Raw genomic sequence first — 56760 nt, 5'->3', positions numbered from 1 at the left:
CGTGATGGGCGGTGGGGGTGCTGCGCCGAGTGGTGGTGCGGGGGCGAGTGGTGCGGTGAGGAGGGCCGCAGTGATGTGGTGCGCGGTGGCCATGGTCCCCGTGGTGCGGCGTCCCCGTCATACCCCTAGTACCTGAGAGCTACCTCCGAGGACAGCTCCCCGGTAGGACGCGAGTGACGACCCTTGATCCGTAACTTCCCCTCCAGGGACGCCCGATGGCCGGGCGGGCCGGTCGGGGAGGGGCGGGGCGATGGGGGTCGGAGCGGGGCGATTCACCGATCGGCGATTCGGTGTGAGCCGGTTCGGTGTGAGCGGGGTCGGGGAGAGCGGCGAGCGGGGACCGGATCGTGAGGCACGCGGGGCGCCGGGCCGTGGGCGTGCGCGGGGCCACGGGGGTTCGCCGGGGCGTGGGCGTGCGCGGGGCGGCGGGGGTTCGCCGGGCCACGGCAGCGCGTCGGTGGGTGAGTCCGCGCCGGGCCGTGGGTCCGTGCTCGACCGTGGGCCCGTGCTCGACCGTGGGGGTGTGTCCGGTCGTGGGGGTGTGCCCGGTCGTGGCGGTGCGCCCCGTGGTGACCTTGTGCCGCGCGGTGGGTCCGTGCTCGACCACGGGGGTGCGTCCGGTCGCGAGTCGGCGCCGGGGCGTGACGGAGCACGGGGGCATGCCCGGCGGTGGGTCCGTGGCCGGGGGTGGGTCCGTGCCCTTCTCGCCGTCCTCGTCACCGCCGCCGTGGTGGTCCCTCTCACGGCCGCGGTGCGGCCGAGCATCCCCGCCCCTGCCCCCGTCGGCCTCGCACCGGTCACGGCGTCGTCGCTGGAGGAGGCGTACGCGGCCAACCGGGCCAACGCCGAGCTGGCGGCCGGGATGGCGGCCGCCCACGGGGACCGGCGCCGCGCCGCCGCCGACCGCGCGCTCGCGGCGCCCTCCCGAAGACTCCTCTCCTTCGACGGCCGCGGTTCCGGCCGGGCGGCCGAGGTCCTCGGCGACCTGGCCCATGCCGACCGCGTCGCCGTCCTGGTGCCCGGCTCGGACACCTCCCTGGACACCTACGAACGCTTCCACGCGGCTGCGACGGCCCTGCATCGCGGTCTCACCCGGAAGACCCCGGACGGGACCGGCACCGCGGTGGTCGCCTGGCTGGGCTACGCCACTCCGGCCACGGTCAGCACCACCGCGATCACCTCCGGCCGGGCCGAGGAAGCCGCCCCGGACCTGCGCGAGTTCGTGCGCGGGCTGCGCGGCGTCACCGGCCCGGACCCGCGGATCACCCTGCTGTGCCATTCGTACGGCTCGGTGGTGTGCGGGCGGGCCGCCGACGGCCTGGACGCCGACGACCTGGTCCTCCTCGGCAGCCCGGGCACGGGCGCGGACTCGGCGGCGGACCTGCGCACCCGCGCGCGGGTGTGGGCGGCCCGTGGCGGCGACGACTGGGTGGCGGAGGTCCCGCATGCCGACGTCGACCTGTTCGGCACGACGGTCGGCTTCGGCACCGATCCGGTGTCCCCGGCCTTCGGCGCCCGGGTGTTCGCCGCCGGGGCCGGCGGCCACAGCGACTACTTCCGACAGGGCTCGACATGCCTGGCCAACCTCGTACGGATCGTCCTCGGCGAGACCTCGGAGGTCACCCGTGCGTGAGACGACCACAGCCGGCCCCGTGCGGCGGGGCGTCCTCCCCACCCGTGCCGGGATACGGCGGGCGGCCGGCCGAGTCGACGCGGGCACCCCGCCCGACCGGGACCGGGCCGTCGACGCCCTGCGGGCCCTGGCGATCCTCGGCGTCGTCATGGGCCACTGGCTGGTGACCGCGCTCGTCGCCGACGGCGGCACCCTGCGCGCCGAGAGCCCGCTGGGCCCCATGCCGTGGCTGGCCCCGGTGTCCTGGGCGTTCCAGACGCTCGCGGTGTTCTTCATGGTGGGCGGTCATGTCGCGACGAAAGGGCACGCCTCGGCCCGCGCGCGGGGCGTGACCTACGGCGCCTGGCTGCGGGCCCGCCTGGCCAGGCTGTTCGTGCCGGTGGCCGCCATGACGGGCCTGTGGGCGGTGGTCGCCGTGTGCCTGCTGCTCGGCGGCGCCAGCTTCACCACCGTGCACACGGTGGTGAAGCTGGCGCTGTCGCCGCTGTGGTTCCTGCTGGTGTTCGCGGCGCTCACGGCGGCGACCCCGGTACTGGCCCGGCTCAACCCGCTGTGGCCACTGGCCGTCGTCCTCCACGTGGACCTGGTCCGCTTCGGTCTCGGCGGCCCGTCCTGGCTCGGCTGGGTGAACGTGGCGGCGGGCTGGCTCGTGCCGTACACCCTGGGCGCCGCCTGGACGCGCGGGGAGCTGGAGCGCCGGCGCGCGGGCTGGATCCTGTGCGGGGCGGGGGCCGGGGCGACGGCCGTGCTGGTGGCCTGGGCGGGCTATCCGGCGTCGATGGTCGGCGTGCCCGGCGCGGCGGTCTCCAACCTCAACCCGCCCACCCTCGCGGCCGTCACCTTCGGTCTGGCCCAGTGCGGCGCCGCGCTGCTGCTGCGCGACCGGCTGCGGCGGGCCGTGCGCGGACCGGTGGTCTGGGCGGCCGTGGCTCTCGCGAACCTCTCCGCGATGACCGTGTTCCTCTGGCACCAGACGGCCCTGATGGCGACCACCGCCACCGGCCTCCTGGCGGGCCGCCTCCCCGGTCTGCACACCGTGCCCGACGACCTGGGCTGGGTCGCGGCCCGGCTGCTGTGGCTACCGGTCTTCGCGGCGGTGCTGGCCGTGTGCTGGACGGCGTTCCACGGCTTCGAGAGCGGCGGGCGGCGCCCGCGGGCCGAGCCGGCCGACTCCCGTGTGGTGCGGATCGGACGGCCGCCGCACAGCCAGGAACTGCGGAAGGCCGGTCGTGTCTAAGGTGGAGCGGATGAACGGGGTGGAGGCGCGGGTGACCCGCGGCCTGCGGGTGCTGCGCGACGATCTGTGGACCGTCCGGGCGGCACCGCTGCCGCCGTCGGTGTGGTTGCGCTGGCTGCCGCACGGTCTGGTCTGGCTGGTCGCGTTCGGCACCTTGCTCGCCAACGGCGACTTCCTGGCCGACCGTTATCGGCTCGGCACCCAGTTCGGTGTGCTGTGCGCGGTGGCGCAGGGTGTGGCGGTGGTGCTGGCGCTGTGGCGCCCGATTCCGGCCTGGTGGCTGTCGACGGTGGTCACCGTGGTGGTCGCCCTGGTCGCCCGGGGCCGTCTGCTCCAGGCTTCGCACTCGGGCGACCCCAGCTGGCCGTGGGGGCCGCCCGGTCTGATCGCGCAGTGCCTGGTCCTGTTGCTGTTGTCGCTGCGGGTGCCGACCCGGGTGTCGGCCGAGGCGCTGGCGCTGACCGCGCTGGCCACCTATGTCCTCGAAGGGGTGATCGGCGGCGCCAACTACGGGCCGTCCGGCACGCTCGCGGTGACCCTCTTCGCCGTCGTCGTCCTCCTCGGCAGCGCTCTGCGCGGTCGTCGCGAGGCCCGGCACCAGCTCGTCGAGCAGACCGGCATCACCGCCGAGGAGCGCGCCCGCCGCACCGTGCTGGAGGAGCGCAACCGCATCGCGCGCGAGCTGCACGACGTGGTCGCCCACCACATGTCGGTGATCTCGATCCAGGCACAGGTGGCGCCGCACCTGGTGGAGAACCCGTCCCGGGAACTGCGTGAGAACCTCGAAGGCATCCGGCAGAACGCCCTGGAGGCGCTCACCGAACTGCGCAGGGTCCTCGGTGTGCTGCGCTCCGAGAACCCCGAGGACCCCTACGGCCTCGGCCCGGCCGGCGGCGGAGCCACCCCGGACGCCCCGCAGCCCACGCTCGACCGGCTCGGCTCCCTCATCGACAACACCCGTGCGGCCGGGCTGGAGGTCGTCAGCCGGGTGCGGGGCGAGGCACCGGCGTATCCGCCGGGCGTGCAGCTGTCGGCGTACCGGATCGTGCAGGAGGCGCTGAGCAACGCGCTGCGGCACGCGCCGGGTTCGCACGTGCGGGTCGACGTCGTCCACCTCCCGCAGGGCCTGTCCCTGGAGGTCGTCAACTCCCGCCCGCGAGGTCCGGTCAGATCGTCGCCCGGCGCGGGACACGGGCTGCTGGGTATGCGGGAGCGGGCCGTGATGCTGGGCGGTCACGTCGCCGCGCACCCCACCCTGCACGGCGGGTTCATGGTCTCGGCGTTCCTCCCGAAGGACGGCATCCCCCTCCCGCCCACCGAGGACACCGACCCGCCCGCCGACCTCGAACTGATCTTTCCGGAACCCCGCCCGAGGTCGCCGACGGCCGGACCGGCGCCGGGATCCACAGCAGCACCGCTGACCGGTCTCTCGGCAGGCCTCCCGCCGGGTCCCTCGGCAGGCCTCCCGTCGGGTTCCGCGGCGGAACCACCGACAGGAGACGAGACCAGATGACGAGCGGCACCATCCGCGTACTGATCGCCGACGACCAGCAGATGGTCCGGCAGGGCTTCACCGTGCTGCTCGACGCCCGCCCGGACATCGAGGTGATCGGGCAGGCGGTCGACGGACTCGACGCCGTCGCGCAGGTCGCCGAGCTGTCCCCGGACGTCGTGCTGATGGACATCCGCATGCCCGAACTGGGCGGCATCGAGGCCACCCGGCGCATCACGCTCGCCACCCCCGAGATCAAGGTGCTGGTGCTCACCACCTTCGACCTCGACGAGTACGTGTACGAGGCGCTGCGCGCCGGGGCGTCCGGGTTCCTGCTCAAGGACGCCTCCGCCGACCAGCTCGCGGAGGCGGTGCGGGTGGTGGCGGCCGGTGACGCGCTGCTCGCGCCCGGCATCACCCGGAAGCTGATCGCCGAGTTCTCCCGTCTGGACGGCACGCCCCGCGCCCCGCTGAAGGAACGCGTCGGTGACCTCACCGAGCGTGAGACGGAGGTGCTGGCCCTCATCGCGCAGGGCCTGTCCAACGCGGAGATCGCCGGCCGGCTCGTCGTCGCGGAGCAGACGGTGAAGACGCACGTGGGCCGCATCCTGGTGAAGCTGGGCCTGCGGGACCGCACCCAGGCGGCGGTGTTCGCCTACGAATCCGGGCTGGTGAGACCCGCCGGGTACTGATGTCCCGGCGTCCGCGGCGTCCGGGATCCGACCCGTAGTACTTGAGAGGGACCCGGCGGAACCCCTCTCACTGGTGACGACCGCGACCCCCCTCTCCGCCTACGGTTCTGATGTGACCGAGACGACCCAGACGCAGACCACGCCGCCGGACGACCCGTACGCGACCTACCGGCCGCGCAGCCCGGAGATCCGGGCGGCCGTGGGCGCCCTGCGAGGGCTGCGGGAGGACCTGTTCGAGGACGCCTTCGCCTACCGCCCGCTGCCCCGCCGTGAGCCGGTCGGCCGCTTCACCCGTCGGCTGACCGGCCGCAAGCGGGTGTACGCCACCTGGTCCCGGCACGCGCTGGTCGGGGCGGGCGGCGCGCTGGCCCTGCTGATCTCCCTGGCCGACGGCGGCGGCGGCTTCACGGGCCTGGTGTGCGGGCTACTGGCGCTGGCCCCCGTGCTGCTGACGCTGGTCCGCCCGGCGGGCGCGTTCTGGCTGTCACTGATCTCGACGACGCTGGTCGCCGCCATCGGCACGGCGTGGAGCGAATGGCCGTGGCTGCCGGGCAGCTTCGTCTCCCACCTCGTGGTGCTGACCGTCGTGGCGATACGCACCCGCCCGCGCACGGCGGCCTGGATGTGGCTGCTGACCCTCGCCTACGGCTTCGTCGCCGAGACGGCCTTCAGCTGGGGCCACTACAGCACCGACGTCGCGCCGATGCTGGTCTTCTCCGCGCTCATCCTGCTCGCCGTCACCGTCTGGCACATCCGCCGGCAGGCCGAGGAGGAGGTGACCGCCCAGCAGACGGTCACCGCGCACGAGCGTTCCCGGCGCACACTGCTGGAGGAGCGCACCACGATCGCCCGCGAGCTGCACGACGTGGTCGCCCACCACATGTCGGTCGTCGCCATCCAGGCGGAGGCCGCCCCGTACCGGGTGGAGAACCCGCCGCCGGAGCTGGAGAAGGCGTTCGCCACGATCCGGGAGAACGCGGTCGCGGCCCTGACCGAGCTGCGCCGGGTCCTGGGTGTGGTCCGCGCCGAGGACTACGAGGCCCCGGACACCCCGCAGCCCACGCTCGCCGAGCTGGACGGGCTCCTGGCCAATGTGCGGGAGGCCGGCCTCCCGGTCGAGAAAGTGGTGACCGGCGCGGTGCGCGAACTGCCGCAGGGCGTGGAACTGTCGGCGTACCGGATCGTGCAGGAGGCCCTGAGCAACACCCTGCGGCACGCGCCCGGCGCGAGCGCCCGCGTGGAGATCGGCTATGTGCTCGGTGGGCTGGGCCTGCGCGTGGTCAACGGAGCGCCGCCCAACCCCGCCCTGGTGAAGCCCTCTCCGGGCGCCGGGCACGGCATCACGGGCATGCGGGAGCGGGTGACAATGCTGAACGGCGAGATGACGGCGGACCCGACGCAGGACGGTGGCTACGAGGTGGCGGTCTTCCTTCCGGTGCCGATGGCCGCGGTGGGAGACGGTGAGGCATGACGATCCGGGTACTGATAGCGGACGACCAGATGATGGTCCGCGAGGGGTTCTCCGTCCTGCTGAACGCCATGCCGGAGATCGAGGTCGTGGGCGAGGCGGTCAACGGCCGCGAGGCGGTGGACCGCGTCCGTGAACTGGCTCCCGACGTGGTCCTGATGGACATCCGGATGCCCGAGCTGAACGGCATCGAGGCGACGCGGGAGATCGTGGCCGCGGACTCCACGGCGAAGGTGCTGGTCCTCACCACCTTCGACCTCGACGAGTACGTCTACCAGGCGTTGCGCGCGGGAGCCTCCGGCTTCCTGCTGAAGGACGCGTCCGCCCGCCAGCTCGCCGACGGGGTCCGGATCGTGGCCGCCGGGGAGGCGCTCCTCGCCCCGTCCGTCACCCGGCGCCTGATCACCGAGTTCTCCAAGCTGTCCGACGGCCCCCGGCTGCCCCGCGCCGCCCAGGCGTCCTACGGCGACCTGACCGAGCGCGAGACGGAGGTCCTGGTCCTCATCGCGCAGGGCCTGTCCAACGCGGAGATCGCCGGGCGGCTGGTGGTGGCCGAGTCCACGATCAAGACGCACGTCAGCCGGATCCTGGTGAAGCTCGGCCTGCGGGACCGCACCCAGGCGGCGGTGTTCGCGTACGAGGCGCGGCTGGTGAGACCGGGGTGAGACACCCCTGGTCAGCGGCGGGGGCGACGGGCTAGCGTCCGGTCATGGCAGCAGTCGACGACCTTCGCTTCGATCCGTGGGACCCGGCGTTCGTGGCCGACCCGTACCCGGCGTACGCCGAGCTGCGGGAGCGGGGACGGGTGATCAGGTACGAGCCCACCGACCAGTGGCTGGTGCCGCACCACGCGGACGTCTCGGCGCTGTTGCGGGACCGGCGGCTGGGGCGTACCTACCAACACCGTTTCCGCCACGAGGAGTTCGGGAGGACGGCGCCCCCGGCGGAGCACGAGCCCTTCCACACGCTGAACGACCACGGCATGCTCGATCTGGAGCCGCCGGACCACACCAGGATCCGGCGTCTGGTGTCGAAGGCGTTCACCCCGCGCACGGTCGAGCGGCTCAAGCCGTATGTGCGGCGGCTGGCCGGTGAACTGGTGGACACGCTGGTGGCGGCAGGCGGCGGCGACCTGCTGACGGACGTCGCGGAACCGCTGCCGGTGGCGGTGATCGCCGAGATGCTGGGAATCCCGGCGTCGGAGCGGGCCCCGCTCCGGCCCTGGTCGGCGGACATCTGCGGGATGTACGAGCTGAGTCCGTCGCAGGAGACGGCCCGCAGGGCGGTGCGCGCGTCGGTGGAGTTCTCCGAGTACCTGCGGGAGCTGATCGCGGCCCGCCGCAAGGAGCCCGGCGACGACCTGATCTCCGGACTGATCGCGGCCCACGACGAGGACGACCGGCTCACCGAGCAGGAGATGATCTCGACGGCCGTGCTCCTGCTGAACGCGGGCCACGAGGCCACCGTGAACGCCACGGTCAACGGCTGGTGGGCGCTGTTCCGCAACCCCGACCAGCTGGCGGCCCTGCGCGCCGACCACTCCCTGGTCCCCTCCGCCGTGGAGGAGCTGATGCGCTACGACACCCCGCTCCAGCTCTTCGAGCGCTGGGTCCTCGACGACATCGAGATCGACGGCGCGGTGATCCCGCGAGGTGCGGAGGTCGCGCTGCTGTTCGGCTCCGCCAACCACGATCCCGCGGTCTTCACCGCCCCGGAGCGCCTGGACCTCACCCGCGGGGAGAACCCGCACATCTCCTTCAGCGCGGGCATCCACTACTGCATCGGCGCCCCGCTCGCCCGCATCGAGCTGGCCGCCTCGATGGGAGCCCTCCTGGAGAAGGCCCCCACACTGCGCCTGGCTACGGAGCCCGCACGCAAACCGAACTTCGTGATCAGAGGCCTGGAAGGGCTCAGCGTGGAGATCGGCTGAACCCCACCGAGTGCCGGCCCCTCAGCCCGGCCTGAGGGGCCGCCCGAGACGGGACTGCGGCCGAGCTGGGGCTGAAACCGGGTCTGAGCCCAAACCCCACCCGAACCCCCACCCGAACCCGCGCCCGAACCCGACGCCAACCCGAACTCGAGGCCGGCCCCCGCCCCCGGACAACCGGCCAGGACCGAGCCCGCCCCCCTGCGGCGAGCCCGCCCCCCTGCGGCACCCCACGGCGACGCCGACACCCGCGAGGACCTTCCTGGCCGTCCTGCCCGGCATGCTCGCTCCAGCTCCGCCACGGCCTCCGGCTCTCCGACCTGCCTACCGCCCCCTCCCGGCTGCGTCCCCCCGGGGGGCGGGCCCTCCCGCTCACCGCCCCGGCAGCACCAGACCGAGCGCGCCCTCGCGGACCACCCATGTCCGTCGCCGTACCGGTCCCGCCACCGCCGCGTCGGCCCGGTAGCGGAAGTCCGCTCCGGACACCGTCACCGTCCGGCCGCGGGCCTCCAGCGGGGAGGCCTCCGCGCCCACCGAGACCGGGCGGACCGCCACGACCGCCGTGCCGGGGGCGTCCGGGGTCACCGACACCGCCTCCACGGGCTGGTCCAGGTCGACCAGCGTCACCCCGTCGACCTCGACCCGGAGCCGTGTGGGGCCGGGTGCCGGCGGGAGGGGGACCGGCCGGGCCGGGACCAGGGTGCGGACGAGGGACCGGCAGGTCCGCAGCCACGGCCGTACGCCGTCCGCGTCCCGCCGGTCGTCCGGGTCGGACAGCGGCGGGATCCGCAGTGCGCCCAGGACGACCCCGTCGCTGTCGTCGACGAGCAGGTCGAGGCGCCGCTCGGTGCCGTCCAGGACGGCCCGCGCCGCCGCGACCGCCCCCAGGGGCACCCCCAGGGCGTGCGCGACGCTCAGGGAGCTGCCCACGGGCACCATCGACAGCACGCACTCGGCCAGCTCCCGCCGCCGGTGCAGGAGGGCCACCGCTCGCATCAGCGCACGGTCGTCACCGATCACGACGGGTCGCCGCGAGCCGCGGCGCGCGAGGACGCGGTCGAATTCCTCCACGTCCTCGGGGAGGCACACTTTCGTGGCCGCACCCGCGCTGAGCACGTCTTTCGCGATCCGTACGGACTCTCCGTCCGTCCTCCGGGCGACCGGATCGATGATCACCAGCAGCTGGTCCGGCGTCGCGAAAGTCGCCACCTCGGTCCTGCCTCGCTTCCTCGGGTAGCATCTTTGTGCAAGAGCCCCTTGCGCTATTGCGCCAGGGGCTTCGTCTATTCCGGGGCATCCGGGTCCGACGGTGTGCGGCCGGCAACGGTCGCGTGGCGGCCAATGACGGTCGCGGTACCGCGACCGACGACGGTCGTGGTGCACGCGGTGGTGAGAGCCTCCGCGTACGCCCCTGACCCTGGACATGCCCCACCCGGAAGGGGTGTACGCGCGTGCCCGCACTTGTGCTGCTCGGTGCTCAGTGGGGTGACGAGGGCAAGGGAAAGGCCACCGACCTGCTCGGCGGCTCGGTGGATTATGTGGTGCGATACCAGGGCGGCAACAACGCCGGCCACACGGTCGTCGTGGGCGACCAGAAGTACGCACTGCACCTCCTCCCTTCCGGAATCCTGTCGCCCGGATGTACGCCCGTCATCGGAAACGGAGTCGTCGTCGATCCGTCGGTCCTGCTCTCCGAGCTGAGCGGTCTGAACGAGCGAGGCGTCGACACGTCGAAGCTGCTCATCAGCGGCAACGCGCACATCATCACGCCCTACAACGTGACTGTCGACAAGGTGACGGAACGCTTCCTCGGAAAGCGGAAGATCGGCACCACGGGCCGGGGCATCGGCCCGACCTACGCCGACAAGATCAACCGGGTCGGCATCCGCGTACAGGACCTGTACGACGAGTCGATCCTGGAGCAGAAGGTCGAGGCGGCGCTCGACGTCAAGAACCAGCTGCTGACCAAGCTGTACAACCGCCGTGCCATCGCCGTCGAGCAGGTCGTCGAGGAACTGCTGGGCTACGCGGAGAAGCTCCGCCCGTACGTCGCCGACACGGTCCTGGTGCTGAACCAGGCCCTGGAGGATGACAAGGTGGTCCTCTTCGAGGGCGGCCAGGGCACGCTCCTGGACATCGACCACGGCACGTATCCCTTCGTCACCTCGTCGAACCCGACCGCGGGCGGCGCCTGCACCGGCGCCGGCGTGGGCCCGACGAAGATCAGCCGGGTCATCGGCATCCTCAAGGCCTACACGACCCGGGTCGGCGCCGGCCCGTTCCCGACGGAGCTGTTCGACGAGGACGGCGCGGCGCTGCGCCGCATCGGTGGCGAGCGGGGTGTCACCACCGGCCGTGACCGTCGCTGCGGCTGGTTCGACGCGGTCATCGCCCGCTACGCGACCCGCGTGAACGGCCTGACCGACTTCTTCCTCACCAAGCTCGACGTCCTGACCGGCTGGGAACAGATCCCGGTCTGCGTGGCGTACGAGATCGACGGCAGGCGCGTCGAGGAGCTGCCGTACTCGCAGAGCGACTTCCACCACGCGAAGCCGATCTACGAGAACCTCCCGGGCTGGTCCGAGGACATCACGAAGGCCAAGACCTTCGAGGACCTGCCGAAGAACGCCCAGGACTACGTCAAGGCGCTGGAGGAGATGTCCGGCGCCCCGATCTCCGCGATCGGCGTGGGTCCGGGCCGGGACGAGACGATCCAGATCAACTCGTTCATCTGATCGGCGGTCCGAGGCACCCGGGGGACCGCCGGGGGCCGACCGGGGGCCGCCTTCCGCGCACGCGGGAGGCGGCCCCCGGTCTCGTCGGGAGATATGCCGTGAACGGGCTTAGGCTGAACCCAGACCGCCGCGCGTCGACCAGGAGAAGGTGAGTGCGATGCGCGTACTGCTCAAGGCATCCATGGACACGGAGAGGGCCAACGAGGCCATCCGCAACGGCACCCTGGGAAAGCTGATCCAGGAGACGGTGGAACAGATCCACCCCGAGGCCGCCTACTTCACGACCGATGACGGCAAGCGCACGGCCTACCTGGTCTTCGACATGCAGGACAGCTCCCAGATGCCGGTGATCAGCGAGCCGTTCTTCCTCAACCTCGGTGCGGAGATCTCCTACACGCCGATCATGAACAGTGACGACGTGCAGAAGGGGCTCTCCCAGCTCGGCCGCTGACGCCGGTCCGGGCGGGTCCGGGGCCGGAGCCCGTCGGCTCAGCTGAAGACGATCATCGACCCCTGCGCCAGACTCCGGGTGGCCGCCGCGTGCAGCCCGAGCCACACGTGCCGCTCGCGGGCGAACGGGCTCGGATCGTACGGGGGCGCGACGGCCGGCTCCTCCAACTCCGTCGGGGCGGCCGGAGGTTGCGGCGCGGCCGGCGGGTTGGCCGGATCGATGCCGATCGACGGGGCGACGTACTCCAGCTCCCGCAGCAGGGACTGGGCGGAGCCCAGCGGGCCGCCGCCGGCGAGGAGTTCGTCGTTGGACAGGGGCTGCGGGAAGTCGACCGGGACGTAGGCGCCCGCGTGGTCGTAGTGCCAGACCAGGTGGGACTGCTGGGCCGTCGACTCGAACATCTCCAGGAGCTGCTCGTAGTCGCCCCCCAGGTCGTCGACCGGGGTCACCGGCAGTCCGCACACCTGGAGCAGGTAGGCGCGGCGCAGGAAGTGCAGGGCGTCGTAGTCGAAGCCGGCCACCGGGGCGACGTCTCCGGACAGGCCCGGCATGTACTGGTACACCGGCACGGGCGGGAGTCCCGACTCGGCGAGCACCTTGTTGTACTGCGCGAGTTCCTCGGCGAACGGATTGTCGGGGGTGTGGCACAACACGTCGACGAGCGGCACCAGCCACAGGTCACAGGCCAAAGAGGGCTCCTCACTCAGGGTGTCGCGCGGTCATTGCTTCCCATTGCCCGAACTGGGAAGGGTAGCCGGTGCGTCCCGCGTCGGCTCCCCCTCGTGCAGGTCCCATACCCACACTCCGGCCACCCACCTACCGGGGCGGCCCACCAGCTTGTCCACGGTGGCCCGAAGCGGCCCGTCGTGCGGTTGCGGGGTGAGCACGAGCGCGCCCGCCCGCCAGTACGCGAGGTCCCGGCGGGCCTCGTCCCGCGCGCGGTCGTCGATCACCTGGGCGACGCCCGTCTCCCGTACGTCCTTCAGCAGGCTCGCCGTCCAGTTCAGCGGGACGCCGTAGACGCCGCTGCGGTCGCCGTCGCCGTAGGGCCGGTTGAAGTAGCCGCCCGGCATCCGGAAGCCGAGGCCGGCGGCGATCTGCCAGTGCAGGGCCGCCGCGGCGGTGGGCTCGGGCAGCGGCACCGGCACGAGGGACTCACCGGGGCGGACGTACGCCTTCCAGGCGCCGTCCGTGAAGAAGGCGGGCACCTCGGCGCGCGGCTCGGACCGCAGCGGGGCCGGGATCAGGGGGAGCAGGGCCAGGCAGACGGCGAGGAGGCCGGCGTACTGCGTGCCCAGGGAGCGGGCTCCCGCCAGCCGTCCGATCGCGAGGGCGAGCAGCATGCCGAGGACGGGGGCGCAGATCAGCGCGGTGCGGCTGACGATGACCGACTCCAGCAGCGGGAGGCCCGCCAGCGGGGCCCACGGGCCCGGGACCTCGGCGCCGGTCAGCGGGACGCGGACGCGCGTGCCCAGGGAGAGGACGGCCGCGGCGGCCGCCGTGAACGCCAGCGCCCTGACGACGGGCCGGCGCCACAGGGCGACGGTGATCGCGAGGGCGAGGAGGAGCAGGGGCCAGCCGTAGAAGGCGTTCTGCTCGGTCGGGTTGAGGGAGAGGGCGTCGGCGCGGTCGGCGTCCCCCGCGAGCAGGGACCGCTCGGCGAAGGTCAGCAGGGCGCGCACGCTGTTGGCGGCGCCGGGGCCGTGGTCGAGGTGGGTGTAGCTCTGGGGGCCGGAGAACTGCCAGGCCAGCGGGTAGACGACCAGGGTCAGGCAGACGGCCGCGGCGATCGCCAGGCCGCGCAGCAGGGGACGTACGGCCGCGCGCGCCTCGCGGGGCCGGACGGCGGTGTGGGCGGCGGCGAACAGCAGCATGCCCAGCGCGGCCAGCAGCAGCGCCTCCTCACCGAGGAAGACCTGGTAGGCCGCCATCAGGCCGAGGACGACCGCGTCGCGGACGACCCGGGTGCCCGCGCACAGCCGCAGGGTCCGGTCGAGGATCGCCGGGATCATGAACAGGACGACGAAGTTGGGGTGGGCGTTGGCGTGGCTGACCATCGGCGGCGCGAAGGCGGCCAGCGCGGCGCCGGCGAAGGCCGCCCCGCGCTGGGGCACGAGCCTGCGCACGATCAGCCGGTACCAGGCCGTCGCGGTGGCCGCGAGGCCCAGCGTCGTCGCCAGGCTGAGGGCGACGGCCGGACCGCACAGGAGCGTGACCGGGGTGAGCGGGACCGACAGGCCGAGCATGGCGGTGTTCGCCATCAGGTTGACGCCGTCGGGGACGCCCTGGAGGTCGCTGAACAGCGGGTTCCGCAGGTGGGCGATGTTGTCGGCGGTCACCGCGAAGAACCACTCCCACTGGTTCTGGTCCTGGAGGGAGTCGGTGAGGTAGCGGTGGGCCGGGTCGAAGAAGCGGCCGGCGTAGAGGGCGACGGACAGGGCGAGGAACAGGGCCGCGGCGACGGCGTCGGCGGGGCCGGGGAGCGGGAGGCGCAGGCGGATCAGGTCGCGCGGGAAGCGGAGGTAGTCCAGCGGGCGGATCTTCGAGCCGGGCCGGTGCGACCAGTGCACCGCGACCTCGGCGACCGGCCAGTCCGCCCGCTGGAAGTGGCGCAGCACCTCCACGTCGATGGCCCAGCCGTCCAGCCGGGACGCGGCGAACGCGGCGCGGACCTTCTCGCCGTCGAACAGCTTGAACCCGCACTGGGTGTCGCGTATCCCGCGCACGGCCGTCGTGCGGATGAGCAGGTTGCCCGCGCCCGCGAGGAGTTCGCGCACCGGGTGCCGGCGGTCACCGAGTGTCGCCCCCGGCACGGCCCGGGAGCCGACCGCGGCCGCGTTGCCCCGCGCGAGCGCCGCGTCGAGCCGCTCCAGCTCGGCGGCGGGTACGGCGAGGTCGGCGTCGGTGATCAGCACGCGCCGCCCCCGGCTGGCGCCCACGCCGAGCCGCAGGGCGTGCCCCTTGCCGCGGTTGCGGGGGCTGGTGATCAGCCGCAGCCGGGGGTCGCGGCGCAGGGTGACGATCTCGCGGGTGGCGTCGGTGGAACCGTCGTCGGCGACCACGATCTCCCAGTCGCCCCACCGGTCCCCGGCTGCGGCGAGCTGCCGGACGAGCGCGTCGAGGGTGGGGCCGAGCCGGCGTTCCTCGTTGTAGGCGGGCACGACGACGGAGAGGTCCGGGACCGCCCGGCGGGCTGTGGTTCCGCGGGACTCGGTGGTCACGTGGGAGGCGATGGTCGTGCGGGACTCCGGGGAGCCGTGGGTTTCGGTGGTCGCGCGGGACTCGGGGGAGCCGTGGGACTCCTCGGCGGTGTCCGTCCCGCTCACCCGGCCGCCAGCCGCTCGATCAGCGCGAGGGTGTGGGTGTTGTACGAGGCGAGGATCGTGCGGGCAGTGGTCGTGTCGCGGCGATACAGGGCATCGACCAGTTCGGTGTGGCCGGACCACAGGTGACCGCGTAGTTCGGAGAGCCGGCGCAGATGCTGCACCAGGCACACCCAGGTCTGCACGCGCAGCCGGTTCAGGAAGTCGGCGAGATAGGGGTTCCCGAACAGGGCGCTCAGCTCGCGCCAGAACCGCAGGTCGTAGCCGATGAGCACGGTGAGGTCACCGGCGGCGGCGGCCCGCTGGGCCTCCTCGCCGCGTCGGCGCACCCCCGCGACGGCCGCCGCGATCCGCGGGTCGTCCGGGTTCCGCAGGCGCTGCCCGTCCGCGTCCAGCGCGAGGAACATCCCCTCGATGACCAGGCTGCGCGCCTCGACCATGCCCCGGAAGTCGGCCACGGAGTACTCGTGCACCCGGAAGCCCCGGTGGTGGTCGGCCTCCAGCAGCCCCTGCGCCGACAGGTCGACCAGCGCCTCGCGGACGGGGGTGGCGGAGACGCCGTACTGCTCGGCTATCTCCTTCACCGTGAACTCCTGGCCCGGCTGGAGCCGTCCCGCCAGCACCTCGTCGCGAAGCGCGTCGGCGATCTGCTGCCGCAGGGTGCTGCGGGTCACGGCGCCGTTGCCGCTGCTGCCGGGCATGGTCGGGGCGTCTCCCTCGTCCTCGTCGCGTACGCCGGTCGACGGCGTGAGCGCCATCGGCCGACGGCGTGCTCGTCGGTATGTACGAGCACGCCACCTTACGCGTTCGACGAATGCGGGGACTTGTGCGCGGAGCCCGGACGCGGGCGGGCCGCCCGCGGGCTATGCGGTGTACTCGTCGGCCACCGACAGCGCCGTGTCCAGTGCCGCGAGGCCCTCCTTCAGCTCCGCCTCGTCGGCGTTGCACGGCGGCACGAAGTGGGTGCGGTTCATGTTGACGAAGGGCCACACCCCGGCCTTCTTGGCGGCGGCCGCGAAGGCGGCCATCGGCGCGTTCGCCTCACCGACGGCGTTGTACGGCACCAGCGGCTCGCGCGTCTCGCGGTCCTTCACCAGCTCCAGCGCCCAGAACATGCCGACGCCGCGTACCTCGCCGACGCTCGGGTGGCGCTCGGCCAGCTCCCGCAGCCCCGGTCCGACGACGGAGGCGCCGAGGTTCTTCGCGTTGTCGACGACGCCCTCCTGCGCCATCACGTCGATCGTGGCGACGGCGGCGGCGCAGGCGAGCGGGTGTCCGGAGTAGGTGAGACCGCCGGGGTAGGGCCGCCTGCCGAAGGTCTCCGCGATCGCGCCGGAGATGGCGACGCCGCCCAGCGGCACGTATCCGCTGTTCACGCCCTTGGCGAAGGTCATCAGGTCGGGCACGACCCCGGACAGGTCGGCCGCGAACCACTCGCCGGTGCGCCCGAACCCGGCCATGACCTCGTCCAGGACGAAGACGATCCCGTACGTGTCGCACAGTTCCCGCACGCCGGCCAGGTAGCCGGGCGGCGGCACCATGATCCCGGCCGTGCCGGGGATCGTCTCCAGGACGATCGCGGCGATCGTCGCCGGTCCTTCGAAGGCGATCGTCGTCTCCAGGTGCTCCAGCGCCCGCGCGCACTCCTGCTCCTCCGTCTCCGCGTAGAAGCGGGAGCGGTACAGGAACGGCGCCCAGAAGTGCACGACCCCGGCCGTGGCCGAGTCGGAGGCCCAGCGGCGCGGGTCGCCGGTGAGGTTCACGGCCTGCTGGGTGCCGCCGTGGTAGGAGCGGTAGGCCGACAGCACCTTGGGGCGTCCGGTGTGCAGCCGCGCCATGCGCACCGCGTGCTCCACGGCGTCGGCGCCCCCGTTGGTGAAGAAGATCTTGTCGAGGTCGCCGGGGGTGCGCTCGGCGATCAGCCGGGCCGCCTCGGAGCGGGCCTCGACGGCGAAGGCGGGCGCGAAGGTGGTCAGGTGCGCGGCCTGCTCCTGGATCGCGGCGACGACCTTGGGGTGCTGGTAGCCGATGTTGGTGTAGACGAGCCCGCTGGTGAGGTCGAGGTAGCGCTTGCCGTCGTAGTCCCAGAAGTACGACCCCTCGGCGCCGGCCACGGCGAGCGGGTCGATGAGTTCCTGCGCGGACCAGGAGTGGAAGACGTGGGCGCGGTCCGCGGCCTTCACGGCGGCGCCGGTCTGGGGGTCGGTCTGAGGGGTCATGCGGGCGAGCGTAAATGTCCGCGATGCGGAAGGGTATCGGCGTCCTGTTCCCTGGACGGGGGGATTCCGCGACAGGTTGTCGGGCGTGGAGAGCGCCGGACCGGACCGTACGGCTCAAGGCATTGACAGCATGCTGGCAAGTGGACAGGATGCTGTCATAAGGTCTCCATCGGTCGAGGAGAAACCATGAACACCGGCCACACCCCCCGCGAACCCGTGTACCTCGCCGTCTACGACACCTTCGCCGACTGGGAGACCGGCCACGCGACCGCCCACCTCGCCCGCGCCGGGTACCGGATCCGCACGGTCGGCGCCTCGACCCGCCCGGTGACCAGCCTCGGCGGGCTCCGCGTCCAGCCCGACCTCGCGCTGGCGGACGTACGCCCCGAGGACGGCGCGCTGCTGATCCTGCCGGGCGCCGACCTGTGGGACACCTCCGACGACCTCGCGCCCTTCGCCCACGCGGCGGGGGAGTTCCTGGCCGCGGGCACCCCCGTCGCCGCGATCTGCGGCGCCACCGCCGGACTCGCCCGCGCCGGCCTGCTCGACGACCGCGCGCACACCAGCGCCGTCTCCTTCTACCTCGCCGCCACCGGATACGCGGGCGGCGGCCACTACGTCGACACCGACGCCGTCACCGACGGACACCTCGTCACCGCCGGGCCCACCGAGCCCGTCGCCTTCGCCCGCGAGATCCTCCGCCTCCTCGGCGTGTACGACGGTGAGGTGCTCGACGCCTGGTACCGGCTGTTCCACGACTCCGACCCGGAGGCCTACGCCGTCCTGCGGCAGGCCGGCGCACGGTGAGCCGGGAGCGGCAGGACCTGCTCAGCCGGGGCGCGCTCGGCGTCTTCCGGCTCAACGGCCAGTTCCTCGGCGTCGCGGAGGAACTGGCCCGGCCCTGCGGGCTCACCGCCGCCCGGTGGCAGGTGCTCGGCGCGGTCCTCACCGAACCGCTCCCCGTGTCCGGCATCGCCCGCGCCATGGGCATCACCAGACAGAGCGTGCAGCGCGTCGCCGACCTGCTCGTCGACGGGGGACTCGCGGAGTACCGCCCCAACCCGGCGCACCGGCGCGCCAAACTGCTGGCGCCGACGGCGGAGGGACGCGCCGCGATCGCCCGCGTCGACCCCGGCCACGCGGCCTTCGCCGACCGGCTGGCCGAGGCCTGCGGGGAGGCGGAGCTGGCCGAGGCCGTCCGCCTGCTGGAACGGCTGTCCCAGGTGCTGGAGAAGCTGGGACCGTCCGATCCGGAGCCGCCCGTTATGGAACCGTAGACACCACACCGCTCGACTCCCTGAGGGGCCGGTTTATTCTCGGCTCGATCGCATCTGTGGGGGAAAGGCGGAGCTGCCATGGAGAAGCTGGGACCGGGGGATCCGCAGCGGATCGGTGGCTACCGGCTGCTCGGGCGGCTCGGGGCGGGCGGAATGGGGCAGGTCTTCCTCGCCCGTTCGGACCGCGGACGGACCGTCGCCGTGAAGCTGGTCCGCCCCGAACTGGCCGCGCGCGAGGAGTTCCGGGCGCGGTTCCGCCAGGAAGTGCGCAACGCCCAGCGGGTCGGCGGGTTCTGGACCGCGCCCGTCCTCGACGCCGACACCGAGGCCACCGTGCCCTGGGTCGCCACCGGCTATGTCGCCGGGCCCAGCCTCCAGCAGGTGGTGGGCCACGACCACGGCCCGCTGCCCGAACGGTCGGTGCGCATCCTCGCCGCCGGCCTCGCGCACGCCCTCACCAACATCCACGCGGCCGGGATCGTCCACCGCGACCTCAAGCCCTCCAACGTGATGGTCACCATCGAGGGCCCCCGCGTCATCGACTTCGGCGTCGCCCGGGCCCTGGAGAGCGTGACCGGCGACGGCGCGATGACCTGTCTCGACGACGGCGGCCTCACGCAGACCGGCGCGGTGATCGGCTCCCCCGGCTTCATGGCCCCCGAGCAGGTGCGGGGCGATCGGATCACGCCCGCGTGCGACGTCTTCTGCCTGGGCTCCGTCCTCGCCTACGCCGCCACCGGGGTCCTCCCCTTCGGCTCCGCCGAACAGCAGGGCGTCCACGCCCTGCTGTTCCGCATAGCCGAGGAGGAGCCCGACCTCGCGCGCGTGCCCGAAGGCATCGCCGACCTGGTCCGCGCCTGCCTGCGCAAGGACCCCGGGACCCGGCCGACGCTGGAGTGGATCCTGGAGCACACCGGCGCGGAGGACACCGTCGCCGACGGGCGCTCCCGCGACCCGTGGCTGCCGGGCACCCTGGTCGCCCAGCTCGGCCGGCACGCCGTACGGCTCCTGGAGACGGAGAACCCCGAAGGCACCTTCACGGAGGCCGCCCCGCCCCACTCCACCCCGCCGGACCACGTCCCCACCCTGGCCGCGACCCACCCGGCGTACGGCCACCCCCAGCCGTACCCGGCCCCGCCCCGGCGGCCGGCGCCGATGCCGGTGCAGGCACCGATGCCGGTCCCCGTCCCGCACAATCCGTACGCGGCCGGCCCGGGGGCGTACGGCGCCCCCTACGCCGACGAGCCCCAGGATCCGCCCCGCCGCGCCGGCCGCTCGACGGCGCTGCTGGTGTCGGTGGCCGCGGTGGTCGCGCTGGCCGCCGGCGGCACGGTGTACGCGGTGATGAACGGCGACGACGGCACGTCCGGGGCGGACCCCGCCCCGACGACATCGGCACCGCCGACCCCCACGGCCTCCGGGACCGGCTCGCCCTCGGCTTCCCCGACCCCGTCCGCGTCCCCCTCTTCGTCACCGCGGGAGGGCGGCGGGATCCCCGAGGCCTACCTGGGCGCCTGGACCGCCACCATCAACGAGGCCGACACCCGCCGCCTGACCCTCACCCAGGGCGAGGTGGGCGACACGGTCCTGCGCCTGGTGGCCGACGGGGACGCCTACCACTGCGAGTTCGCGGCCACGTTGGCCCAGGCCCCGACGCCGCAGGCCGCTCTGCGGCTCGGCCCCTCCAAGGTCGTCACGGGCGAGCCCCTCTCCTCCTGCTCCCCGGGCGCGGCGACGGAGGTGACCCTCCTGCCGAACGGCCGGCTGGAACGCCTCAACCCCACGACGGGCGAGAAGCTGACGTACACCCGAGGCTGACGGCGGCGGCTCCCCGGCCGCGACGGCCCGTCCGGCGATCGACGACGAGCCGTTCACCTCACCCCACCGCACCTTCGCTCGCCTCACCTCACCTCACCTTCGCTCGCCTCACCTCACCGAGGCTCGGGCGGCCGCTGCCGTGGCATGTTCGGCCGTCCCGCACTCCCCGGCGGCAACGGAATCCGCCCAGGAACCACACCGGCCTCCCGCACCGCACCGCCGGAGACACCCACGCCCTGCAACCCCATGGGCGCCGTTCCCGTCCGGAACGACACCATCCAGTCCACCGTCTCCACCCGCACCAGCTCCGTCACGTCCTCCGAGAACCGCCGCAACACCGACAGACACCGCTCCGCGGCCTCACCGGCGGTGCCCTCCGCGGGCCCCAGCACCTCCCGCGCGCTCTCCGACGCCCAGTCGAACTGCAGTACCTGCAACCTCCGCTGCACCGCCTGCGCCGTGGCCACGTCCCGCATCCACCCGGCGGTCACCCCGAAGAACCGGTCGACGGCCAGGCACGCCACCGCCGCCAGCAGCGCCAGATAGCCCCAGGGCGCCATCCCGGCCATCGCCCCGGTGAGATCGAACAGCGGCAGCGCCGCCCCCGCCACCGCCCCCGTCGCGGCCCCGCCGCGCAGCACCCGCGCCCCCCGCCGCTTCCACACCCGGTCGGCGAGATACCAGGCGGCCGTGTCCAGCGCCCCCCGCTCCACCCACCGGTACAGCTCGTCGAGCCGCTCGGCAGGCTCGCCCCAGTCCCCGAGCGGGAAGGCCCGCCCGGCCAGATCGCCCGGCCGCAGCCCGGCCGCGCCCTCGCCCCGCCCGTCCTGGGGCGGACCCTCGGGCTGCATCTCCGGCTGCTGACCCACCCGGCACTCCCTACTGATCCCGACCGATCACTTTGCGTAACGCCTGATGCCACCCGATGCCACTTGATGCCCCCGTGGCTCCCGATGCCGATGCGCCGGACCCTTTCCTACCTCCCAATGGGTGGCGAAGAGGACGGTTTCACCTCTTTTCCGTCCGGAAGTGGGCCTTGATCAGGTATAGGCCCCACCCGAGACTCACTCGAAAGAGTGCTGGGGCGACACCCGCACAGACCACGTAGGCTCGTGGCGAGCGGAAGAACCGCACCGACCAAGGCACGAAAGAGGAGCCGATCGTGATTCCCGGTGGTGGCCAGCCCAACATGCAGCAGCTGCTCCAGCAGGCCCAGAAGATGCAGCAGGATCTGGCCCGTGCCCAGGAGGAGCTGGCGAACACGGAGGTCGACGGCCAGGCCGGCGGCGGCCTGGTGCGGGCCACCGTGACGGGCGCCGGCGAACTGCGTGCCCTGAAGATCGACCCGAAGGCGGTGGACCCCGAGGACACCGAGACCCTTGCCGACCTCGTCGTGGCGGCCGTCCAGGCGGCGAACGAGAACGCGCAGAACCTCCAGCAGCAGAAGCTCGGCCCGCTCGCCCAGGGCCTCGGCGGCGGCGGCAGCGGCATCCCCGGTCTGCCGTTCTGACCGGCGGCGGCCCCGCCCGGAGCCCGGCCGTCGCGATGTCCGTCGCCCACGCGACGCCCACACCGCCTTCCTAGGACGGGTGGCGGGCAACTACCGTACGTACTGCAAGGAACCCCAGGAAGGACGGCAGTCCGTTGTACGAAGGCGTGGTCCAGGACCTCATCGACGAACTGGGGCGGCTCCCCGGCGTCGGTCCCAAGAGCGCGCAGCGGATCGCCTTCCACATCCTCCAGGCGGAACCGACGGACGTACGGCGTCTCGCGCAGTGCCTGATGGAGGTCAAGGCGAAGGTCCGCTTCTGCGCGACCTGCGGCAATGTGGCGCAGGAGGAGCTGTGCAACATCTGCCGCGACCCGCGCCGCGACCTCTCCGTCATCTGCGTGGTCGAGGAGCCGAAGGACGTGGTGGCGATCGAGCGCACCCGCGAGTTCCGGGGCAGGTACCACGTCCTCGGCGGGGCGATCAGCCCGATCGAGGGGGTCGGCCCCGACGACCTGCGGATCAGGGAACTCCTGGCGCGCCTCGCCGACGGCGCCGTCACCGAGCTGATCCTCGCCACGGACCCGAACCTCGAAGGCGAGGCGACGGCCACGTACCTCGCCCGCATGATCAAGCCCATGGGCCTGAAGGTCACCCGCCTGGCCAGCGGCCTCCCGGTGGGCGGCGACCTGGAATACGCGGACGAGGTCACACTCGGCCGCGCCTTCGAGGGGAGACGACTCCTAGATGTCTGACGCCACGCTGCACGCGACCGAGCCGAACCCGGACGACTTCGTCGTCCAGATCGCCGATCAGGTCGAGAGCTTCCTGGTCGCCGTCTCCGAGGTCGCCAAGGGCGACGAGCCGGACTCGGCCGTCCCCTTCCTCCTGCTGGAGGTCTCCCAGCTGCTGCTGGCCGGCGGCCGCCTCGGCGCCCACGAGGACATCGTCCCCGACGAGCGCTACGAGCCCGACCCCGGATTCGAGCCGGACCCGGACGAACTCCGCGAGAACCTCGCCCGCCTCCTGGAGCCGATCGACGTCTACTCCGAGGTCTTCGACCCCTACGAGCCCCGCAAGGCGCCCGTCCCCGCCCGCATCTCGGACGACCTCGCCGACGTCATCGCCGACCTCCGCCACGGCATGGTCCACTACCGGGCCGGCCGCACCTCGGAGGCCCTGTGGTGGTGGCAGTTCTCCTACTTCTCCAACTGGGGCGCCACGGCCTCGGCGACCCTGCGCGCCCTCCACTCGGTCCTGGCCCACGTCCGCCTCAACCAGCCCCTGGAGGAACTGGACGGCCTGGACACCGACCAGGGCGACGGCGACGACACCCTGGAGTTCGAGGCGGGCCGCGTGATGGCCGAGGAGATCGGCGGCCGGCTGGGACCGGGCCCGGTCAGGTAGCCCCCGGCGGGCATCGCGGGGGTCGGACCGCTCGGCGGCTCCGCCGAGGCGCTCGTCGCGGTCGGCGTTCGCCGGGCCGGTGACGGTGGTCGGCACGGAGCGTCCCGTCGCTCGGCGGGCGTCGGCCCGGTCCGTGGCCGGGACGGGGATCAGCTGCCCGACAACCGCCCGCCAGACAGGCGGTGCCATGAATTGGACGGCCCCTGGGCGTCCCCTGTACCAGGGCTGCACCGGCGCTAACCGGCCGGACGTGAATCTTGAGTCATCCCAACAGGCACCTTCCGCACAGGAGTTGCGATGACTCGCAAGACCCGCATACGCGCCGCCCTCGTCACCGCCGCCGCCGTCGTCACCGCCGCCACGGTGACGGCCGGGGTCAGCGCGGCCGGCCCCGAGGAGTCCCCCAGGCCCACGAGAAAGCAGATCGCGTCCTTCTTCGACACCTGGAACGCCGCGCTGCGGACCGGCGACCCGGACCAGGTGGCCGACCTCTACGCCAAGGACGCGATCCTGCTGCCCACCGTCTCCAACGAGGTGCGCACCGACCGGGCCGGCATCGTCGACTACTTCGAGCACTTCCTGCCGAACAAGCCGGTCGGCAAGAAGATCCGGACGATCGTCAACGTCCTCGACGACAACTCGGCGATCGACACCGGTGTCTACGAGTTCACCCTCACCGACCAGGACACCGGCGAGAAGCGCGTCGTCCAGGCCCGCTACACGTACGAGTACGAGAAGCGCGGCGGCACCTGGAAGATCGTCAACCACCACTCCTCGGCGATGCCGGAGGGCTGACCCGCGCGGCGCGACGCGGAGCCCCGCGGACCGGCGCCCGACGTCCGGCCGACGCGCCGCGCGCGGTGGCCGCTCCGAGCGGCGTCCGTGCCTGCGGCGGCCTCGCGCGCACTGCCCGACCACGGCCGGGCCTCACGGCCGGGCCTCGCGTGCACTGCCCGACGGCGGCCGGCCGGCGGCGCCACGCACGTGAGCGGAGAGCCCGCTCAGCCCGGGCGCTGCCCCGCCCGCAGGGTGATCCGGACGCACAGGCCGCCGCCGGGGGCGTCGGTGAGGGCCACCGTGCCGCCGTCGTCCGTCAGGAGCTGTCTGACGACGGCGAGACCGAGGCCGGAGCCGGAACGGCCGGTCAGGCCCCGGCCGCGCCAGAAGCGGTCGAAGGCGCGGGACTTCTCCGGGTCGGACATGCCCGGCCCCTCGTCGAGGACCTCCAGCAGCACCGTGCCGCCGCGGGCCTCGGCGCGGACGGTGATCGTGCCGCCGTCCGGTGACACCTCCAGGGCGTTCGAGAGCACGTTGTCCAGCACCTGGTCGAGATGGCCGGGGGTGGCCAGCACCAGCGGCCGGTCGTCGGCACTTCCCCTGAGCGCGATGGTGACTCCGCGCTCGTCGGCGGCCGGTCTCCACACCGACAGACGCTCGGTGACGATGTCCCGCAGCGGCAGCGGTTCCGCCGCCGCGACCTTGGCCTCGGCGCGGGCCAGCACCAGCAGCCCGTTGACCAGCCGGCTCATCCGCACCACCTCGGCGGTCGCCTGCTCCACGTCCTCCCGGACGAGGTCGTCGTCGACGCCGTCGGCGATGTTGTCCAGCGACAGCCTGAGCGCGGTGAGCGGCGTACGGAGCTGGTGGGAGGCGTCCGCGACGAAGATCCGCTGGGAGGCGACCAGGGTGTCGAGGCGCTCACCGGCCTGGTTGAGGGTGCGGGCCAGGGTCTGTGTCTCGCGGGGACCGGTGACGGGGGAGCGGGCCGTCAGGTCGCCGTCGCTGAGTCTGCTCGCCATGTCGTTGAGCTGGCGCAGCGGCGCGGTGAGCCGGCGGGCCACCACCGCGCCGATCAGCGCGGCGACGGCCAGGACGGCGACCGCGAGTCCGGCCCGGAAGCCCCAGATCGTCCACAGGCGGTGGGTGAGGTTGTCGGTGGAGTACACGATCCGTACGGCGCCGACGGTCTGTCCGCCCTCGCGCGCCGGGACGGTGATGACAAGGTCGTGGCCCCAGATGACGTCGGAGCCCCAGTCGGTGGTCGGTTCCCCCCGTTCCAGGGCGTGGGCGAGGGCCGCGTCCCGCTCGGGCCGGGGAAGCGGTGCCGCGCACTGCGCGGTGGCGGTGACCTGGACCTCGTCGTGCGTCTCGACCGCGTAGGCCTTGGCCATCTCCGCCAGGGCCTGGCAGGACGCGGTGTCGCCGTTGCCCAGCAGCAAGGCCATGGTCGTCGCCTCGCGCTCCACGGACAGCTCGGTGTCGTCGCGCAGCTGGGCGGTGAGGGTGAAGGCCACCGGCACGGTGAACAGGCCGAGGCCGACGGCGACGAGCAGGACGTAGCTGCGGACGAGCTGCTGGATCATGCCGTGGTGCCGTCGGCGATCTCCAGGCGGAAGCCCACCCCGCGCACCGCGTCGATGGCGACCACCCCGGCGAGCTTGCGCCGCAGGGCGGCCACGTGCACGTCCAGCGTCTTGGTCGGCCCGAACCAGTTCGCGTCCCAGACCGCCTCCATGATCTGCTCGCGCGACATCAGGGCGCCGGGCTCCTCGGTGAGGAAGGCCAGCAGGTCGTACTCCTTCGGCGTGAGCGCGACCTCCTCGCCGTCGAGGTGGACGCGTGCCCCCTTGCGGTCGATCGTCAGACGGGTGCCGTACCGGTCGGGGCCGGCCGTCCCGGTCGTACGGGGGCGGACACGCCGCATGACGGCCCGTATCCGCGCGATGACCTCGCGCACGCCGAACGGCTTGGAGACGTAGTCGTCCGCGCCCAGTTCCAGGCCCACCACCCGGTCGGTCTCGTCGCTGCGGGCGCTGATCACGATGATCGGCACGTCACCGCGCCCGCGCAGGGCCCGGCAGACGTCGAGGCCGTCGGTGTCGGGCAGCCCGAGGTCGAGCAGGACGACGTCGTAGGGGCCGGAGTGGGCGAGGGCGGCGGCGCCCGTGGCGACCCACTCGACCTCGAAGCCGTACCGCCGCAGGCCGCGCCGGAGCGACTCGGCGACGGGCTCGTCGTCTTCCACCAGGAGTACACGCACAGCCGCACGATAGTGCTTGAAACTTAATCCACAGCTATCACTTCGGCGTCAGTGGGCAGGGAACGTCCTGGACGACGAGCGCCCCGGCCGCCCCCGGGAGTCTCACCATGCGGTTTCCCGGGGGCGGTCTCCGGGCGCTCGTTAGACTGAGCCGACCCGCAGTACAAGGGCGTATGTGCGGAAACAGACAAACTGAGCGAGGAGCGCACGTGGGCCTTGTCGTGCAGAAGTACGGAGGCTCCTCCGTAGCCGATGCCGAGGGCATCAAGCGTGTCGCCAAGCGGATCGTGGAAGCCAAGAAGGACGGCCACCAGGTGGTGGCAGTGGTTTCCGCGATGGGCGACACGACGGACGAGCTGATCGATCTCGCCGAGCAGGTTTCGCCGATCCCTGCCGGGCGCGAGCTCGACATGCTGCTGACCGCCGGAGAGCGGATCTCCATGGCCCTGCTGGCCATGGCGATCAAGAACCTGGGCCACTCCGCCCAGAGCTTCACCGGCAGCCAGGCAGGTGTCATCACCGACTCGGTCCACAACAAAGCCCGGATCATCGATGTCACGCCGGGCCGGATCCGTGACTCGCTCGACGAGGGCAACATCGCCATCGTCGCCGGGTTCCAGGGCGTCAGCCAGGACACCAAGGACATCACCACCCTCGGGCGCGGTGGGTCGGACACCACCGCCGTGGCTCTCGCGGCCGCCCTCGACGCCGAGGTGTGCGAGATCTACACCGACGTCGACGGCGTGTTCACCGCCGACCCGCGCGTGGTGAAGAAGGCCCGGAAGATCGACTGGATCTCCTTCGAGGACATGCTCGAACTGGCCTCCTCCGGGTCCAAGGTGCTGCTCCACCGCTGCGTGGAGTACGCCCGCCGGTACAACATCCCGATCCACGTCCGTTCGTCGTTCAGCGGACTTCCCGGCACGTGGGTCAGCAGCGAGCCGATCGAGCAAGGGGACAAGCAGGTGGAACAGGCCATCATCTCCGGTGTCGCGCACGACACCTCCGAGGCCAAAATCACGGTCGTCGGCGTGCCGGACAAGCCGGGCGAGGCGGCCACGATCTTCCGCACGGTCGCCGACGCCCAGATCAACCTCGACATGATCGTGCAGAACGTGTCCGCGGCCTCCACCGGCCTCACGGACATCTCCTTCACCCTGCCGAAGTCCGAGGGCCGCAAGGCGATCGACGCCCTGCAGAAGAACAAGGACGGCATCGGCTTCGACTCGCTGCGCTACGACGACCAGATCGGCAAGATCTCCCTCGTCGGCGCCGGCATGAAGACCAACCCGGGCGTCACCGCCGACTTCTTCAAGGCGCTGTCCGACGCGGGCGTCAACATCGAGCTGATCTCGACCTCCGAGATCCGCATCTCGGTGGTCACCCGCGCCGACGACGTCGCGGAGGCCGTGCGCGCCGTGCACACCGCCTTCGGGCTCGACTCCGACAGCGACGAGGCAGTCGTCTACGGGGGCACCGGACGATGACCCGGCGACCGACGCTCGCGGTCGTGGGAGCGACCGGAGCGGTCGGCACCGTCATGCTGAAGATCCTGTCCCAGCGCGCCGACGTCTGGGGCGAGATCCGACTGATCGCCTCGCCGCGCTCGGCCGGCCGCAAGCTGGCCGTGCGCGGCGAACAGATCGAGGTGATGGCGCTCACGGAGGAGGCCTTCGACGGCGTCGACGTCGCGATGTTCGACGTGCCGGACGAGGTCGCCGAGCGGTGGGCGCCGCTCGCCGCCGCCAAGGGCGTGGTGGTCGTGGACAACTCGGGCGCCTTCCGGATGGACCCGCAGGTCCCGCTGGTCGTCCCCGAGGTCAACGCGCACGCGGTGCGCAACCGGCCGCGCGGCATCGTCTCCAACCCCAACTGCACCACCCTGTCGATGATCGTCGCGCTCGGCGCGCTGCACGCCGAGTACGGCCTGCGCGAGCTGGTGGTGTCGTCGTACCAGGCGGTCAGCGGGGCGGGACGGGCCGGGGTGGAGACACTGCGCCGCCAACTGTCGATGGTCGCGGGTACGGAGCTGGGGACCAGCCCCGGCGACGTACGGCGGGCCGTCGGCGACCGGACGGGTCCCTTCCCGGAGCCGGTCGCGCTGAACGTCGTGCCGTGGGCCGGGACGCTGCGCGAGGACGGCTGGTCGTCTGAGGAGATGAAGGTGCGGGACGAGTCCCGCAAGATCCTCGGACTGCCGAAGCTGCCCGTCGCCGTGACCTGCGTGCGCGTGCCGGTGATCACGGTGCACTCCCTCACCGTCCACGCCCGCTTCCAGGACGAGGTGACGGTCGGCGGCGCCCGCGAGATCCTCGCCACCGCCCCCGGCGTCGTCCTCGTCGACAACCCGGCCGCCGGGGAGTTCCCCACGCCCGCCGATGTCGTCGGCACCGACCCCACCTGGGTCGGCCGGGTGCGCAGGGCGCTCGACGACCCCACGGCGCTGGAACTCTTCGTGTGCGGGGACAACCTCCGCAAGGGGGCCGCCCTGAACACCGCGCAGATCGCGGAACTGGTGGCGGCGGAGTACGGGTGACGTCCGCGGCGCGCGCGAGGCCTGCCGGCGGGGCGGCCGTCGGCGGGAAATTCCCTGGCCGACGGCTTCGGCGTTTGTAGGATCTTCCGCAGGTGGATGTGAGCCGGTCGTCGGCCCGAACCACTTGTATCGGACACCTTTGGCATTCGAAGATTTCCTCCCCGCCCTCCGCAACCACGCGGAGCGCGGGGAGCGTCTTTGCGGTCACCCTTCGCGGGTGCGCGGGCGGGTGACCACGGCGTACGGGGACGCCGTGATCGGGGCGTGGGGGCGCCCGTTCCTATGGCAAACAGGGGAAGAGCGGGGCACATGAGGGCAAGGGAGACGCCGTCCGGGCGGCTGCCGGCGGGTGCGGGACAGGCGTCCGGGCGGCTGCCGGCGGGTGCGGGACAGGCGTCCGGGGCAGTGGCGCGCGCGGGTGTTCCGGCAATCGGCGCAAAACTCACGGCCGACACGTACAACCCCGGCGGGGTCGAGCGTGTCCAACAGGCGTGGCAGAGGTTCTCGACTTTCCGGCGACCCGTGGCACGGCCCTACGGCCGCCCCGCGGCGCCCTCCGACCCCGCATGTCCGGCGCGCCCGGCGGCATGCCGGTGATCGCGCCCATGCCCGCAGCGCGGCCCACCCGCGTACCCAGCCAGCGCGACACCGACGAGGTGGTCGCCGCCGGCACCACCGTCGACCATCTGACCGAGACCTACCGGGCCCACTACCGCTCGCTCCTCGGTCTCGCCGCCCTCCTCCTCGACGACACCGCCTCCTGCGAGGACGTCGTCCAGGAGGCCTTCATCCGCGTCCACTCCGCGCGCAAACGCGTCCGCGACCCGGAGAAGACCCTCGCCTACCTGCGCCAGACCGTCGTCAACCTCTCCCGCTCCGCCCTGCGCCGCCGCATCCTCGGCCTGAAGCTGCTCTCCAAGCCGATGCCGGACATGGCCAGCGCGGAGGAGGGCGCCTACGACCAGCTGGAGCGCGACTCCCTCATCAAGGCGATGAAGGGCCTCCAGCGCCGCCAGCGCGAGGTCCTCGTCCTGCGCTACTTCGCCGACATGACCGAGGCCCAGGTCGCCGAGACCCTCGGCATCTCGCTCGGCTCGGTCAAGGCCTACGGCTCGCGCGGCATCGCCGCCCTGCGCGTCGCCATGGCGGCGGCGTGAGCGCCCGGGGCGAGGGACCCGACGGCGGCGACCCACGCGAACGGCACGAGCCGTACGCGTGGCACGAGCCGACTCCGCCGGACAGGCAAGAACCGAAGCAATCGCACGCTGGGAACGGAACCGTGAACCACCACCTCGACGACCCGAGCCCCGACGGGCTCGACTCGGACGAGCTGGCACTGCGCCGCATGCTGCACCAGGCGGTCCAGGAGATGGAGCCGGGCGACGGGACGCTGGACCATCTCCGCCGGGCCGTCCCCGCCCGCCGGGCCCGCAAGCGCCAGGCCGCCGTCGGGATGGCCGCCGCCGCCCTCTTCGTCGGCACCGCCGTCCCCGCCCTCCTGCACGTCTCCAACTCCGGCGGCTCCGACGCCAACCCCTCCATCGCCGGCCAGGCCTCCCAGCACCAGGGCGGCACCGATCAGGACAAGGGCCCCGACGGCGGCTCCTCCGGCAGGACCGGCACCCCCGCCGGCACCACCGGCCAGCCCGGCCGGGACAGCACCGGGAGCGCCGCCGACGAGAAGGCCTCGGGCAGCGCCACCGGCTCACCCGACGGCACCGGCCCCGCCGCCACCTCCCCGGCCGACGCCCTCCCCTGCACCACGTCCCAGCTGGGTGACTCCAGCGCCGCCGTCGAGGTCCCCGACTCGGCCGGCGTCGTCTACGGCACCTTCCGCGTCGTCAACGTCTCCGACCGCGGCTGCACCGTCGGCGGTGGCGTCACCGTGACGCCCACTCCCCAGGGCGCCGCCGACCCCGCGAAGATCAGCGTCGCCGAGCACACCTCGGGCGACGCCGCGGCGAACCTGCCCGACCCCTCCCTCTACGTCTCCCAGCTGGTCCTCGCTCCGGGATCGGCCTACGACGTGAAGTTCGCCTGGGTCCCCTCCGAGACCTGCCCCACCCCGGGCGGCTCCGGCGGCCCCACCGGCGGCCCCTCGTCGTCCCCGGACCCCTCCCCCAGCGAGCAGGGCAGCACCACGGGCGGCACGACCACCGGCGCCTCCGGCACGTCCCCCCAGATGTTCACCGAGGACGGCACGGTCGACGGCAGCGTCCTGGTGACGTACACCGCGGAGGGCGGCTCGCCCACCCTGAGCGCGACGGTGTCGAAAGCGTGCGCGGGAACGGTCTACCGGACGGGCGTACTGGCGTCGACGTCGGCGTCCTGAGCAGTCGGCGAGGACGCGGGTGAGCCGGATGACGCGGGTGCCCCCGGGGTGTCGGGCCCGGTGATCCCCAGCTCGGCGTCCCGCGCGGACTCGATCTCGCGCCGCAGCAGCCGGAACCACATGAACACCACGAACCCGGCGAAGACGAACCACTCGCCGGTGTACCCCAGGTTCTGGAACGCCTTCAGGTCCAGCCCGGTGCCGCTCGGAGCGCTCGCGGGCACCGCCCTCATCCCCGGGTCGGCGGTGTCGAGGGTGATCCAGGCGTCGTAGAGGTCGTCGTCCACGAGGTTGACCAGCGACGCCGTGCTGATCGCGCCGGTCTGGCCGGGCGGCAGGCCGCCCCGCGCGCTCACGCCGTTGTCACCGGGCGTCTCGGACGCCTGGAGCGCGCCCGTGACGCTGACCTCGCCGGCCGGGGGGGCCGGAGCCTTCGCGGCGTCGGCCGCGCCGGGAAGCCAGCCGCGCACCACCGGCAGGGTCCTGCCGCCGTCGGTGCGCAGCAGCGTCAGCACGTAGAACCCCGGCCGGCCGTCCAGCTCGCGGTCCGGAACCAGCAGTTGCGTGCCGTACCGTCCGCTCGCGGTGACGCGCTTGCCGGACGTGGCCTTGTCCACGGGCAGCATCCCGGCCAGCGGACGCGGCGCCTGGGTACGGGCCGAGTCGGCCCGCGCCTCGGCGGTGCGCTGGTCGTCCACGCGCGCCTCGAACCGGCTGAGCTGCCAGGACCCCATGAACACGCAGAAGGGGATGGCCAGCAGCACGAAGACGTTGATCCCCCACCAACGGGGCGTCAGCAGAAACCGGTACACACCGACAAAGGTACGGGGCGCGAGCGGGGGAGCGGGCCGCGGGGTGGCCGGGATCGCCGGCGCGGCCCGGTTGTCCACAGGCTGGGGGCCGCGGTGCCCGTTCGCCGGCGGAGGCGGGCAGTATGGGGCCATGACTGAGAGCAACGGGTCCGCCGCGCCGCAGCGGTACCAGGAGATGCCGGACTGGGAGAAGCGCTTCCGGGCGCCCCGGGTGTCGCTGCCCGACTGGGCCGAGGACGCGCCGGACCGCTCCCTGTTCGTGTCGAACGCGACAGGGACGTACGAGCTGTATGCCTGGGACCGGGCCACCGGCGAACAGCGCCAGGTGACGAACCGGGCCAATGGCACGACCGACGGCGTGCTCTCCCCGGACGGCGCCTGGATCTGGTGGTTCGACGACAAGGACGGCGACGAGTTCGGCGTCTGGCGCCGCCAGCCCTTCGCGGGCGGCGAGGACGAACTGGCGACACCCGGCCTCGACCCGTCGTACCCGGCGGGCCTGGCCCTGGGCAGAGACGGCCGCACCGCGGTGGTGGGCCGCTCCACCGACGAGGACGGTACGACCATCCATCTGGCGCGGTTCGGCGAGGCGCCGGTGGAGCTGTACCGCCACCGGGAGTCGGCGGGCGTCGGAGACCTGTCCCACGACGGCACCCTGATCGCCGTCGAGCACACCGAGCACGGCGACGCGATGCACTCCGCGCTGCGCGTCCTGCGCCTCGACGGCTCCCCGGTCGCCGAACTGGACGACACCGAGGGCGGCACGCGCGAGCTGGGCCTGGAGGTGCTGGGCTTCGCCCCCGTCGACGGCGACACCCGCCTGCTCATCGGCCACCAGCGCCGGGGCCGCTGGGAGCCCCTGGTGTGGGACGTGGCGACCGGCGAGCAGACCGACCTGGCGCTCGATCTGCCGGGCGACGTGGGCGCGGAGTGGTATCCGGACGGTTCCGGACTCCTGGTCTCGCACAGCTTCGAGGCGCGCGGCGAGCTGTTCCGCTACGACCTGACGCGCCGGGAACTCGAGCGGGTGCCGACCCCGCCGGGCACGGTCTCGAGCGCGACGGCCCGGCCCGACGGCAGCGTGGAGTACCTGTGGTCCTCGGCGGCCGAGCCGCCCACGGTCCGCTCGACGACCGGTGAGCCGGTCCTGGACCCGCCCGGCATGAAGTCACCCGGCTCGGTGCCGGTGGAGGACGTGTGGGTGGAGGGCCCCGGCGGCCGCATCCACGCCCTGGTCCAGAAGCCGGCGGGCACGACCGGCCCGCTGCCCACCGTGTTCGACATCCACGGCGGCCCCACCTGGCACGACAGCGACTCCTTCGCGGCCGGCCCCGCCGCCTGGGTCGACCACGGCTACGCGGTCGTCCGCGTCAACTACCGCGGCTCCACCGGCTACGGCCGCGCCTGGACGGACGCCCTGAAGCACCGGGTGGGCCTGATCGAGCTGGAGGACATCGCCGCCGTCCGCGACTGGGCGGTGACCTCGGGCCTGGCCGACCCCGACCGCCTGATCCTCACCGGCGGCTCCTGGGGCGGCTACCTGACCCTCCTCGGCCTGGGCACCCAGCCGGAGGCCTGGGCACTGGGCATCGCGGCGGTCCCGGTGGCCGACTACGTCACGGCCTACCACGACGAGATGGAAGCGCTCAAGGCACTGGACCGCACCCTCCTGGGCGGCACCCCCGAAGAGGTCCCCGACCGCTTCGAGGCCTCCTCCCCCCTGACCTACGTGGACCAGGTCAAGGCCCCCGTCCACATCTCGGCCGGCGTCAACGACCCCCGCTGCCCCATCCGCCAGATCGACAACTACGTAACCCGCCTGAAGACGAGGGGAGCCCCCCACGAGGTCTACCGCTACGACGCGGGCCACGGCTCCCTGGTGGTGGACGAACGCATCAAGCAGGTCCGCCTGGAACTCGAATTCGCGAAGAAGCACCTGGGCCACTAGAACGAACCGGCACGACTGCGGGGCGCTTCAGCCGGGGGCGCCCCGCCCACCCAGCCCGTCCGGCGTTTGAGGACGAGGCCCGTTCAGGGCCGACCGGGGGGACGGCGATGGAGGGCACCCGCTGTCGGTGTACCGCTCGCAGCCAGGGATGCGGGGGGCGGAAACCCCGAGAGGTCCCAGGGACCGGCACCTGCTGTCGGGTATCGGCGAGCAGCCGAAGGTGCAGGGGACGGAGTCCCCATCCCCGCGGGGGCCCACGGGCGGAGCCCCGGTGGGGTCGAAGGGGCGAAGCCCCCGGGGACGGGTCGGGTAGGGGCGGCGGGGGCGAGAAAAGGCGCGACTACACCCCCGCGACCCCCCTCCGCCGCCGCCCCAACAACTCCGCCAAACCCCTCCGCGTAGCCGCCAGCACGACCCGATCCTCCCCCCGCAACACATACGAGTCAGGCAGATCCCACTCCAACCCCGCCGCCACCCCGCGCCCCTCGTCCCCCGCCCCAGCAGATCCCCGCCCAGCCCCCTGCACCGCCAACACCCGCCAGTACCCGGCCCGAAACGCCTCCCCCACCGTCTTCCCCACCAACTGCCCGTACCCCCCGACCTCCACCGCGGCGAACAACAACACCCGCCGCTCCACCGGAATCGCCCCCAGAATCTGCCGCCCCATCATCGCCCCGGCGAACGACGGCGCAGCCAGGTGCGTCACACTCCGACTCCGCGTCAAGGCCCGCGGATGCGCGGCCCGCAACGTGCGATAGACGGCGGTGGCGAAGTCGTCGTCGTACAACCGCAGCACCACCCGCAGATCGTGCCGCAACGACCGCGCGTACAGAGCGGCCTCGAGATTCGTCGTGTCGGAGCTGGTCACCGCCAGCAACGCATGCGCCCGATGGATCTTCGCCGCCTCCAGCACCCCTTCCTGCGTGACATCCCCCAGCACCACCGGCACCCGCAACCGCCGCGCCACCGCGACCCCCCGCGCCTCGGGGGCGGCCTCGACGCACACCACGGGAATGTCCAGCTCCCGCAACCGTGTCAGCACCCGCGTCCCGATCTTCCCCAGCCCCAGCAGCACCACATGCCCACCGAGCCCCCGCGGCGGCCGCCGCAACGCCCCGGCGGTCCGGAACGTCCCCAGCCCTTCCAGCACCGCCGCCAGCAACACCGGCAGGAGCAGCAACCCCACCAGCCCGGACAGCAGCTGAAGCACCTGCCGCTCCGTCGACGCCCCCACCGCCGGATCGTTGATCGCGAACAGGTCCAGCAGCGTCAGGTACACCGCCCCCAGCGGATGCACCCCGGTCACCAGCCACAACGCCACCGCCAGCGCGACGACACACCCCACCAGTCCCGCCAACGACCACCGCAGCCGCCGCGAGAACAGGGAGGCGAACGGCGCCACGACCCCGGCCCCCCGCCCGGTGGGCAAGGCGGGCCCGGCCGAGTACGACACCTGCTCCAGCACGACGCTGCCCCGCCCCCGCGCCGCGGCGACGGTCGCCGCGTCCGGCAACAGCAACGGCCCCTGGTCCCCGCTGGCCTCCGAACCGTCCGCGAAGGCGGGGTCGTTGCTCGTCACGGACAGCAGCGCGAGCGTGGCCAGCCGACTGTCGGCGACCCGCCCGGGACCGGGGGCGGGCCGTTCGACGGCCCGCAGCAGCAGCCCGTCCGTCTGCACGACCTTCGTGGTGCCGGCGACGGCGGTCGCGGCCAGCGCGGGCGCGGCGGTGTCGGCGTCGGACAGTACGGTGGTCGAGGCGTCCCCCGCCCCGAACCCGCCGCCGTCACCGTCAGCCCCGACCGTCGCCAAAGCGGCGGCCTGGTCGAGGAGTTCCTCGATGTGCTGCCCCAACCGCCGGTTGTACAGCCGCAGGACGAGCCGCAGCCGGGGGTTGAGCCGGCGGGCGGTGAGGGCGGCGCGGATGTTCGTCTCGTCGTCGTCGTAGACGAGCGCGAGGGCGGCCGCCCGCTCCACCCCGGCCTCGGCGAGCACGGCATCGGTCGGCTCGACGGCCTCCAACACCCGGCCCCCGACACCGAGATCACCCCTCCCAGCCCCCGGAGCGGCACCCGAGACCGCCCCCGCCCCCGCGCCGGACCCCGCCCCACCACCGGTCCCGGCGGCGGCGCGGTTGACGGCAGCGCTCACCACCCGGTCGAGCAGCGCGGCGGACACCGCACGGGCCCGCCCCACGACAGGCGGCCGTACCGTCCGCTCGGAGGGCGGTACGACCAGCGTCACCTGTTCCTCGTACACACCGCGCAGCTCCGCGGCCAGCCGGTGCGCGAGCCCGTCGTCGCCGCACACCACCATGTGCGCGCCGGACTCGCCCGGCGCCGGACCCTGATTCGGTAGACCAGCCACAAGGGGACAGACTGCCTCACCGGCACGGGTGGTTCCAGCTCCGCCCTGAACGGGCACGACCGCGAGCCCGTATGAGAGAGGAGGGAGAACCATGGAACCCGGAGGTGCCCCACCCGTGGCCACAACCGAACAGGCCCCGAAGAAGCCGGGCACCCCGAACGGGGACGACAGCCCGCCTCCCGAGTCACCCCGCCGCCTGACCTCCCCCCTGGCTCTCACCCTCCTCCTGCTCCTCATGGTGCTGGCGCAGGCGCCCCTGCGTCGCGCCCTCGCCGCCCCGGTGATGCAGACCTGGACCACCGTGTTCGTGGCGGTGATGATCCAGGCGCTGCCGTTCCTCGTCCTGGGCGTCCTGCTGTCGGCGGCGATCGCGGTCTACGTGCCCCCGTCGTTCTTCGCCCGCGCCCTGCCCCGCCGCCCCGCGCTGGCGGTCCCGGTGGCCGGGCTGGCGGGCGCGGTCCTGCCGGGCTGCGAGTGCGCGTCCGTACCGGTCGCCGGCGCGTTGGTGCGCCGCGGGGTGACTCCGGCGGCGGCGCTCGCGTTCCTCCTGTCCGCCCCGGCGATCAACCCGATCGTGCTGACGGCGACGGCGGTGGCGTTCCCCCGCGACCCGGAGATGGTCCTGGCCCGCTTCGTGGCGAGCCTGCTGGTCGCCTGCGTGATGGGCTGGTTGTGGCACCGCCTGGGCCGCGCGGACTGGATGCGCCCGCCGACGCACGCGCGGCACGAGGGCCAGAGCAGGGGCGAGGCGTTCTGGGCGTCGACGCGCCACGACGTGATGCACGCGGGCGGCTTCCTGGTGGTGGGCGCGATGGCCGCGGCGACGCTGAAAGCGGTGGCCCCGGAGCACTGGCTGCGTACGGCGGCCGACAACCCGGCGGTGGCGGTGCTGTCGCTGGCGGTGCTGGCGGTGGTCCTGTCGATCTGTTCGGAGGCCGACGCGTTCGTGGCGGCGTCACTGACCCAGTTCTCGCTGACGGCCCGGCTGGCCTTCCTGGTCGTCGGCCCGATGATCGACCTCAAACTGTTCGCGATGCAGGCGGGCACGTTCGGCCGCGGTTTCGCCCTCCGCTTCGCACCCGCCACCTTCGTACTGGCGATCACCGGAGCGGTCCTGACCGGGGCGGTGCTCCTGTGAACCGGCAGGCCCAGTCGGCGGTCCTGTTCCTCCTCGGCGCCGGCCTGCTGCACGCGGGCACCACCGACCTCTACCTGCGCTACGTGAAGGCGGGCCTGCGCCCCCTGCTCCTGGCGGCCGGTGCCGTCCTGATCGCGACGGCACTGGCCACGGCCTGGTACGAACGGCGCGCGACGCGCCGCGAGAGGTCCTCCGGCGCGACCGCCGCCAAGGCCACCGCTCACCCCGAGCCCCGCATCTCGTGGCTGCTCGTCCTCCCCCTCCTCGCCCTGATCCTGGTCGCTCCGCCGGCCCTCGGCTCGTACAGCGCCACCCGCACCGGTACGGCCCTCCAGGAACCGCTGGCGTACCCCGCGCTCCCCGCCGCCGACCCCCTGCGCCTCAGCGTGGTCGACTACGCCGGCCGCGCGGTCTACGACGACGGGCGTACGCTCACCGGCCGCCGCATCCAGCTCACCGGCTTCCTCGCACTGGACCACGACGGCACCCCGTACCTGGTCCGCATGGCCCTCAACTGCTGCGCGGCGGACGCCCAGCCGGTCAAGGTGGGCCTGACCGGCCGGATCCCCCCGGTACTCCAGCCGGACACCTGGCTGGAGATCACCGGCACCTACACCCCGCACCGCGTCAAGGACCCCGTCAACGACGGCCCGATCCCCTTCATCCAGGTCACCGGCGCGAGGCCGGTGCCGACTCCGAAGGATCCCTACGACGAGACGTGGAACACCTGAGACGGAAGAACCCTCAGGAGAAGAACCCTTCGGAGGAGAACCCTCAGGACTGGTACGGCTGCTGCTGCGGCTGCCCGTACGCCTGCCCGGACTGGGCGCCGGCGGCCTGCGCCACCAAGTGGTCGGCCTGCTCCTTCACCAGCTTCTGCTCCGCCCCGCAGAACGTGCACTGCGTGGCGTACTTCGTCGAGATCGGGAACAGCGGCACGAAGAACAAGGTGAACTTCGTGACGCGCTTCCTCAGTGTGTGTGCGGACGGGTTACCGCAGCGCCCGCACACCAAGGTCAGTATCGCGAGCTGGTACAGATACCCCTTGGTACCAAAGATGATCATGTCGCCGGTCCTTTCCCGGTCGGTGCCCCCTCCCACAGGACAGGGAAGCAGCGTCTGACACCACCCACCATGCCACCCACCCACCGCACACGATCCCCCGGCCGGCCACCCCCGAGACCGCCCCACCACCCGACCTGCCCAGCTCCCGCCACGATCGGGACGGGCGAGGTGGACGGGGATAGGCACTGAGCGGCGGCAGCAAGTGGAAGAAGGAGGCGAAGGAAAAGCAGGGAACGCCGGGCGTACAGCCGCCACCAGCGTCCTCGCAGCATTGCGCAATTCGTCACCGGAGCGCTGGGAGGCGAGGAAGACGTCCGCAATGGCCAACGGGCGGTGGCCAACGGGCGGTGACGGTGAAAACCGCTGTCCGATGACCGAAGCACGGTGATAGACATCCGAGGTGGAAAGAAGCCTTGAGTTCCCTGACCTGCTGCGACTGATCGATGAACGGTCGACCGCCTTCCGCGCCGCGGTCGCCGCCGCTCCCGGTCTCGACGCGCAGGTGCCGACCTGCCCCGGTTGGACGCTGTTCGATCTGGTGAAGCACCTGGGTGGGGGAGACCGTTTCTGGGCCGCCATCGTCGGCGCGGGGCCTGCCGACGCTCCCCCGGCCGAAGCCGCCGCCGCGCGCGCCGCGCTGGAAGTGCCGCGGGAGCGAGAGGCCCTGCTGGCCTGGCTGGCCGCGTCGACGCAGCTCCTGCTGAGCGCCCTGCACGAGGCAGGACCGGACGCCGGCTGCTGGGCGTGGTGGAGTGCCCTGCAGACGCCGCGGACCTCCGGCGGAGTCGCCCGGCATCGGGTCCAGGAGACCGCGGTGCACACCTACGACGCCCAGCTCGCCACGGGCGCCCCGCAGCCGCTGCCGAACGAGGTCGCCCTCGACGGTGTCGAGGAGTTCCTGTTCACCTGCGTCGCGTCGCACAGCGCATGGCCGCACAAGCCCACGGCCTTCGACTTCCACGCCGCCGAGGGCCCCTCCTGGCGCCTCACGGTCGACGGCGACGGCGCACGCTCCACCCGCATCCCCGCGCCCACAGCCGCGACCGGCCAGGACTCGGACGAAGCCGGCGCCTCCGTCCACGGCACGGCCAGTGATTTGGTCCTCTACTTGTACGACCGTATCCAGGCCGACTCCTTGCACGTCGACGGAGACGCCGGGCTGCTCGACCTGCTCCGCGCCTGGGAGCCGGAGGAGTAGGACGTACCGGGGGCGGTTGGCCGCGCCGCGATCCGGTAGGACACGACTCTTCGCCAGGCCCGTCGGTCCCGGCACCGTGCTCGAACCCGCGAGAGGACCTAGGGACACCACCAAGCCGCCCGCCCACCTGGCCAGAGCCGCTTCGTAGGAGGACCAGACCTTCTCTAGGCATGGGCACGGGTGCCAGAGGCGGCCCGGGCCGGCGTTCACCTCACTGCGACGCTCGTGCAGTGGTGCGCCCCTGGTGCGGCCACGCGGACACCACGAGTGGCGCCAGGAGCGGTGCGTGCAGTTCCGCCCCGCACCGCATCGCCACGCACGCAATCACGCAGCAACACCAGAGGGCCCTCACCAATCCGGCGAGGACCCTCTGACCTGGTACTTCTCTGTCGGGGTGGCGGGATTTGAACCCACGACCTCTTCGTCCCGAACGCGATCGGTATCTTTGTGACCTTGCTGCGAGGGCGCCGACCTGCTCGTTCAGCTCCAGCACGGTCCACTACCGTCCAGGACGGTCTCGGCGCAGCTGTTTCATTTGGCCCCCCGTTTGGCCCCCTGCCTGTTCGCTCCTCAGGCCGCATTTGCGCTGATCAGCGCTGCTGGCCACCGTCGGGTGCGTGACCGTGCTCGACAGGGGTAGTGCGCTGCTGTTGCCGTACGGCATAGGGAACATGTGGGAAAGCGGCGCAGGGCATGGGCGCAGATGGCACCATCTGAGCACTTGACGATGGAGGGTGCGTGAACTTCTACGGCCACTTGGTCCTGGCCCTGGCTAGAGTCGAAGGGGGACAAGCGCAGCTACTAGGTTCTTGTTTTCCGGTTGGGCCTAAGCATTTGGCGACAGCTCTACATGTTGTTGCCCCCAACGATGATGGTCTCGTTGCATTTCTCCCGGCAATCTCAGGGATTTCTGATTATCAAGACACGTCTCAAAATGGCTGGCGGGGATCTCCGGTGAAGATTGCGGCCGTTGATGCCATTAGGGACATCTGTATTCTTGAAGTACCGGACGACTGGACCTTTGCATTGGGGCACAGTTTGACCGGAACTGACGTCATTTCTCTTGGCGATGAGGTTCACGTATACGGCTATCCTCATATGGATTTCGGGCGCAAGGTAATGACAATCCAGCGGTCGCATGTCGGGGCGAAGGTGCTAATCGCTAATCACGGCGTGAAGGTTAAGCATGCGGTAATTAATACGCAGTTGAGGCCGGGTCAATCCGGTGGTCCCGTGTTTGATGTGGCTACCGGAACTCTTTGTGCGCTAGTAACGGGTAACTATGCCCCGGACGTTCGCGGTACGCTGCTTGTTTCTGGAGTGGACCCCGTTACTCTCCACCAGACGGGCCATGCCGTAAGCGCGGAATACATCAAGGATATGGTGCCGTGACGGAAATAAAGCAGCTTGTAGTTGACGACCAGGACTTTTGGTTGGGTCAACTGCCGAGCTATCAGCAGTCCGGTATCCGGTCGATGCTCGGCTCGGGGTTGGGTTTGGAAGATGCTGCCGCGGCATGGCTGAGTGGAGCGGTGGCTAGTAATACGGCACCGTTCAGTGCAGGCCTCGGTCCAAAAGTGTTCTTTGAGAAATTTCTCGATCAGTTGCACGATTTTCTTTGCACGGGGCTTAATTACGAAGAAGAGCGTGCAGCAGTAATGGCTGGATTCAAACCTAAGCAAGCGGGGCTAGCAGCAACCATCTCGGCCGCGATAGCCCCCCATCTACAGGCTGCACCTGCGTTTTTGACTCCGGCTATTGCGCTAACCGTTTGCGCCATCGCAAAAATGGGACTTGGGGCCTGGTGTCAGATGCAGACTGAGCGCCGTGCGTCGGCGGAGGGTGATCCTTCACCGCCGAGCACGGATCCAGATGGACCAGCTAGTTAGCCGGGAACGCTGAAGGTAGGAGGGTGCGCGGCAAGCTTCGCCGAATCTCGCATGTTCGTTAATTTACCGAGGCATGAATCCGGGCTTCTGCTCGGCGAGCGAGTGAAGCCGCGCGAGGTAGTCCTGTGCCGCTGGTTCGGAGCTATACCGGTTCCTCATCTCGGCAGCAAGTTCGCGGCTGGTCATGATGAGCGACGGCACTGACTGCCGGTCCCCTTCGAGGGCGCGTTCGCCCATCGTCAGCGCCTGCTCCAAGTCCCCTTCACGCGCCGCCGTGACTCCGAGCGTGACCCGCGCTTCCGCGTTACGCATCGGTGAGCGCTCGGTGCCGTCGAAGTCTGTTCCTGCCCTCAGCACCTCTTCGGCGAGCGTGCGCGCAAGCTTGTCTTCGCCGACCAGGCGGTAGCAGTCCATCGCGTAGAAGTCGAACTTGGCGGGGTCCACCACGAAGTGGTTGTCCAGGTTCTCGGGGTACGGCATCCCTTCGAGCAACCGTCGCCCCTTGTCCAAGGCGACCTCGACTTGCCGGCGGTCCCCGATCCGAGCCCACGCCTTGGCCTCCTGACCTGCGAGCTGCACGGCCACGCCGTGGTGCGCTGCCGTCTCGGCTCCGGCCCGCGCCGCCGCGATGACGCCCCGGTAGTCGCCGGTCGTGAGGGCGAACCATGCCCGCATCTCGTGCGCCCATCCGGCGACCTCCGCATGGTCTGCCTCGGTCGCGAGCGAGAGCGCCGCCTGTCGCGTCGACTCAGCCGCGTGGCGTGCGCCCGTGTCGTACTCGACGCAGCCGACCAGTAGAGCGAGCCAACCAGACAGCGCGAGCACCTCGCGGTGCTGTGCGAGGGTGAGGCTCTTCGTGTGGAGTTCAACGACGCGGCGCAGCCACTGCCGACCCTCGATGAGAAGCTGCTCGCTCGGCATGAACGGGTACTCCGAGGCAAGCCGGTCCGCCGTGATCCGCAGAGCATCGAGCGTGGCGTTGTCGACGTCAGACCGGTTGAGACGGCTCACGATCTCCAGCGTCTCCATGCCGGACGCTGCCAGGATCTCCTGGCCCCCGTCCCGCCGTGCGGGCGCCGGGAAGAGTGCGTGCGTCACGGTTCCGAAGAGGGCCGCGATGATCGGTTGATAGAAGTCGTTCGGCATCTGGCCTGACTCCCAGCGCTTCCACTGGCGAATCATGCTCTCTTCCGCGGGGAGCTCCGTGGGAGCGTGCGCCCGCAGCGCCCTTACCGCGTCACGCTGCGACCAGTCGCGGGCCGCTCGTTCGGCAGCGATGCGCCGCGCCCATGCGGGCCTGTCGTCGGTCATGCGCCCTCCTCTGAGTGCCTAGTCCGAGTCTCACCCGCAAGCCAGGGGGACAGGGAAGGTGACACCGGGGTGTCACTGGACATGTCCCCACCTCCGCTTCGTCGTCCCCTGGCTGTCACTTACGTCACAACTCCCTTTCCTTGCATGCTGGTTGCAGATCACGCACCACCCGGAGCGCAGCGGTCTTCGAGCGCCGCGACCCGTTCAGTCAACGTCTGGATCTGGGAGAGGATTTCCTTGATGTCGTCGCGCACGTCGCTGCTGGGGGAAGCCCCGTCGCTGACGAAGTTGCCGAGGTTCCCGGCCGACACGATCAACCCCTCGGACCGGAGCGCGGCCAAGCCGTTCTGGATGGTCTGGCTCGCGTATCCGAACCGGTCAATCAACTCTCGCTGCGACGGGAGCTTGTCGCCCGGCTTCATTCTCTTGATGTCCTCGCGAAGTGCATCCGCGACCTGCACCGCTTTCGGCTTCGGCCCTCCTGTGGCAGTCATGCTCTGAGCGTACCCACCACAGCGAACTAGGGCGCATCACCTCACAGGGGTTGTGCACCACAGCGAACTAGTGCAAGCTAGTCAACGAGCGGCCCCCGGATTCCTCGGGATGGCAACCGCTTGACCTGCACGAATCGCTCGGGATTGCCCAGCCGGAAGGCGGCTTCTGCCGCGCGCCGCGGGCCCCGCGCTGATCGCACCTTGAGAACTCAAAAGTGGACCAAAGATCACAGACCCGATGGTCGCAGGCCGGGTTCGACTCCTGGCCGGGGCACTTTCCCCTGCCGCGTTGCGGCTCGGGTTCATCCGGAGCAGTCACCGTCTCACCACAAGCCTGCGGCCGCTCCGGCTTCCTGTCCCTCCGATTCAGGAGCCCTCATGCGCACCTACATCGGCGGCCATCAGGCCGTCTCCACGAACGACTTCATCGAACTGGCCCTGGGCACCCCGGTTGAGCTGTGGCTCGGGGAGGAGGGCGAGACGGAGGAGGAGCGCGCGGCCCGGCTGGACGCCGCGCGCGACATCCTCGCCGAGAGCCCCGGCCTCCCGGACGTGGTGACTCGGGTCGTTGCCGAGGTGATCGAGGCACAGGCCCCGGAGCTGTTCAATGTCGTCCCGCTGCCCGGCCCGACCAAGCGCCGTCGGCCCTCCCGTAAGGGGGCCGCGGCATGAGCACCCCGACCAGTGCCGCTGAGCGTCCGGCGGTGCCGCCGCTGACGCGCCCCGAGATGGGCCTTGCCGGAGTCGGCGCGCTCGCCGCGGCCGGAGTCGGCGCCCTGGGGCTCATCTCCTCGTTCGACGCTGTGTCTGCCGCCGCTGCCCGCTGGGGCTTCGGTGAGCCGTGGATGCTGCCGGTTGGCATCGACGTGGCCATTCCTGTCTTCACCGTCGCCAACCTGCTGTTGATCCGGATGGATATGGCGCTCGCGTGGGTGCGGTTCGTGCCCTGGGTGCTCACCCTGATCACATGCGGGCTGAACGTCGCCGCCGGACACGAGGTGTGGGCCAAAGTCGCGCACGGCACGATGCCGCTGCTGTGGGTGGTGTTCTCCGAGATCGGCGCACACATCTACGCCGTTCGGATTGGCGCCGCCACCGGCCGCCGCATGGAGAAGGTTCGGTTCTCTCGCTGGTTGCTGGCGCCGCTTTCCACGTTCGCGTTGTGGCGGCGCATGACGCTGTGGGAGGTCACCTCCTACGGTGTGGCGCTTGCCTGTGAGCGGGAGCGACAGTTGGCCCGTGCTGACCTGCACGAGCGGTTCGGCTGGAAGTGGCGTTGGAAGACGCCTCGGCGCGAGCGCGTGATGTTGCGGATGGGCGAACTTGCCCCTGCATCGGAGCAGGAAGAGACACCCGCGCCGCCTCCTGCGGATCCGCCGGCATCCCCGGCCGAACCCAAGCCGCGCCCGCGCCGCCGCCTCGCCCCCGGCAAGGCCAAGGCCAAGACTCAGCGCACCTTCGAGGACGCGTTGAGCGAAGCCCGAAAGGTCACTGCCGAGTGGGCGGAAGCGGAGCTGACCGCGGACCGCATCCGCACCACACTGCACATGTCGCAGGCCAACGCCCGTAAGGTGCGCGACACCCTGAAGACCGAGCGTGCCGACGGCCGCTCGCTGCACTCCGTGAACCGCCCGGAGGGCGAGGCACCCGCGGCTGAGGCCGCCTGATGTCCCCGGCATTAGGCAAGTGCTACGACCCCACGGGCGCTCGCCACGGTATCCCCACCTACCCGTGGCGGTACGCCCCCGACGGGCTCGCCACGCGCCGCCAACTACGCGCCCGCGGCTTACGTCCGGGCGGTCAGCCGATCGCGGCTCAGGTGCTGCGCCCGCGCTTCCGGCGCGGCCCGTTGGTCGCCTACCTCTACCGCGTCGACCGTGCCAAGCCGGTCCGGCCGATGACGCCCGGCAAGCGGGCCGCGCTCGCCAAGGCCATGCGTGCCCGTCGTACCTGCCCGGTCTGCCGGACGGATGCCGGATACGTCATCCCTGGATCGCTCGGCATGTGCGTGCCCTGCGCCTACCCCGAGGAACAGCGCGCTGCCTGAACCACTCATCACCATCCGGCGGGGCCGGTCCGCTCACCTCCTACAGCGACGGACCGACCTCGCCTTGCCTCCCATTGGAAGGAACCCTCAGTGAAGCACCCCGACGACGACAACGAACTGTTCAACCGGCTCGAAGCCGAGATGGCAACCGACTCCCGCCCCGACTCTGGGGGCGAGGTAGTCGACCTCGGCAAGGCCCGGTCGGCTCGCAGCGAGTCGGCCGACCCGACCGCCCGACCCGACGCCGACCCGTCGGCCGACCCCGAGTCCGGTCGGTCGGGTGCCGAGTCGGGCGACCCGGCCGCGCGCGTGATGGTCGACCGGCCGACGCCGACCGCCACCGGTCCGGGCTACCTTGGTCGGCTGCTCGGTGCTCAGCGCCGTGCGGTCGTTCCGGTGTGGTTGCGATCCGTGGCGGAGCTGCGGACTGCATCGGCGTGGGTGGCCCGCCACTACGCCCACTCGGTCGGCTATCACGCCCTGCGCTCCCCGGTCTACGCTGCCCGCCTCACCCTGCAAGCACCGTCCGGCGCCGCGAAGTTCGTGGGCGGCACGATGCGGTGGGTGGCCGACCGCGAGGGGGAGCCGGTCCGACTCGCCGCGGTGCGGCGTGAGGACGCGGCGGAGTACCTGAAGCTGTCGCGGCAGCGCGACGGACGGGTCCGACTGCGCACTCTCGTGACGGTGCTCGCGATGTTCACCGGACTGGGCGCCGCACTCGCCATCTACGTGCTCGCTCCCGACTGGCTTCAGGCCCTGTCGGTCGGCGCGGTCGTGATGGCGCTCGGGTTCGCTGGCCGGAAGCCGGATGCCCCGGTCATCCACCGGGCGGTGGAGCTGCCCACGGCGGTCAAGCTCACCAGTGACATCGTGCTGCGGGCGCTCGGCTCGCTCGGTATCCCCGCCATCAACCAGGCACAGGCCAAGGGGCGGGACGGGTTCGAGTTCACCGCCCCGATCACCCGCGACGGCCCCGGCTGGCGTGCGGAGGGCAACCTCCCCTACGGCGTCACGGTCACGGACATCATCGAGCGGCGCGAGCGGCTCGCGTCCGGCCTGCGGCGCCCGCTGGGGTGCGTGTGGCCGGAGGCGGTGGCCGATGAGCACACCGGGCGCCTGGTGCTGTGGGTGGGTGACCAGGACATGAACAGGGCCAAGCAGCCTGTCTGGCCGCTGGCCAAGTCCGGGTTGGTCGACCTGTTCAAGCCGGTCGACTTCTCCACCGACCAGCGGGGCCGCTGGGTGGGCCTGACGTTCATGTACATCGCGGCAATTATCGGCGCGATCCCGCGCATGGGTAAGACGTTCCTGCTGCGCCTGTTCGCGCTGATCGCAGCGTTGGATCCGCGTGCGGAGCTGCACACCTACGACCTCAAGGGCACCGGTGACCTGGACCCGGTCGGCGAGAACGTCGCCCACAGGCACCGTGCCGGCGAGGAAGACGAGGACATCGAGTACGCCATCGCGGACATGCGCGAGGTCCGAGGCGAACTGCGACGCCGCGCGAAGGTGATCCGCTCGCTTCCACGGGACATCTGCCCGGAGTCCAAGGTGACCAGCGAACTCGCCTCCAAGCCGAGTCTGGGACTGCACCCCATCGTCATCTGTGTGGACGAATGCCAGGTGTGGTTCGAGCACGACAAGTACGGCAAGGAGTTCGAGGACATCTGCACCGACCTGGTCAAGCGGGGACCAGCCACCGGGATCGTGCTGATGCTGGCCACCCAGCGGCCGGACGCCAAGTCGCTGCCCACCGGGATCAGCGCGAACGCGGGCGTGCGGCTGTGCATGAAGGTCATGGGTCAGACCGAGAACGACATGGTGCTCGGCACGTCCTCCTACAAGCGGGGCGTACGCGCCACCATGTTCGCCTGGGCGGACAAGGGCATCGCCTACTTCGTCGGCGACGGCTCGGATGCCCGGATCATCCGGAGCGTCTACGTGGACGCTCCGGCTGCCGAGCGGATCGCGCTGCGAGCCCGCAAGGCACGCGAGGATGCCGGGACCCTGTCCGGCCATGCGCTCGGCCTGGAGCCGGAGTCCACCGCGGGCAACGGCTACGACCTGCTCGCCGACATCCTCGCCGTCATTCCCGCCGATGAGCCCAAGGTGTGGTCCGAAACCGTCGTCGCCCGGCTTGCCGACCTGCGCGAGGACGTCTACGACGGATGGGACCCCGAAGGGCTCGCCGCCGCGCTCAAGCCGCACGGTGTCTCCACCATCCAGGTGGGCCGCCGCATCAAGGGCAAGGTCGTCAACCGGCGCGGCATTGACCGCTCCCACATCGTCGCCGCGATTGCGGAGCGTGACGGAAACCGGGACGCGAGCTGAGGCTCCGGGGCTGCTAGCGCTAGCAGCGCACCCCGCTAACGTTAGCGGCCCCGCTAGCGCCCCAAACCCGCTCTGATCAGGCTGCTAGCGGATAGCGGCCCACCTGCGGAAACCCCTGAAACCGCCTGGAAGGGCCCGTCATGACCCCTGCCCTGCTCGCTATCACTCTCCTGCTTGGCGTGACTCTGTGTTACGTCGCTGTGTGTGCTGCCTCGCCGTTCGGCCCCTGCCGCAAGTGCCGCGGCTGGGGCTTCGAGATGAAGACCGACCGCAAGGGCCGCATGAAGCGCGGCAAGGACTGCCGCCGCTGCAAGGCCACCGGCAAGCGCATACGCGTTGGCCGCTGGCTCTACAACCGCTGGGCCCGCATCTACCGCGCCGGTACCGACACCCCCCGCCCGGAAGGATTCCGATGATCCTGAACATCTCTGCCGTGCTGCTCTTCGGCGCCGCGTCTGCCCTCGCCGTCAAGACCAAATCCGCCGGAGGCGGCGCGGCCATCGTGCTGTTCCTGTTCGGCTTCTTCGCCGCCGGGACCGGCGCCTACGAGCCCATCCACAACCTCGTGCAGGCGGGCGCCACCGCCCTGGGCGACCTCGGCTGACAGGAGACCCCCTCATGACCCCCGCCAAGCCCATCGTTCCCGGCCGGTGTGAGGCGACCGTGGAAGTCCACCGGCCCACCCCGCTCGCTCCGTTGCCGTCGGCGCCCGTGGTACCGGTGCAGCCGGGCACGATCCCGGCGGTGACGAGCATCGTTCTGCCGGACGGTCGCGTCGTCACCGGCTACACCCTCGAACTCGCCAAGCCCGAATCCGTCGCGGCCAAGCCGCCCGTCTCCCGCGCGGCGGTGAACATCGCCCTCGGTGGCATCGGCTTCGGCGCCGTCTGCGGCGGTCTGTTCCTGCTGACCGCGTTCATCACCGCGCTGACCGCGCTCATCACCCAGCTCATCACCCTCGCCGCCGTCATCTTCGGTGGCTGGGTCGCCGTACAGGTCCTCAGCGCGAGCGGCCACGGGCGCGGGACCACGGTCAACATCCGCAAGGCCGTCTTCAAGCGCAACCAGTTCCACGCCTAGCTACGCCCGAGGCGGGCGCCGTCTCACCACAAGCCTGCGCCCGCCTCGGTTCTCCAGTCCCTCCAAGAGAGCAGGAGACATCCAGCATGACCCAACGAGCGTCATTCGGCGAGGGCCGTCCGGCCCATGCCACCCCATCGAGCATGACGGGGGTGACGGCATGAACCGTCACCTCCTGTACGCCGCGCTCGACGCCGCGGAACGGGGGTGGGCCGTCCTCCCGCTCCGTCCGGGCGACAAGCGTCCGGCCCTGCACGGTGAAGACGTCTGCCCCGGCATTGGGGACTGCGCTGGCGGTCACCGCAAGTGGGAAGAGCGCGCCACCATCGACCCAGACCGCATCCGCCGTGCGTGGGGCGATCTGCCGTTCAACGTCGGCATCGCGACCGGCCCGTCCGGGCTGGTCGTTGTCGATCTCGACATGCCCAAGCGGAAGAGCAGTACGGGCACGCCTAGCGGCGTGACGACCTTCATGGCGCTCTGCGAGCGCGCCGGGCACGCGGTCCCCACCACACGCACGGTGCGGACCGCGAGCGGTGGAGTCCACCTGTACTTCACCGCCCCGCCCGGCGTCCGGCTCGGCAACACGGCCGGACGGCTCGGCAAGCGCATCGACACCCGGGCATGGGGTGGCTACGTCGTTGCCCCCGGCAGCCTCACCACCACGGGCGCCTACTCGGTCGTCAACGACATGCAGCCCGAGCCCCTGCCGGATTGGCTGTGCGCCCGCCTGACGGGCCGTCAAACTTCGCGGGCACTAACGGCTGCACCGTCGTCCGTACGGGCGTCCAGCTACGCCGCAGCGGGCCTGAACGCTGAAACCGCGTCCGTACGGCAGGCCCCTGAGGGCGAGCGCAACGCCACGTTGCTCCGGGCGGCGCGAGCCCTGGGGCGGTTCATCGCGTCGGGCGACCTCCCCAGGGAGCAGGTTGAGGAGGCTCTTCAGTGGGCGGGGGAGCAGGCCGGTCTGTCGCCGCGGTCGTGTGAGGCGACCATTCGCAGCGGTCTGAACTGGTCGATCGCCCGCAACGGGCAGAGGAGGGCGGCATGAGCACCCCGCCTCGCCCCTCACTGAAGAGCCTTCCCGACACCCCGACCGGTCCGCGCGCCGCCGCACAAGCCGCGCCCGGTCCGGCCGTGGGCGAGCCGAAAGGCGCCGCCCGGAAGGGCGCCCGAACTGCCCTTCGTCCTGAGCCGCACCGGGGCGACGGACGGTTCCCGGTCGCGTGGCTGTGCATCTGCGCACCGCGCGACGCCGTGCCTACCGCCACCTCGAAGTGCCTGTGCGGCAGGGACCGCAGCGCCGTCGGACACACGAAGGTGCTCGCCCTGATCGAAGACCACACCGCCCACCGCGACACATGCCCGCTCCGCACCAATCAGGAAGGGAGGCAGGCGGCATGAGCGCCAATCCGCCGGCACCCGCCATGGACGGCTCCGCACTGCTCGATGAGGTGGAATCCTTCCACCGGCGCTTCAACATCTTCCCCCTCGATGCCGCGTACGTCGCCGTGGCTCTGTGGGACGCGCACGCGCACCTGCTCGACTGCTTCGACTCCACACCGCGGCTCGCATTCCTGTCGCCGGAGCCAGGTTCGGGCAAGTCCCGTGCCCTTGAGATCGTGGAAACCCTCGTGCCGCAACCGATGGTCGCGGTCAACGCCTCCGCCTCCGCGCTCTTCCGTGCGGTGTCCGGGATGGAGGGACGGCCCACGATCCTGTTCGATGAGATCGACACCGTTTTCGGCCCCAAGGCCGGAGAGAACGAACAGCTCCGAGGCTTCCTGAACGCAGGTCACCGACGCTCCGGCGTCATGTGGCGCTGCGTGGGCGACGGCTCCAATCAGCAGGTACAGGAGTTCCCGTCGTTCTGCGGAGTCGCGGTCGCCGGTCTCGGCTCGCTGCCGGACACGATCCTGACCCGTTCGATCATTGTCCGCATGCGCCGCCGCGCACCGAACGAGCGGGTAGAGCCGTTCCGGCAGCGGATCCACGAGAAAGAGGGGCACGAGCTGCGTGACCGGCTCGCCGCTTGGGCGGAGTCCGTGCGCCACTTGGTCGACGGGGTGTTCCCGGAGCTGCCGGAAGGCATCAGCGACCGGCCCGCGGACGTATGGGAACCCCTGCTGGCCATCGCAGACGCGGCGGGTGGCGCGTGGCCGGAGCGGGCCCGCGCCGCCTGCATCGAGCTGGTGAACGCGGCCAAGACGAGCGATAAGGGCAGCGTCGGCATCCGCCTGCTGTCCGATCTGCGCGACTACGTGTTCAACGGCATCGACCGTCTGCCCACCGTCGCCATCCTCGACAGGCTGCACAGCCTCGAAGAGGCGCCGTGGGCGGACATGAGCGGCAAGCCGCTCGAAGCCCGTGGGCTGTCACGGATGCTGCGGGAGTACGTGACCGCGGACAACACCCCCATCGCGGCCCGCAACATCAAGGCAGGCGGAAGCGTCATGAAGGGCTACTACGCGAGCGATCTGCACGACGCGTGGCAGCGCTACTGCCCACCCCCCGCGGAAAGTGCGCTACTTCCGCTACCTCCGCTACCGGGCAGCTCAGAGGCGGTTTCCGGGTAGCGGCAAGCCGCTCCGCATCCGCTACCGCAAGACCCCATCCGCTACCCGCCCCGCGGCCACGAACCCGGGGCCGGTAGCGGCTCCGTCCGCTACCGCACCCCCTACCCGCTACCTGGATCATGCGTCTGACCAGGGCGGTAGCGGAGGTAGCGGAAGTAGCGGACCTGACAGGAAGGGGGTCACCGCCCCCGGAACCTTGCCGAGGAGGCACCGCCGCATGGCAACCGTTGCTGAACCTGCCGAACAGCTCCTCTACCGCCCCGAAGAGGCGGCCAAGGCTCTCAGGATCGGACGCTCGATGGTCTACGAGGAGATACGCCTCGGACGACTTCAGACCGTCCGCATCGGCCGTCGCCGACTCGTGCCGCCGGAGTACATCGCTCAGTACGTCGAACTCCTCAAGCGCGAGGCAGAGGCCACCGCCTGAACTTCCCATCACCTCAGTTCCACAGGGCCGCGCCCACCAGGGCGCGGCCCTGTCCTATGGAGGCACAACAGAAAATGAGCGAGACCCCGAAACGCGCCCAAAGGGCTGGCCACGGTTCAGACACGATCTATTGGGACCCCGTCAAGAAGAGCTTTGTGGGAGCCGTCTCCCTGGGGTACGCCCCGAACGGCAAGCGCCGTCGACCGAAGGTGTACGGCAAGACGAAGACCGAAGTACGCCAGAAAATCCGGGACTTGAAGAAGGAGGTGCAGACCGGCGTCAAAGCGCCGGCGAACTACACCGTGGCCGATGCGGTGAACGACTGGTTGGAGCGCGGGCTGAAGGGGCGCGACGAGAAGGGCACCATCGGCAAGAACCGCTCGATGGCGAACAAGCACCTGATCCCGTTCATCGGCAAGGCCAAGCTGAAGGAACTCAGCGCGGACGATGTCGATGACTGGTTGGACGACAGGGCCGAATTCCTCGCGACGCGAAGTCTGCGCGACCTGCTCGCCATCCTGCGCCGCTCCATCGCACATGCTCAGCGCAGGGACAAGGCCGGGCGGAACGTCGCCCTACTCGTCACCGCGCCGGAGGGCCGCCCCGGTCGGCCGAGCAAGGCACTGAACCTGGAGCAGGCGAAAGCCGTGCTCACCGCCGCGCGTCCGTCACGGCTGTACGCCTACCTCGTGCTCTCGCTCCTTAGCGGTGTGCGTACGGAAGAGGCGCGGCCCCTCACCTGGGATCACGTTTTTCTGGAGACGCAGGACGGCATCCCGCCTCACGTCGCGGTGTGGCGTTCGGTGCGCAAGCACGGTGAGACGAAGACCAGGAAGAGCCGCCGAACCATCGCTCTACCGATGCAGGTGGTCGCCGTCCTCGAAGAGCACATGAGATGGCAGAAGCAGGAGCGGGCATCGAAAGGGATGGAGTGGAGCCCGACCGGCCGCGTCTTCACGACCCGGAGCGGCGAGCCGCTCGACGCGGCCAACGTCCGGCGAGACTTCAAGGCCATCGTGAAGAAGGCCGGACTGAAGCCTGAGTGGACGCCGCGGGAGCTCCGGCACAGCTTCGTGTCACTGCTCTCCGACCACGGCATCCCGCTGGAGCGGATCGCGCTCTTGGTCGGTCACAGTAGTCAGGCGACCACAGAGGCGGTCTACCGCAAGCAGCTCCGGCCCGTGATCACGCAGGGAGCTGAAGCGATGGACGACATCTTCGCCGAAGATCAGGAAGGGGAGGATGCGGAGGGCCAGGAAGAGGGCGACGCGGTGGCCTGATCAAATTCGTTTGGCCCCCTGTTTGGCCCCCCGAGCATGACAGAGGCCGTGTACTCACGTGAGTACACGGCCTCTGACCAGCGTCGGGGTGGCGGGATTTGAACCCACGACCTCTTCGTCCCGAAGCAACTCGGGTGGGGGTGCTGCCTTGGACTGGTGCGTCTTTCACCTGCGCTGACGGTCCGCAGACGTCCGCGCTCGTCCGCCGTTGTCCGTCGGCGTTGTCACGCAGTTAGACACTCACTGGCTGGGGCGCTCGACGCTCTAGCCGTGCTCAGGAGCGGGCCCGGTACAACCTCGTACCCACCTGCCTGTCAACGGTCCTTGCCGAGAGTGGGAAGGCCGCCACGGAAGGGGCGGTACGCGGAGCCGTTCGCGCGAGGTGTGATGCCGAGCTTCTTCTTCAACGCAGCCAGGTGCTCCGCATCCGCGGCCGCCTGCTTGGCTTCGTCCTCGGCGGCCCGTAGCCGTGCGGCCTCCGTGTCGGAGACGATGCGCTTGGCCTTCCCCGCGTTGATGTCTTTTGTCTCTAGGAGGAACCCGAGGCCCCACAGCCGGTACCGTTCGGCGGCCTCGTCGTCGCCGCTCTCGAGCGCCTCGCGCTGCTGCGCTTCGAAGTGCCGGGCCATGTCGACGCAGAAGGCGTGCCGGCTTTTACCGATCCAGGTTTTCCCAGACATGGTGTTGCCGCTGGCTCCCATGGTCTTCCCCCTCGACGCCTGTGACGGATCGTAGGCGCCTAGGGGGGAGAGCGGGCGACTTTCGCGGAGTTGTGTGGGAAGCGAGCTTGGTTGGGCCGGGGCTCGTGGCTGTCCGCGACGGCGGCTGCCTGCCCATGCCGTCGGCCAGAGCGAGCCGCGACGGCCGACTGTGAGCCCTCAGCTTGGGAAGCTGCGGGCAATTGCGGCAGAATCACACGCTGACCTGGGCGGATGGTTCCAGGTGGTCTAGTTGGGCCCTGCTGCTTTCCACCGTGGTTCCCCGTTGTTCCCCGCCAGATCTGGTGCGCTTGTGGTGCAACCCGTCACAGGCATGGTCCTGCGGGATGACCGTGACTTCGTCCTTCACCGACATGGGTGCCAACGCTCCCGCAACTCCACGGTCACGATGGAAGCGTCGGCAACTGCCACCCCTGGAGCCCTTCAAGGGCATCGCGCCGAACAAAGCAGCGGGTTCGCCCGCTCCGATACAGTTCGCCATGACCGAACGCGACTACGACATGTTGTTCAACATCGTCGTCCCTGTGATGAAAGTCCGAGTCACGTCCGAGACCACCGTACGCAACGAGGGTTTCGCCGGTACCGCCTTCCTACTCAAGCACGCCGGCGGTCACGCCGAGCCCCTCGCAATCACTGCCCGCCACGTTGCCGAGCAGCTAACCCCTGGGGAAGCGGCAGTCCTCTTTCGAGGCACAGATGGTGCCTGGCAGCCCGCCGCAGTCCAGGGCATTGAGCTGCACCCCACTCAGGACGTTGCAATCTTGCGCTTGGAGCCTGGCACCTACGTAGCCCACTGCGTACTCAGCCGTAGACAAGAGCACGCCTCGTTGCAGTACATGCTTTGGGGCTACCCCGAGGCAGTGTTGTACGAGTCCATTTCCGACGACGGCATCGCCCAGCAGCGACCCGACCTGATCTATTCGGAAGGGCACATTCGGCGACGCATAAGTGACCTCCTGCCGGGCATCTACGGCTCCCGCTTCTTCGAGCTAAGCACACCCGCTGGTCCAGGTTGTTCGGGCGCGCCACTCATCGCCCGGTCGCCAGGGCGTTTTGACGGCCCCGATTGGCAAGTCGTGGGGGTCTACGTTGGTGAACGCCATTCCCACCCTGGAGACCTGTTCGTCGGCTACGGGGTGCGTATTGCCGACATCGACCAGGACGCAGAGGACTGGTCGGCTCTCTTCGCGTGATGGCATGGCAAACGGCACTGTGCCATCAGTGGCTATACGAGAGGTGTGCGCGCACCTCATGCCGAGCAGTCGGGACTGTGCCTGAAAGGCTCTTGGCAGGGCACGCAGGCCACAAGATCACGAGGGCTGAGGTTCCAGAGAGGTTCCACAGCACGAAAATGCCTCCCACCTGCACTGTATGCGCAGGTGGGAGGCATGATCACAAAGACTACTTCTTCTTGACCTGGGTCTTGCCGGGGATCTTGGTGAACTGGGTTTTTGCTGGTCAGGGACTGTGGGCTCGTGCGCCTGGTGGTGGTCGTTGGTCGTTGTTGGCCACCGTTGAGCGTCCTCGGACGGCCCAGATACGGCCCAGTGGACGGACCAGCCCTGCCTCGCTCGACCGACGGCCAGCCCCTCGATGCGCCATGTCCGAACCTCAGCCGACGACAGTCAGCCACGATGGCGGGGGCGCCGACCGATCAGGCGCGCGTATGTCTCGCTGCACCCCCACCGGTCTCAGCCACGTTGCCAATGCCGTCGACCAGAGCAAGCCACGACGGTGGGCCAGCCAGGACGATGCCTAAGCCATCAGTTCATTGTGGGCCCTAAGGCTTACGGGGAGGGCTGTGAGCGCCGGTGTTGGACGATGTCGGTTGCTGCGGTTGCTATACAACAGAATCCTGACCGGGAGTGAGGTCATGACGCGAACAGATCGAACGGCTGCTGGGCGGTGGCGTCGACACGCCGTCGACCGCTTTGTCGGCTCTCCGCCGACGCTTTCACGTCGTCTGTGACGGAACGACGTGTGCGAGTCACTCGCGACGGTCTACGGACGCTGTCTCCATCGCACCCTTCGGAAAGGCATCGAGACCTCCGGCCTGGCGAGGGCCGTGCAACACCTCGACCTAAACGGCCGGCTGGTTCGACTGGGCCAGATCAGGACTGCCGACGGGTCGTGGGACTTTAACTGTTCCCGACCAAGACAGCAGCGCACTGGTGGCACAATGAAGCACTCCGCGTCATTATCTAACTGGGAGACCCGATGCCGCGTGTCGAGTGGGCCGCGCTGAGCGGCGATGAGGTCGAGGCTGTTGTATCTAATCTTCTTTACAATGAGTTTCCGACTGCGACCCGGATCCGACCTTCACAGGGAGACTATGGGATCGATGTTCTGATCCCAAGCTCACCAAATCGCGCAATTTTCGACATTTACCAGATCAAGAAGTTCGCGACGAATCTAGGCGATTCCGAGAAGAGGCAAATTAAGAGCTCTTTCCGGCGCCTACTCATCGGGCTTGTTCGTAGGGGTATCCCGGTCGGCGACTGGTACTTGGTTATGCCGTTGGATCCAACTATCGAGAACCGGCTAGACTGGTTCAATGCGATGCCTAATGACGTAATCCAGGCAATGTTCAGTGATGGTGAACTAGCGCTCGCAGACCAAGAAAGAGAGCAGATCCTCAACTGGCTTAACCATGACGGTCGCATCATTGAATGGAAGGGCAATCTCTTCTGCGAAGCGCTCGCTAGTAAGTACTGGTTTGTCCCAGATTACTACCTTCATGGTGGCAATGAGCGAGTCCGAGCAGCCGTCTCTGACGTCGCGGTAATTCTGCATCGGGATCTGACCCTTCCTGAAGAGCACCCAAAGGACGCGACGTCAATTCTTACTCCCTCTGAGGTCGCTGACCATCTTGCTCGCCTACAACGGGCACTAGACGGAGATCCCCATTTCCGGTACGGAGTCAGTTTCGACCCGCGTCGGCCACAGTTGACAGCGGAACCCGGCCTCGTGGCGGCTACTCAAGAAGTAGCGCCTGATGGATCAT

The 56760-nt window shown here is 70.9% G+C and carries 53 protein-coding genes (1 of these 53 only partly in view); 39 read left to right on the top strand and 14 right to left on the bottom strand.

Features of this window, described 5'->3' with window-relative positions; genetic code table 11:
• The first annotated feature begins 730 nt into the window (after positions 1–730).
• From ACFYO5_RS25550 to ACFYO5_RS25520, 7 genes are all read left to right on the top strand, one after another.
• Positions 731–1633, top strand: coding sequence for an alpha/beta hydrolase (locus ACFYO5_RS25550; RefSeq protein ID WP_388712793.1), 903 nt, complete (start codon positions 731–733; stop codon positions 1631–1633).
• The gene (locus tag ACFYO5_RS25545) at positions 1626–2870 is read left to right on the top strand and encodes an acyltransferase (RefSeq protein ID WP_388712790.1); all 1245 of its coding nucleotides are present in this window, start codon (positions 1626–1628) and stop codon (positions 2868–2870) included. The genes ACFYO5_RS25550 and ACFYO5_RS25545 overlap by 8 nt, the downstream gene beginning before the upstream one ends.
• Before the next feature lie 10 nt (positions 2871–2880).
• On the top strand, positions 2881–4383 hold the full coding sequence (locus tag ACFYO5_RS25540) for a sensor histidine kinase (RefSeq protein WP_388712787.1): 1503 nt from the start codon (positions 2881–2883) through the stop codon (positions 4381–4383).
• Complete coding sequence (locus ACFYO5_RS25535) at positions 4380–5054, top strand: response regulator (RefSeq protein WP_388712784.1); 675 nt, start codon at positions 4380–4382, stop codon at positions 5052–5054. Before ACFYO5_RS25540 ends, ACFYO5_RS25535 begins: the two co-directional genes overlap by 4 nt.
• Positions 5055–5166: 112 nt before the next feature.
• Entirely contained in the window at positions 5167–6525 is a 1359-nt protein-coding gene (locus ACFYO5_RS25530) for a histidine kinase (protein ID WP_388712782.1), read from the top strand.
• Complete coding sequence (locus ACFYO5_RS25525) at positions 6522–7187, top strand: response regulator transcription factor (RefSeq protein ID WP_356560767.1); 666 nt, start codon at positions 6522–6524, stop codon at positions 7185–7187. The genes ACFYO5_RS25530 and ACFYO5_RS25525 overlap by 4 nt, the downstream gene beginning before the upstream one ends.
• A 44-nt stretch (positions 7188–7231) precedes the next feature.
• Complete coding sequence (locus ACFYO5_RS25520; RefSeq protein ID WP_388712779.1) at positions 7232–8452, top strand: cytochrome P450; 1221 nt, start codon at positions 7232–7234, stop codon at positions 8450–8452.
• Between the two features lie 369 nt (positions 8453–8821).
• Here the strand turns inward: ACFYO5_RS25520 and ACFYO5_RS25515 are convergent, their stop codons facing one another.
• A complete protein-coding gene (locus tag ACFYO5_RS25515; protein WP_388712776.1) occupies positions 8822–9658 on the bottom strand; it encodes a diacylglycerol kinase in 837 nt (278 codons plus the stop codon).
• A 242-nt stretch (positions 9659–9900) separates the two neighbouring features.
• Between ACFYO5_RS25515 and ACFYO5_RS25510 the strand changes: the two genes are divergently transcribed.
• Together ACFYO5_RS25510 and ACFYO5_RS25505 are read left to right on the top strand one after the other, a co-directional pair.
• On the top strand, positions 9901–11184 hold the full coding sequence (locus ACFYO5_RS25510; RefSeq protein ID WP_356560761.1) for an adenylosuccinate synthase: 1284 nt from the start codon (positions 9901–9903) through the stop codon (positions 11182–11184).
• Between the two features lie 157 nt (positions 11185–11341).
• Positions 11342–11635 carry a hypothetical protein gene (locus tag ACFYO5_RS25505; RefSeq protein WP_388712772.1) on the top strand — a complete coding sequence of 98 codons (294 nt, stop codon included), beginning with the start codon at positions 11342–11344 and terminating at the stop codon, positions 11633–11635.
• 38 nt (positions 11636–11673) lie between these two features.
• Here ACFYO5_RS25505 and ACFYO5_RS25500 read toward each other — a convergent pair whose 3' ends face one another.
• The 4 genes from ACFYO5_RS25500 to ACFYO5_RS25485 form a co-directional block, all read right to left on the bottom strand.
• Positions 11674–12324 carry a hypothetical protein gene (locus ACFYO5_RS25500; RefSeq protein ID WP_356560757.1) on the bottom strand — a complete coding sequence of 217 codons (651 nt, stop codon included), beginning with the start codon at positions 12322–12324 and terminating at the stop codon, positions 11674–11676.
• A 30-nt stretch (positions 12325–12354) separates the two neighbouring features.
• Positions 12355–14856, bottom strand: a complete 2502-nt coding sequence (locus ACFYO5_RS25495) for a glycosyltransferase (RefSeq protein ID WP_388713666.1) — start codon at positions 14854–14856, stop codon at positions 12355–12357.
• Between the two features lie 101 nt (positions 14857–14957).
• Positions 14958–15659, bottom strand: coding sequence for a GntR family transcriptional regulator (locus tag ACFYO5_RS25490; RefSeq protein WP_388713663.1), 702 nt, complete (start codon positions 15657–15659; stop codon positions 14958–14960).
• Positions 15660–15821: 162 nt separating this feature from the next.
• Positions 15822–17177 carry an aspartate aminotransferase family protein gene (locus ACFYO5_RS25485; RefSeq protein ID WP_388712769.1) on the bottom strand — a complete coding sequence of 452 codons (1356 nt, stop codon included), beginning with the start codon at positions 17175–17177 and terminating at the stop codon, positions 15822–15824.
• Between the two features lie 186 nt (positions 17178–17363).
• Here ACFYO5_RS25485 and ACFYO5_RS25480 point away from each other — a divergent pair, with 186 nt between their 5' ends.
• The 3 genes from ACFYO5_RS25480 (at position 17364) to ACFYO5_RS25470 (ending at position 20272) form a co-directional block, all read left to right on the top strand.
• Positions 17364–17984, top strand: a complete 621-nt coding sequence (locus tag ACFYO5_RS25480) for a type 1 glutamine amidotransferase family protein (protein WP_388712766.1) — start codon at positions 17364–17366, stop codon at positions 17982–17984.
• On the top strand, positions 17981–18454 hold the full coding sequence (locus ACFYO5_RS25475; protein ID WP_388712763.1) for a MarR family winged helix-turn-helix transcriptional regulator: 474 nt from the start codon (positions 17981–17983) through the stop codon (positions 18452–18454). The genes ACFYO5_RS25480 and ACFYO5_RS25475 overlap by 4 nt, the downstream gene beginning before the upstream one ends.
• Positions 18455–18532: 78 nt before the next feature.
• Complete coding sequence (locus ACFYO5_RS25470; RefSeq protein ID WP_388712760.1) at positions 18533–20272, top strand: serine/threonine-protein kinase; 1740 nt, start codon at positions 18533–18535, stop codon at positions 20270–20272.
• 113 nt (positions 20273–20385) lie between these two features.
• Here the strand turns inward: ACFYO5_RS25470 and ACFYO5_RS25465 are convergent, their stop codons facing one another.
• The gene (locus ACFYO5_RS25465; RefSeq protein ID WP_388713660.1) at positions 20386–21123 is read right to left on the bottom strand and encodes an SLATT domain-containing protein; all 738 of its coding nucleotides are present in this window, start codon (positions 21121–21123) and stop codon (positions 20386–20388) included.
• Between the two features lie 311 nt (positions 21124–21434).
• On the opposite strand from ACFYO5_RS25465, the gene ACFYO5_RS25460 reads away from it, so the two are divergent.
• From ACFYO5_RS25460 to ACFYO5_RS25445, 4 genes are all read left to right on the top strand, one after another.
• Positions 21435–21782: a YbaB/EbfC family nucleoid-associated protein gene (locus tag ACFYO5_RS25460; RefSeq protein WP_073495821.1), complete on the top strand. Its 348-nt coding sequence runs from the start codon at positions 21435–21437 to the stop codon at positions 21780–21782.
• Between the two features lie 134 nt (positions 21783–21916).
• Positions 21917–22516, top strand: a complete 600-nt coding sequence (gene recR, locus ACFYO5_RS25455) for a recombination mediator RecR (protein WP_356560744.1) — start codon at positions 21917–21919, stop codon at positions 22514–22516.
• Positions 22509–23168, top strand: coding sequence for a DUF5063 domain-containing protein (locus tag ACFYO5_RS25450; RefSeq protein WP_356560742.1), 660 nt, complete (start codon positions 22509–22511; stop codon positions 23166–23168). Before recR ends, ACFYO5_RS25450 begins: the two co-directional genes overlap by 8 nt.
• A gap of 297 nt (positions 23169–23465) precedes the next feature.
• Positions 23466–23963, top strand: a complete 498-nt coding sequence (locus ACFYO5_RS25445; RefSeq protein WP_388712755.1) for an SgcJ/EcaC family oxidoreductase — start codon at positions 23466–23468, stop codon at positions 23961–23963.
• A 206-nt stretch (positions 23964–24169) separates the two neighbouring features.
• Here ACFYO5_RS25445 and ACFYO5_RS25440 read toward each other — a convergent pair whose 3' ends face one another.
• A complete protein-coding gene (locus tag ACFYO5_RS25440; protein WP_388712752.1) occupies positions 24170–25531 on the bottom strand; it encodes an ATP-binding protein in 1362 nt (453 codons plus the stop codon).
• Positions 25528–26208 carry a response regulator transcription factor gene (locus ACFYO5_RS25435; protein ID WP_388712749.1) on the bottom strand — a complete coding sequence of 227 codons (681 nt, stop codon included), beginning with the start codon at positions 26206–26208 and terminating at the stop codon, positions 25528–25530. Before ACFYO5_RS25435 ends, ACFYO5_RS25440 begins: the two co-directional genes overlap by 4 nt.
• Before the next feature lie 209 nt (positions 26209–26417).
• On the opposite strand from ACFYO5_RS25435, the gene ACFYO5_RS25430 reads away from it, so the two are divergent.
• The 4 genes from ACFYO5_RS25430 (at position 26418) to ACFYO5_RS25415 (ending at position 31076) form a co-directional block, all read left to right on the top strand.
• On the top strand, positions 26418–27695 hold the full coding sequence (locus tag ACFYO5_RS25430) for an aspartate kinase (RefSeq protein WP_356560734.1): 1278 nt from the start codon (positions 26418–26420) through the stop codon (positions 27693–27695).
• Positions 27692–28744, top strand: coding sequence for an aspartate-semialdehyde dehydrogenase (locus ACFYO5_RS25425; protein WP_356560732.1), 1053 nt, complete (start codon positions 27692–27694; stop codon positions 28742–28744). Before ACFYO5_RS25430 ends, ACFYO5_RS25425 begins: the two co-directional genes overlap by 4 nt.
• Positions 28745–29310: 566 nt before the next feature.
• A complete protein-coding gene (locus ACFYO5_RS25420; RefSeq protein ID WP_356560731.1) occupies positions 29311–29901 on the top strand; it encodes a SigE family RNA polymerase sigma factor in 591 nt (196 codons plus the stop codon).
• A 122-nt stretch (positions 29902–30023) separates the two neighbouring features.
• Complete coding sequence (locus ACFYO5_RS25415; protein WP_388712744.1) at positions 30024–31076, top strand: hypothetical protein; 1053 nt, start codon at positions 30024–30026, stop codon at positions 31074–31076.
• Here ACFYO5_RS25415 and ACFYO5_RS25410 read toward each other — a convergent pair.
• Positions 31037–31888, bottom strand: coding sequence for an SURF1 family protein (locus tag ACFYO5_RS25410; protein ID WP_388712741.1), 852 nt, complete (start codon positions 31886–31888; stop codon positions 31037–31039). The genes ACFYO5_RS25415 and ACFYO5_RS25410 overlap by 40 nt on opposite strands.
• 130 nt (positions 31889–32018) lie before the next feature.
• Between ACFYO5_RS25410 and ACFYO5_RS25405 the strand changes: the two genes are divergently transcribed.
• Positions 32019–33836, top strand: a complete 1818-nt coding sequence (locus ACFYO5_RS25405) for a prolyl oligopeptidase family serine peptidase (protein ID WP_356560726.1) — start codon at positions 32019–32021, stop codon at positions 33834–33836.
• Between the two features lie 340 nt (positions 33837–34176).
• Here the strand turns inward: ACFYO5_RS25405 and ACFYO5_RS25400 are convergent, their stop codons facing one another.
• A complete protein-coding gene (locus tag ACFYO5_RS25400; protein ID WP_388713657.1) occupies positions 34177–36150 on the bottom strand; it encodes an NAD-binding protein in 1974 nt (657 codons plus the stop codon).
• Between the two features lie 166 nt (positions 36151–36316).
• Between ACFYO5_RS25400 and ACFYO5_RS25395 the strand changes: the two genes are divergently transcribed.
• Both ACFYO5_RS25395 and ACFYO5_RS25390 read left to right on the top strand, forming a co-directional pair.
• Positions 36317–37339: a permease gene (locus ACFYO5_RS25395; protein ID WP_388712738.1), complete on the top strand. Its 1023-nt coding sequence runs from the start codon at positions 36317–36319 to the stop codon at positions 37337–37339.
• The gene (locus ACFYO5_RS25390) at positions 37336–38070 is read left to right on the top strand and encodes a TIGR03943 family putative permease subunit (RefSeq protein ID WP_388712735.1); all 735 of its coding nucleotides are present in this window, start codon (positions 37336–37338) and stop codon (positions 38068–38070) included. The genes ACFYO5_RS25395 and ACFYO5_RS25390 overlap by 4 nt, the downstream gene beginning before the upstream one ends.
• Before the next feature lie 43 nt (positions 38071–38113).
• Here ACFYO5_RS25390 and ACFYO5_RS25385 read toward each other — a convergent pair whose 3' ends face one another.
• A complete protein-coding gene (locus ACFYO5_RS25385; RefSeq protein ID WP_356560720.1) occupies positions 38114–38404 on the bottom strand; it encodes a zinc-ribbon domain-containing protein in 291 nt (96 codons plus the stop codon).
• Positions 38405–38804: 400 nt separating this feature from the next.
• Here ACFYO5_RS25385 and ACFYO5_RS25380 point away from each other — a divergent pair, with 400 nt between their 5' ends.
• The 3 genes from ACFYO5_RS25380 to ACFYO5_RS25370 all read left to right on the top strand — a co-directional run bounded on the left by ACFYO5_RS25380 (position 38805) and on the right by ACFYO5_RS25370 (position 41491).
• Positions 38805–39602, top strand: coding sequence for a maleylpyruvate isomerase family mycothiol-dependent enzyme (locus ACFYO5_RS25380; RefSeq protein WP_388712731.1), 798 nt, complete (start codon positions 38805–38807; stop codon positions 39600–39602).
• A 738-nt stretch (positions 39603–40340) separates the two neighbouring features.
• Complete coding sequence (locus tag ACFYO5_RS25375; protein WP_388712728.1) at positions 40341–40994, top strand: serine protease; 654 nt, start codon at positions 40341–40343, stop codon at positions 40992–40994.
• Positions 40991–41491, top strand: coding sequence for a hypothetical protein (locus ACFYO5_RS25370; RefSeq protein ID WP_388712725.1), 501 nt, complete (start codon positions 40991–40993; stop codon positions 41489–41491). The genes ACFYO5_RS25375 and ACFYO5_RS25370 overlap by 4 nt, the downstream gene beginning before the upstream one ends.
• Before the next feature lie 63 nt (positions 41492–41554).
• Here the strand turns inward: ACFYO5_RS25370 and ACFYO5_RS25365 are convergent, their stop codons facing one another.
• The gene (locus tag ACFYO5_RS25365; RefSeq protein ID WP_388712722.1) at positions 41555–42802 is read right to left on the bottom strand and encodes an XRE family transcriptional regulator; all 1248 of its coding nucleotides are present in this window, start codon (positions 42800–42802) and stop codon (positions 41555–41557) included.
• A 158-nt stretch (positions 42803–42960) separates the two neighbouring features.
• Entirely contained in the window at positions 42961–43296 is a 336-nt protein-coding gene (locus ACFYO5_RS25360) for a winged helix-turn-helix domain-containing protein (protein ID WP_388712719.1), read from the bottom strand.
• 378 nt (positions 43297–43674) lie between these two features.
• Between ACFYO5_RS25360 and ACFYO5_RS25355 the strand changes: the two genes are divergently transcribed.
• From ACFYO5_RS25355 to xerC, 11 genes are all read left to right on the top strand, one after another.
• Positions 43675–43968 carry a hypothetical protein gene (locus ACFYO5_RS25355; RefSeq protein ID WP_388712715.1) on the top strand — a complete coding sequence of 98 codons (294 nt, stop codon included), beginning with the start codon at positions 43675–43677 and terminating at the stop codon, positions 43966–43968.
• Positions 43965–44963: a DUF2637 domain-containing protein gene (locus tag ACFYO5_RS25350; protein WP_388712712.1), complete on the top strand. Its 999-nt coding sequence runs from the start codon at positions 43965–43967 to the stop codon at positions 44961–44963. The genes ACFYO5_RS25355 and ACFYO5_RS25350 overlap by 4 nt, the downstream gene beginning before the upstream one ends.
• On the top strand, positions 44963–45343 hold the full coding sequence (locus ACFYO5_RS25345) for an RRQRL motif-containing zinc-binding protein (RefSeq protein WP_388712709.1): 381 nt from the start codon (positions 44963–44965) through the stop codon (positions 45341–45343). Before ACFYO5_RS25350 ends, ACFYO5_RS25345 begins: the two co-directional genes overlap by 1 nt.
• Positions 45344–45433: 90 nt before the next feature.
• Positions 45434–47674, top strand: a complete 2241-nt coding sequence (locus tag ACFYO5_RS25340) for a cell division protein FtsK (RefSeq protein ID WP_388712706.1) — start codon at positions 45434–45436, stop codon at positions 47672–47674.
• Between the two features lie 140 nt (positions 47675–47814).
• Positions 47815–48090, top strand: a complete 276-nt coding sequence (locus tag ACFYO5_RS25335) for a hypothetical protein (protein WP_266518752.1) — start codon at positions 47815–47817, stop codon at positions 48088–48090.
• Positions 48087–48278 (top strand): hypothetical protein, encoded by a 192-nt coding sequence (locus ACFYO5_RS25330; RefSeq protein ID WP_388712703.1) that lies wholly within the window; start codon positions 48087–48089, stop codon positions 48276–48278. Before ACFYO5_RS25335 ends, ACFYO5_RS25330 begins: the two co-directional genes overlap by 4 nt.
• Before the next feature lie 14 nt (positions 48279–48292).
• A complete protein-coding gene (locus ACFYO5_RS25325) occupies positions 48293–48754 on the top strand; it encodes a hypothetical protein (protein ID WP_388712700.1) in 462 nt (153 codons plus the stop codon).
• Positions 48755–48914: 160 nt separating this feature from the next.
• The gene (locus tag ACFYO5_RS25320) at positions 48915–49805 is read left to right on the top strand and encodes a bifunctional DNA primase/polymerase (RefSeq protein ID WP_388712697.1); all 891 of its coding nucleotides are present in this window, start codon (positions 48915–48917) and stop codon (positions 49803–49805) included.
• A 349-nt stretch (positions 49806–50154) separates the two neighbouring features.
• Entirely contained in the window at positions 50155–51330 is a 1176-nt protein-coding gene (locus ACFYO5_RS25315) for a DUF3631 domain-containing protein (RefSeq protein ID WP_388712694.1), read from the top strand.
• A 217-nt stretch (positions 51331–51547) separates the two neighbouring features.
• Positions 51548–51757, top strand: a complete 210-nt coding sequence (locus tag ACFYO5_RS25310) for a helix-turn-helix domain-containing protein (RefSeq protein ID WP_181868062.1) — start codon at positions 51548–51550, stop codon at positions 51755–51757.
• A 74-nt stretch (positions 51758–51831) separates the two neighbouring features.
• The gene (gene xerC / locus ACFYO5_RS25305; protein WP_388712690.1) at positions 51832–53037 is read left to right on the top strand and encodes a tyrosine recombinase XerC; all 1206 of its coding nucleotides are present in this window, start codon (positions 51832–51834) and stop codon (positions 53035–53037) included.
• A gap of 314 nt (positions 53038–53351) precedes the next feature.
• On the opposite strand, the gene ACFYO5_RS25300 is transcribed toward xerC, so the two are convergent.
• A complete protein-coding gene (locus ACFYO5_RS25300) occupies positions 53352–53738 on the bottom strand; it encodes a hypothetical protein (RefSeq protein ID WP_388712687.1) in 387 nt (128 codons plus the stop codon).
• 497 nt (positions 53739–54235) lie between these two features.
• Here ACFYO5_RS25300 and ACFYO5_RS25295 point away from each other — a divergent pair, with 497 nt between their 5' ends.
• Both ACFYO5_RS25295 and ACFYO5_RS25290 read left to right on the top strand, forming a co-directional pair.
• Positions 54236–54949 (top strand): serine protease, encoded by a 714-nt coding sequence (locus ACFYO5_RS25295; RefSeq protein WP_388712684.1) that lies wholly within the window; start codon positions 54236–54238, stop codon positions 54947–54949.
• Positions 54950–55973: 1024 nt separating this feature from the next.
• On the top strand, positions 55974–56760 hold the beginning of the coding sequence (locus ACFYO5_RS25290; RefSeq protein ID WP_388712681.1) for a hypothetical protein. 1016 nt of this gene lie beyond the right edge of the window; only the first 787 of its 1803 coding nucleotides appear in the window; the start codon lies at positions 55974–55976; its stop codon lies beyond the right edge, outside the window.

The organism is Streptomyces sp. NPDC006259 (assembly GCF_042870975.1).
Classification (GTDB): Bacteria; Actinomycetota; Actinomycetes; order Streptomycetales; family Streptomycetaceae; genus Streptomyces.
The sequence above is the reverse complement of the archived record's forward strand: the minus strand, read 5'-3'. Positions and strand labels throughout refer to the sequence as shown.

Bases quoted from the DNA above. Each gene is read 5' to 3' on its own strand.
- ACFYO5_RS25470 (WP_388712760.1), top strand. From the start codon at position 18,533: ATGGAGAAGCTGGGACCGGGGGATCCGCAGCGGATCGGTGGCTACCGG.
- ACFYO5_RS25405 (WP_356560726.1), top strand. From the start codon at position 32,019: ATGACTGAGAGCAACGGGTCCGCCGCGCCGCAGCGGTACCAGGAGATG.
- ACFYO5_RS25490 (WP_388713663.1), bottom strand. From the start codon at position 15,659: ATGCCCGGCAGCAGCGGCAACGGCGCCGTGACCCGCAGCACCCTGCGG.
- ACFYO5_RS25540 (WP_388712787.1), top strand. From the start codon at position 2,881: ATGAACGGGGTGGAGGCGCGGGTGACCCGCGGCCTGCGGGTGCTGCGC.
- ACFYO5_RS25330 (WP_388712703.1), top strand. From the start codon at position 48,087: ATGATCCTGAACATCTCTGCCGTGCTGCTCTTCGGCGCCGCGTCTGCC.
- ACFYO5_RS25420 (WP_356560731.1), top strand. From the start codon at position 29,311: ATGTCCGGCGCGCCCGGCGGCATGCCGGTGATCGCGCCCATGCCCGCA.
- ACFYO5_RS25465 (WP_388713660.1), bottom strand. From the start codon at position 21,123: ATGCAGCCCGAGGGTCCGCCCCAGGACGGGCGGGGCGAGGGCGCGGCC.
- ACFYO5_RS25320 (WP_388712697.1), top strand. From the start codon at position 48,915: ATGAACCGTCACCTCCTGTACGCCGCGCTCGACGCCGCGGAACGGGGG.
- ACFYO5_RS25335 (WP_266518752.1), top strand. From the start codon at position 47,815: ATGACCCCTGCCCTGCTCGCTATCACTCTCCTGCTTGGCGTGACTCTG.
- ACFYO5_RS25350 (WP_388712712.1), top strand. From the start codon at position 43,965: ATGAGCACCCCGACCAGTGCCGCTGAGCGTCCGGCGGTGCCGCCGCTG.
- ACFYO5_RS25450 (WP_356560742.1), top strand. From the start codon at position 22,509: ATGTCTGACGCCACGCTGCACGCGACCGAGCCGAACCCGGACGACTTC.
- ACFYO5_RS25480 (WP_388712766.1), top strand. From the start codon at position 17,364: ATGAACACCGGCCACACCCCCCGCGAACCCGTGTACCTCGCCGTCTAC.
- xerC (WP_388712690.1), top strand. From the start codon at position 51,832: ATGAGCGAGACCCCGAAACGCGCCCAAAGGGCTGGCCACGGTTCAGAC.
- ACFYO5_RS25325 (WP_388712700.1), top strand. From the start codon at position 48,293: ATGACCCCCGCCAAGCCCATCGTTCCCGGCCGGTGTGAGGCGACCGTG.
- ACFYO5_RS25300 (WP_388712687.1), bottom strand. From the start codon at position 53,738: ATGGGAGCCAGCGGCAACACCATGTCTGGGAAAACCTGGATCGGTAAA.
- ACFYO5_RS25365 (WP_388712722.1), bottom strand. From the start codon at position 42,802: ATGACCGACGACAGGCCCGCATGGGCGCGGCGCATCGCTGCCGAACGA.
- ACFYO5_RS25520 (WP_388712779.1), top strand. From the start codon at position 7,232: ATGGCAGCAGTCGACGACCTTCGCTTCGATCCGTGGGACCCGGCGTTC.
- ACFYO5_RS25310 (WP_181868062.1), top strand. From the start codon at position 51,548: ATGGCAACCGTTGCTGAACCTGCCGAACAGCTCCTCTACCGCCCCGAA.
- ACFYO5_RS25295 (WP_388712684.1), top strand. From the start codon at position 54,236: ATGACCGAACGCGACTACGACATGTTGTTCAACATCGTCGTCCCTGTG.
- ACFYO5_RS25345 (WP_388712709.1), top strand. From the start codon at position 44,963: ATGTCCCCGGCATTAGGCAAGTGCTACGACCCCACGGGCGCTCGCCAC.
- ACFYO5_RS25425 (WP_356560732.1), top strand. From the start codon at position 27,692: ATGACCCGGCGACCGACGCTCGCGGTCGTGGGAGCGACCGGAGCGGTC.
- ACFYO5_RS25400 (WP_388713657.1), bottom strand. From the start codon at position 36,150: ATGGTGGTGTGCGGCGACGACGGGCTCGCGCACCGGCTGGCCGCGGAG.
- ACFYO5_RS25355 (WP_388712715.1), top strand. From the start codon at position 43,675: ATGCGCACCTACATCGGCGGCCATCAGGCCGTCTCCACGAACGACTTC.
- ACFYO5_RS25525 (WP_356560767.1), top strand. From the start codon at position 6,522: ATGACGATCCGGGTACTGATAGCGGACGACCAGATGATGGTCCGCGAG.
- ACFYO5_RS25535 (WP_388712784.1), top strand. From the start codon at position 4,380: ATGACGAGCGGCACCATCCGCGTACTGATCGCCGACGACCAGCAGATG.
- ACFYO5_RS25440 (WP_388712752.1), bottom strand. From the start codon at position 25,531: ATGATCCAGCAGCTCGTCCGCAGCTACGTCCTGCTCGTCGCCGTCGGC.
- ACFYO5_RS25385 (WP_356560720.1), bottom strand. From the start codon at position 38,404: ATGATCATCTTTGGTACCAAGGGGTATCTGTACCAGCTCGCGATACTG.
- ACFYO5_RS25315 (WP_388712694.1), top strand. From the start codon at position 50,155: ATGAGCGCCAATCCGCCGGCACCCGCCATGGACGGCTCCGCACTGCTC.
- ACFYO5_RS25505 (WP_388712772.1), top strand. From the start codon at position 11,342: ATGCGCGTACTGCTCAAGGCATCCATGGACACGGAGAGGGCCAACGAG.
- ACFYO5_RS25360 (WP_388712719.1), bottom strand. From the start codon at position 43,296: ATGACTGCCACAGGAGGGCCGAAGCCGAAAGCGGTGCAGGTCGCGGAT.
- ACFYO5_RS25485 (WP_388712769.1), bottom strand. From the start codon at position 17,177: ATGACCCCTCAGACCGACCCCCAGACCGGCGCCGCCGTGAAGGCCGCG.
- ACFYO5_RS25445 (WP_388712755.1), top strand. From the start codon at position 23,466: ATGACTCGCAAGACCCGCATACGCGCCGCCCTCGTCACCGCCGCCGCC.